50 protein-coding genes (2 of these 50 only partly in view) are annotated in these 57,671 nt (G+C 54.8%); 26 read left to right on the forward strand and 24 right to left on the reverse strand.

Annotated features, from left to right (window positions below):
- From ACLW56_RS13140 to rhaB, 5 genes are all read right to left on the reverse strand, one after another.
- Positions 1 to 1,060, reverse strand: the 5' portion of a protein-coding gene (locus ACLW56_RS13140) for a sugar ABC transporter ATP-binding protein (protein WP_330984219.1). Its footprint begins 452 nt before the window's first position; the window shows 1,060 of its 1,512 coding nt (coding positions 1-1,060); the start codon lies at positions 1,058 to 1,060; the stop codon falls past the left edge of the window.
- Between the two features lie 120 nt (positions 1,061 to 1,180).
- On the reverse strand, positions 1,181 to 2,167 hold the full coding sequence (gene rhaS / locus ACLW56_RS13145) for a rhamnose ABC transporter substrate-binding protein (protein ID WP_330984220.1): 987 nt from the start codon (positions 2,165 to 2,167) through the stop codon (positions 1,181 to 1,183).
- 80 nt (positions 2,168 to 2,247) lie between these two features.
- Positions 2,248 to 3,078, reverse strand: a complete 831-nt coding sequence (gene rhaD / locus ACLW56_RS13150) for a rhamnulose-1-phosphate aldolase (RefSeq protein ID WP_330984221.1) — start codon at positions 3,076 to 3,078, stop codon at positions 2,248 to 2,250.
- 100 nt (positions 3,079 to 3,178) lie between these two features.
- Positions 3,179 to 4,438, reverse strand: a complete 1,260-nt coding sequence (gene rhaA / locus ACLW56_RS13155; protein ID WP_330984222.1) for an L-rhamnose isomerase — start codon at positions 4,436 to 4,438, stop codon at positions 3,179 to 3,181.
- Positions 4,435 to 5,901: a rhamnulokinase gene (gene rhaB / locus ACLW56_RS13160; protein ID WP_330984223.1), complete on the reverse strand. Its 1,467-nt coding sequence runs from the start codon at positions 5,899 to 5,901 to the stop codon at positions 4,435 to 4,437. Before rhaB ends, rhaA begins: the two co-directional genes overlap by 4 nt.
- Positions 5,902 to 6,203: 302 nt before the next feature.
- On the opposite strand from rhaB, the gene rhaS (ACLW56_RS13165) reads away from it, so the two are divergent.
- Entirely contained in the window at positions 6,204 to 7,040 is an 837-nt protein-coding gene (gene rhaS, locus ACLW56_RS13165) for an HTH-type transcriptional activator RhaS (protein WP_330984224.1), read from the forward strand.
- 75 nt (positions 7,041 to 7,115) lie between these two features.
- Entirely contained in the window at positions 7,116 to 7,964 is an 849-nt protein-coding gene (rhaR, locus tag ACLW56_RS13170) for an HTH-type transcriptional activator RhaR (protein ID WP_330984225.1), read from the forward strand.
- Here the strand turns inward: rhaR and rhaT are convergent, their stop codons facing one another.
- On the reverse strand, positions 7,965 to 8,999 hold the full coding sequence (gene rhaT, locus ACLW56_RS13175) for an L-rhamnose/proton symporter RhaT (protein ID WP_330984226.1): 1,035 nt from the start codon (positions 8,997 to 8,999) through the stop codon (positions 7,965 to 7,967).
- Positions 9,000 to 9,286: 287 nt separating this feature from the next.
- Between rhaT and sodA the strand changes: the two genes are divergently transcribed.
- The 3 genes from sodA (at position 9,287) to yiiM (ending at position 12,032) form a co-directional block, all read left to right on the forward strand.
- Positions 9,287 to 9,907, forward strand: coding sequence for a superoxide dismutase [Mn] (gene sodA / locus ACLW56_RS13180; RefSeq protein WP_330984227.1), 621 nt, complete (start codon positions 9,287 to 9,289; stop codon positions 9,905 to 9,907).
- A 268-nt stretch (positions 9,908 to 10,175) separates the two neighbouring features.
- Positions 10,176 to 11,159, forward strand: a complete 984-nt coding sequence (kdgT, locus tag ACLW56_RS13185) for a 2-keto-3-deoxygluconate transporter (RefSeq protein WP_330984228.1) — start codon at positions 10,176 to 10,178, stop codon at positions 11,157 to 11,159.
- Between the two features lie 198 nt (positions 11,160 to 11,357).
- Positions 11,358 to 12,032 carry a 6-hydroxyaminopurine reductase gene (gene yiiM / locus ACLW56_RS13190; protein WP_330984229.1) on the forward strand — a complete coding sequence of 225 codons (675 nt, stop codon included), beginning with the start codon at positions 11,358 to 11,360 and terminating at the stop codon, positions 12,030 to 12,032.
- A gap of 148 nt (positions 12,033 to 12,180) precedes the next feature.
- Here the strand turns inward: yiiM and cpxA are convergent, their stop codons facing one another.
- Together cpxA and cpxR are read right to left on the reverse strand one after the other, a co-directional pair.
- Positions 12,181 to 13,554: an envelope stress sensor histidine kinase CpxA gene (gene cpxA / locus ACLW56_RS13195; RefSeq protein ID WP_330984230.1), complete on the reverse strand. Its 1,374-nt coding sequence runs from the start codon at positions 13,552 to 13,554 to the stop codon at positions 12,181 to 12,183.
- Positions 13,551 to 14,249 (reverse strand): envelope stress response regulator transcription factor CpxR, encoded by a 699-nt coding sequence (gene cpxR / locus ACLW56_RS13200; RefSeq protein WP_330984231.1) that lies wholly within the window; start codon positions 14,247 to 14,249, stop codon positions 13,551 to 13,553. The genes cpxA and cpxR overlap by 4 nt, the downstream gene beginning before the upstream one ends.
- Before the next feature lie 150 nt (positions 14,250 to 14,399).
- On the opposite strand from cpxR, the gene cpxP reads away from it, so the two are divergent.
- The 4 genes from cpxP (at position 14,400) to ACLW56_RS13220 (ending at position 17,777) form a co-directional block, all read left to right on the forward strand.
- Positions 14,400 to 14,903 (forward strand): cell-envelope stress modulator CpxP, encoded by a 504-nt coding sequence (gene cpxP / locus ACLW56_RS13205; protein ID WP_330984232.1) that lies wholly within the window; start codon positions 14,400 to 14,402, stop codon positions 14,901 to 14,903.
- A 136-nt stretch (positions 14,904 to 15,039) separates the two neighbouring features.
- On the forward strand, positions 15,040 to 15,954 hold the full coding sequence (fieF, locus tag ACLW56_RS13210; protein WP_330984233.1) for a CDF family cation-efflux transporter FieF: 915 nt from the start codon (positions 15,040 to 15,042) through the stop codon (positions 15,952 to 15,954).
- A gap of 176 nt (positions 15,955 to 16,130) precedes the next feature.
- Positions 16,131 to 17,093 (forward strand): 6-phosphofructokinase, encoded by a 963-nt coding sequence (pfkA, locus tag ACLW56_RS13215; RefSeq protein ID WP_330984234.1) that lies wholly within the window; start codon positions 16,131 to 16,133, stop codon positions 17,091 to 17,093.
- Between the two features lie 180 nt (positions 17,094 to 17,273).
- Positions 17,274 to 17,777 (forward strand): DUF1993 domain-containing protein, encoded by a 504-nt coding sequence (locus ACLW56_RS13220; RefSeq protein WP_330984235.1) that lies wholly within the window; start codon positions 17,274 to 17,276, stop codon positions 17,775 to 17,777.
- A 61-nt stretch (positions 17,778 to 17,838) separates the two neighbouring features.
- Here the strand turns inward: ACLW56_RS13220 and rraA are convergent, their stop codons facing one another.
- The 7 genes from rraA to priA form a co-directional block, all read right to left on the reverse strand.
- Entirely contained in the window at positions 17,839 to 18,324 is a 486-nt protein-coding gene (gene rraA, locus ACLW56_RS13225) for a ribonuclease E activity regulator RraA (RefSeq protein WP_330984236.1), read from the reverse strand.
- A gap of 92 nt (positions 18,325 to 18,416) precedes the next feature.
- Entirely contained in the window at positions 18,417 to 19,337 is a 921-nt protein-coding gene (gene menA / locus ACLW56_RS13230) for a 1,4-dihydroxy-2-naphthoate polyprenyltransferase (RefSeq protein WP_330984237.1), read from the reverse strand.
- 69 nt (positions 19,338 to 19,406) lie between these two features.
- Positions 19,407 to 20,741, reverse strand: a complete 1,335-nt coding sequence (gene hslU / locus ACLW56_RS13235) for an HslU--HslV peptidase ATPase subunit (RefSeq protein WP_330984238.1) — start codon at positions 20,739 to 20,741, stop codon at positions 19,407 to 19,409.
- 9 nt (positions 20,742 to 20,750) lie between these two features.
- Complete coding sequence (hslV, locus tag ACLW56_RS13240; protein ID WP_330984239.1) at positions 20,751 to 21,281, reverse strand: ATP-dependent protease subunit HslV; 531 nt, start codon at positions 21,279 to 21,281, stop codon at positions 20,751 to 20,753.
- Positions 21,282 to 21,371: 90 nt separating this feature from the next.
- Positions 21,372 to 22,388, reverse strand: a complete 1,017-nt coding sequence (gene ftsN, locus ACLW56_RS13245) for a cell division protein FtsN (RefSeq protein WP_330984240.1) — start codon at positions 22,386 to 22,388, stop codon at positions 21,372 to 21,374.
- Between the two features lie 93 nt (positions 22,389 to 22,481).
- Positions 22,482 to 23,510 carry a DNA-binding transcriptional regulator CytR gene (cytR, locus tag ACLW56_RS13250; protein WP_330984241.1) on the reverse strand — a complete coding sequence of 343 codons (1,029 nt, stop codon included), beginning with the start codon at positions 23,508 to 23,510 and terminating at the stop codon, positions 22,482 to 22,484.
- 149 nt (positions 23,511 to 23,659) lie between these two features.
- Positions 23,660 to 25,858, reverse strand: a complete 2,199-nt coding sequence (priA, locus tag ACLW56_RS13255) for a primosomal protein N' (protein ID WP_330984242.1) — start codon at positions 25,856 to 25,858, stop codon at positions 23,660 to 23,662.
- Positions 25,859 to 26,063: 205 nt separating this feature from the next.
- Here priA and rpmE point away from each other — a divergent pair, with 205 nt between their 5' ends.
- Both rpmE and ACLW56_RS13265 read left to right on the forward strand, forming a co-directional pair.
- Positions 26,064 to 26,276, forward strand: a complete 213-nt coding sequence (gene rpmE, locus ACLW56_RS13260) for a 50S ribosomal protein L31 (RefSeq protein ID WP_330984243.1) — start codon at positions 26,064 to 26,066, stop codon at positions 26,274 to 26,276.
- 353 nt (positions 26,277 to 26,629) lie between these two features.
- Positions 26,630 to 27,310 carry an oligogalacturonate-specific porin KdgM family protein gene (locus ACLW56_RS13265; protein WP_330984244.1) on the forward strand — a complete coding sequence of 227 codons (681 nt, stop codon included), beginning with the start codon at positions 26,630 to 26,632 and terminating at the stop codon, positions 27,308 to 27,310.
- A 53-nt stretch (positions 27,311 to 27,363) separates the two neighbouring features.
- Here the strand turns inward: ACLW56_RS13265 and metJ are convergent, their stop codons facing one another.
- Positions 27,364 to 27,681: a met regulon transcriptional regulator MetJ gene (gene metJ, locus ACLW56_RS13270; protein WP_007369220.1), complete on the reverse strand. Its 318-nt coding sequence runs from the start codon at positions 27,679 to 27,681 to the stop codon at positions 27,364 to 27,366.
- Between the two features lie 261 nt (positions 27,682 to 27,942).
- Between metJ and metB the strand changes: the two genes are divergently transcribed.
- The 3 genes from metB (at position 27,943) to metF (ending at position 32,698) form a co-directional block, all read left to right on the forward strand.
- Positions 27,943 to 29,103 carry a cystathionine gamma-synthase gene (gene metB / locus ACLW56_RS13275; protein ID WP_330984245.1) on the forward strand — a complete coding sequence of 387 codons (1,161 nt, stop codon included), beginning with the start codon at positions 27,943 to 27,945 and terminating at the stop codon, positions 29,101 to 29,103.
- A gap of 2 nt (positions 29,104 to 29,105) precedes the next feature.
- Positions 29,106 to 31,538: a bifunctional aspartate kinase/homoserine dehydrogenase II gene (locus ACLW56_RS13280; protein ID WP_330984246.1), complete on the forward strand. Its 2,433-nt coding sequence runs from the start codon at positions 29,106 to 29,108 to the stop codon at positions 31,536 to 31,538.
- Positions 31,539 to 31,810: 272 nt separating this feature from the next.
- The gene (gene metF / locus ACLW56_RS13285) at positions 31,811 to 32,698 is read left to right on the forward strand and encodes a methylenetetrahydrofolate reductase (RefSeq protein WP_330984247.1); all 888 of its coding nucleotides are present in this window, start codon (positions 31,811 to 31,813) and stop codon (positions 32,696 to 32,698) included.
- Between the two features lie 90 nt (positions 32,699 to 32,788).
- On the opposite strand, the gene gldA is transcribed toward metF, so the two are convergent.
- From gldA to ptsP, 3 genes are read right to left on the reverse strand one after another with little or no spacing between them, the layout of a single operon-like run.
- The gene (gldA, locus tag ACLW56_RS13290) at positions 32,789 to 33,892 is read right to left on the reverse strand and encodes a bifunctional L-1,2-propanediol dehydrogenase/glycerol dehydrogenase (RefSeq protein ID WP_330984248.1); all 1,104 of its coding nucleotides are present in this window, start codon (positions 33,890 to 33,892) and stop codon (positions 32,789 to 32,791) included.
- Between the two features lie 10 nt (positions 33,893 to 33,902).
- Positions 33,903 to 34,565, reverse strand: a complete 663-nt coding sequence (gene fsa / locus ACLW56_RS13295; RefSeq protein WP_330984249.1) for a fructose-6-phosphate aldolase — start codon at positions 34,563 to 34,565, stop codon at positions 33,903 to 33,905.
- Between the two features lie 14 nt (positions 34,566 to 34,579).
- The gene (ptsP, locus tag ACLW56_RS13300; protein ID WP_330984250.1) at positions 34,580 to 37,081 is read right to left on the reverse strand and encodes a phosphoenolpyruvate--protein phosphotransferase; all 2,502 of its coding nucleotides are present in this window, start codon (positions 37,079 to 37,081) and stop codon (positions 34,580 to 34,582) included.
- Positions 37,082 to 37,391: 310 nt separating this feature from the next.
- Here ptsP and ACLW56_RS13305 point away from each other — a divergent pair, with 310 nt between their 5' ends.
- The 5 genes from ACLW56_RS13305 to ACLW56_RS13325 are packed head-to-tail and all read left to right on the forward strand — an operon-like array spanning position 37,392 to position 42,354.
- Positions 37,392 to 38,471 carry a PTS fructose transporter subunit EIIC gene (locus ACLW56_RS13305; protein ID WP_330984251.1) on the forward strand — a complete coding sequence of 360 codons (1,080 nt, stop codon included), beginning with the start codon at positions 37,392 to 37,394 and terminating at the stop codon, positions 38,469 to 38,471.
- 12 nt (positions 38,472 to 38,483) lie between these two features.
- Positions 38,484 to 38,804, forward strand: coding sequence for a PTS fructose-like transporter subunit IIB (locus ACLW56_RS13310; RefSeq protein WP_330984252.1), 321 nt, complete (start codon positions 38,484 to 38,486; stop codon positions 38,802 to 38,804).
- Between the two features lie 56 nt (positions 38,805 to 38,860).
- Entirely contained in the window at positions 38,861 to 41,158 is a 2,298-nt protein-coding gene (locus ACLW56_RS13315) for a formate C-acetyltransferase (protein WP_330984253.1), read from the forward strand.
- Positions 41,124 to 41,999, forward strand: a complete 876-nt coding sequence (locus tag ACLW56_RS13320) for a [formate-C-acetyltransferase]-activating enzyme (RefSeq protein ID WP_330984254.1) — start codon at positions 41,124 to 41,126, stop codon at positions 41,997 to 41,999. Before ACLW56_RS13315 ends, ACLW56_RS13320 begins: the two co-directional genes overlap by 35 nt.
- Before the next feature lies 1 nt (position 42,000).
- Positions 42,001 to 42,354, forward strand: coding sequence for a PTS fructose-like transporter subunit IIB (locus ACLW56_RS13325; protein ID WP_330984255.1), 354 nt, complete (start codon positions 42,001 to 42,003; stop codon positions 42,352 to 42,354).
- Here the strand turns inward: ACLW56_RS13325 and ACLW56_RS13330 are convergent.
- Positions 42,344 to 43,141: an AraC family transcriptional regulator gene (locus ACLW56_RS13330; protein ID WP_330984270.1), complete on the reverse strand. Its 798-nt coding sequence runs from the start codon at positions 43,139 to 43,141 to the stop codon at positions 42,344 to 42,346. The two genes, ACLW56_RS13325 and ACLW56_RS13330, sit on opposite strands and share 11 nt — an antisense overlap.
- A gap of 283 nt (positions 43,142 to 43,424) precedes the next feature.
- Between ACLW56_RS13330 and katG the strand changes: the two genes are divergently transcribed.
- Positions 43,425 to 45,605, forward strand: coding sequence for a catalase/peroxidase HPI (katG, locus tag ACLW56_RS13335; protein WP_330984256.1), 2,181 nt, complete (start codon positions 43,425 to 43,427; stop codon positions 45,603 to 45,605).
- Positions 45,606 to 45,914: 309 nt separating this feature from the next.
- Here katG and ppc read toward each other — a convergent pair whose 3' ends face one another.
- Together ppc and argE are read right to left on the reverse strand one after the other, a co-directional pair.
- Positions 45,915 to 48,566, reverse strand: a complete 2,652-nt coding sequence (gene ppc, locus ACLW56_RS13340) for a phosphoenolpyruvate carboxylase (protein WP_330984257.1) — start codon at positions 48,564 to 48,566, stop codon at positions 45,915 to 45,917.
- A gap of 350 nt (positions 48,567 to 48,916) precedes the next feature.
- On the reverse strand, positions 48,917 to 50,068 hold the full coding sequence (gene argE / locus ACLW56_RS13345) for an acetylornithine deacetylase (RefSeq protein ID WP_330984258.1): 1,152 nt from the start codon (positions 50,066 to 50,068) through the stop codon (positions 48,917 to 48,919).
- A gap of 88 nt (positions 50,069 to 50,156) precedes the next feature.
- Between argE and argC the strand changes: the two genes are divergently transcribed.
- The 4 genes from argC to oxyR all read left to right on the forward strand — a co-directional run bounded on the left by argC (position 50,157) and on the right by oxyR (position 54,692).
- On the forward strand, positions 50,157 to 51,161 hold the full coding sequence (gene argC / locus ACLW56_RS13350; RefSeq protein WP_330984259.1) for an N-acetyl-gamma-glutamyl-phosphate reductase: 1,005 nt from the start codon (positions 50,157 to 50,159) through the stop codon (positions 51,159 to 51,161).
- Positions 51,162 to 51,176: 15 nt separating this feature from the next.
- Positions 51,177 to 51,953 (forward strand): acetylglutamate kinase, encoded by a 777-nt coding sequence (gene argB, locus ACLW56_RS13355; RefSeq protein WP_330984260.1) that lies wholly within the window; start codon positions 51,177 to 51,179, stop codon positions 51,951 to 51,953.
- Positions 51,954 to 52,079: 126 nt separating this feature from the next.
- Entirely contained in the window at positions 52,080 to 53,453 is a 1,374-nt protein-coding gene (argH, locus tag ACLW56_RS13360) for an argininosuccinate lyase (RefSeq protein WP_330984261.1), read from the forward strand.
- Between the two features lie 321 nt (positions 53,454 to 53,774).
- Complete coding sequence (gene oxyR, locus ACLW56_RS13365; RefSeq protein WP_330984262.1) at positions 53,775 to 54,692, forward strand: DNA-binding transcriptional regulator OxyR; 918 nt, start codon at positions 53,775 to 53,777, stop codon at positions 54,690 to 54,692.
- Here oxyR and sthA read toward each other — a convergent pair.
- Complete coding sequence (gene sthA, locus ACLW56_RS13370) at positions 54,675 to 56,075, reverse strand: Si-specific NAD(P)(+) transhydrogenase (protein ID WP_330984263.1); 1,401 nt, start codon at positions 56,073 to 56,075, stop codon at positions 54,675 to 54,677. The genes oxyR and sthA overlap by 18 nt on opposite strands.
- 197 nt (positions 56,076 to 56,272) lie before the next feature.
- Here sthA and fabR point away from each other — a divergent pair, with 197 nt between their 5' ends.
- Together fabR and ACLW56_RS13380 are read left to right on the forward strand one after the other, a co-directional pair.
- On the forward strand, positions 56,273 to 56,905 hold the full coding sequence (gene fabR, locus ACLW56_RS13375) for an HTH-type transcriptional repressor FabR (protein ID WP_330984264.1): 633 nt from the start codon (positions 56,273 to 56,275) through the stop codon (positions 56,903 to 56,905).
- 15 nt (positions 56,906 to 56,920) lie between these two features.
- Positions 56,921 to 57,280: a YijD family membrane protein gene (locus ACLW56_RS13380; protein WP_330984265.1), complete on the forward strand. Its 360-nt coding sequence runs from the start codon at positions 56,921 to 56,923 to the stop codon at positions 57,278 to 57,280.
- Positions 57,281 to 57,363: 83 nt separating this feature from the next.
- Here ACLW56_RS13380 and trmA read toward each other — a convergent pair whose 3' ends face one another.
- A protein-coding gene (gene trmA / locus ACLW56_RS13385; RefSeq protein WP_330984266.1) for a tRNA (uridine(54)-C5)-methyltransferase TrmA crosses the window boundary here: on the reverse strand, positions 57,364 to 57,671 show its 3' end. It continues 793 nt past the right edge of the window; the window shows 308 of its 1,101 coding nt (coding positions 794-1,101); its start codon lies off the right edge, out of view; it ends in the stop codon at positions 57,364 to 57,366.

The raw sequence follows: 57,671 nt of genomic DNA on the forward strand, positions 1-57,671 counted from the left end.
GGGCAATCGGGAGCTGAATAATCGCCCCTTGTTTTTGCCGTTCTTCCGGCACGCAGACGATACCCGCATTTATGGCATCGGCTGGTTGGTGGAACTGCATGGCTTTGCCATTCAGCAGAATTTCGCCTGCAGAAGGGCGTGTCACGCCGGAAAGCGCCTGCATCAGTTCAGTGCGCCCGGCACCGACCAGGCCATAAAACCCGAGAATTTCGCCTTTACGCAGGGTGAAATTGATATGGGCAAATTCGGTCGGATGGCACAGGTCTTTCACTTCCAGCACGGTGTCGCCCGGTTCGCAGGCTACTTTTGGGAAGGTTTGGGTGATGGAGCGGCCCACCATCATCGCCACCATCCGTTCTTCGGTGATGTCGTGAATATCTCCCTCACCAACGAACACGCCGTCACGCAGAATGGTGTAATGATCGGCGAGTTCGAAAATTTCATCAAACTTATGCGAAATGAACAGAATGGCTTTGCCGTCCTGTTTCAGGCGCTCAACTATCTGATAGAACTCCAGAATTTCGTGCTGAGACAGCGCGGCCGTCGGTTCGTCCAGAATCACCACCTGCGCATCAAAAGACAGGGCGCGAGCGATAGCCACCATGTGGCGCTGGGCGATGCTAAGCGTTTTTAACGTCGCACGCGGATCAATCTGCACTTCCAGACGCGCCAGTAAAGCCTGCGCCCGACGGTGCATTTCCGGCCAGTCGAGCTTTTTCAGCCAGCCTTTATACACATACTGACCAGCAAAAATGTTCTCGGTGACGGACAGCTCATCGAAAAGCACCGTTTCCTGGTGGATAGCCGTGATCCCCACTTTGTGCGCTGAATCTGGCGTGGGGAGTTGAATAGGGATCGCTTTATAAAGCAGTTCGCCTTCGTCAGGCTGATAAATGCCGGTCATCACTTTGACCAGCGTGGATTTTCCTGCACCGTTTTCGCCAATCAGCGCGGTGACTTTGCCAGGCCATAGGCTGAGCTGCACGTTTTCCAGCGCGCGTACGCCCGGGAAAAACTTGCTGATGCCCGTGAGCTGGAGCAGCGGGGTGGATGTGGTCATTGAGGGTTCTCCGCAAGATTCCCCTCACCCTAACCCTCTCCCCAAAGGGGAGAGGGGACAGTGCAGAACTGGTTTTCCCCCTCTCCCTTTCAGGGAGAGGGCCGGGGTGAGGGTTGGTGATCAGAAAATTTTGGAGAACTTATCAATGTTGCTCGCATCGTAGACAAACGGCTTCGCCATCGCGCCGTTGCCTTCAGCATCCAGCTGCACTTTGCCCAGTTTGCCCATGCTGGCTTCGGTTTTGGTTGCCGTGCCTTTTACCAGGTCATCCGCTAAATAGGTGGCGGCATAACCCAGATCGATAGGGTTCCAGATAGCAAAGCTTTTGGTCGCGCCAGATTTCACCGCGCCCGCCATTTCAGACGGCAGGCCCAGACCGGTGACATACACTTTGCCTATTTTGCCCTGATCTTTCACTGCCTGCGCTGCGGCCACAATCCCGACAGACGACGGCGAGACGATCACTTTCAGGTCAGGCCAGGTTTTCAGCAGACCGACCGCTTCGCGGTAGCTTTTATCAGAAAGATCGTCGCCATAAGCGACCGTCACCAGATTGACGGACGGATACTGCGACTGCACTTTCTTCATTTCTGCAATCCAGGTGTTCTGGTTGGTCGAGGTTGGGGTGGCGCTCAGAATGGCGACATCGCCTTTCTCGACGTTCAGCGCTTTCAGCGCATCGGCGGCAAGCGACATGTTGGTTTCGCCCACCAACTGGCTGTTCGAAGGATTCAGGTGGATCTGCCGACCCGCTTGCGCCACGCCGGAATCCCAGGAAACCACTTTGATGCCACGCTGCATGGCTTTTTTCAGCACAGGCACTAAAGCATCCGGATCGTTAGCGGAGATGGCGATCGCATCGACACCCTGGGCGATCAGACCATTGAGCACTTCGATCTGTGCTTCGGCGGTGGTGGTGGTTGGGCCGGTATAAATGACTTTGACGTCACCTAACTCTTTCGCCGCTTCCTGCGCGCCAACGTTCGCTGCTTCAAAAAAGCCATTTCCTAATGATTTTGCCACGAGGGCAATTTTGACTTCTGCTAATGCGGAACCGGACAACGCCAATGCGGCAACGGTGAGGATCAAGCTTGCTTTTATTTTCATTGCTTTTACTCCACTAAGAGTTAGTTGTAGGGATTGCAGGTGTAATTTCGCCCCGTCTCAGTGAGCGGGGCGCGATGTTGTTATTGGTACAAATCTAACGCTGACTGCATCGGGGTGACGCCAAAGCGCTTGCCGAGGGCAACCAGTTCTTCCCGGGTGATGGTCTGTTTCATGCCACCCATCGAGTAAATCTTCACTAAAACTTCAGCCGATTTTTCCGCGGTGTCGATCAGACCAAACGCTTCATCCAGGGTTGGGCCACTGCCGAATACGCCATGGAATGGCCACAGCACCAGCGAGTGTTGCTGCATTTCAATGGCGGTTGCCTGGCCGATTTCATCGGTACCTGGCACCATCCACGGCAGGATGCCGACGCCGTCCGGGAACACCACCAGACACTCGGTGCTGCCTTCCCACAGTTTGCGGGTGATGAGGTTGGCGTTGTTTTCCAGCACGTAGGTCAGGGCGATCAGGTTGGTCGCATGGCAGTGCATGATCACGCGGTCTTTGCCGTGGGTCGCCTTGATGCGTTCGCAATGGGAAAGGAAGTGCGCTGGCAGTTCAGAGGTTGGCACCGCTTCGTGAGTCAGTCCCCAAAGAATGTGGTAGCCCGCACCGTCGCTGTCGACTTTCACCACACCGAGGTTAGCGGCTGGGTCGAGCTGGACGTTACGGAAGAATTTGCCGGAACCGGTGACGATAAACGGTGTATTGGCGAGCAGCGGCATCGGCTGGCTCAGCGCGATGTAACGTGGCTGCTTGTGAAAATCTGCTTCGTAAGGGGCGATGTCTGCTTCATCAAGACGCAGTGTCAGGTTGCCGCCGTTGCGTTCATCCCAGCCTTTCAGCCAGGCATCGGAGGTGGCTTTGATCATGCCCTGAGCGAACCAGGAATCAGTAATGGTCTGCATAGTCTTTCTTTCCTTCACATTGCCGGGTGGCGCTGCGCTTACCCGGCCTACTCATAAGATTCCCCTCTCCCCGACTTTTTCCCTCAGGGAGAGGGTGGAATTACCCGCGCTTTGCTAACACCTCTTTCTCATAAGCGCGTACGTTGTTCAGCCACTGGCTGCCCGCAGGGGTGTCATTGCGCTGGCAATACATTTCCCAGACGGCTTGCCACGGCAGGCACTTCTGCTCTTCGAGCAGCGCCAGGCGGGCGGTGTAGTCGCCATCCAGCTCAAGCTGGCGCAGTTCTGCAGTTGGCTCCAGCAGAGCGCGCAGCAGGGCTTTTTTCATATTGCGAGTGCCAATGACCCACGCAGCGATACGGTTGATCGACGCGTCAAAGAAATCGAGGCCGATGTGGACGCGATCGAAGAGATCGTGGCGGATAATTTCGCTGGCGATAGCCTGCGTTTCGTCATCCAGCAGCACCACGTGGTCGCTGTCCCAGCGAACCGGGCGGCTCACGTGCAGCAGCAAGCGAGGCACAAACAGCATGGCAGCCGAAATTTTGTCGGAGATAACTTCGGTTGGGTGGAAGTGGCCGGCATCCAGACACAGTGCGGTCTGGCGGCTAGTGGCGTAACCCATATAGAACTCGTTAGAGCCCACGGTGTAGCTTTCTGCGCCGATACCGAACAGTTTGCTTTCTACGGCATCAATGTGATGCGCCGGGTTCAGCTTCTCGCTGATGATTTCATCCAGCGCGTTCATCAGACGCTGGCGTGGCCCGAAACGGTCAACGGTCAGGTCTTTCATGCCATCTGGGATCCAGATGTTCATCACTGACGGCGTGCCTAACTGCTCACCAAAATAGGCGGAGACACGGCGGCTGGCTTTGCAATGGTCAATCCAGAACTGGCGAATCTCATCGTTGGCGTGCGCAAGGGTAAAGCCGTCTGCGCTGTTGGGATGCGAGAAGCAGGACGGGTTGAAATCGAGGCCCAGCTTGTTGGCTTTCGCCCACTCAACCCAGTTTTTGAAGTGTTCTGGTTTGATTTCATCGCGGCCAACAGCCTTGTCAGACTCAAGATAAATGGCGTGCAGGTTCAGGCGTTTTGGCCCAGGGATCAGGCTCAGCGCTTGTTCCAGGTCGGCACGCAGTTCTGTGGCATTACGTGCTTTGCCGGGATAGTTGCCAGTGGCCTGGATGCCGCCGGTCAGCGCACCGCCTGGATTCTCAAACCCGGCTACGTCATCACCCTGCCAGCAGTGCATCGAGACAGGCAGACGATCGAGCTGACGCAGCGCCTCCTCGACGTCGACACCTACGGCGGCATAACGCTGTTTTGCCAGTTCCCAGGCTTGTTCTAGTTGAGTGGTCATGCGCAAAGCTCCTTTGTCTGTTGTGCCTGAGATTGCGCGACATACCGGGCAATCTCACTGTTCGGATTCGGGGTAAAAGTGGTCAGGGCGTGGTTGTCACGCACTAACTGACGGAAATCGTCGACATCTTTCAGTTCATCAAGGGTCATCAGCTGCACGCCGATATTACCGAGCGTCGAGGCTTCAATCGGCCCGGCAACGACGGTGATGCCACAGGCATCCGCGCACAGCTGGTTGAGCAGCTCGTTCTGGCAGCCGCCGCCCACGATGTGTAACTGTGAGAAAGACTGGCCGTGGAGGTCGGCAAGTTCATGCAGCACACGGGCGTACAGCAGCGCGAGGCTGTCGAAAATACAGCGAGCCAGTTCTGCTGCGTTTTTCGGTTCCGGCTGGCGGCTTTCGCGGCAGGCGGCCTGAATTTCGGCGCTCATGTTGTCCGGGTTGATGAAGCGATCTTCGTTCGGGTTAATCACAAACCGACAAGCCGGGATTTCCTCAGTGAGGGCAATCAGCGTCGCAATGTCTGTGATGTTTTGTTCTTTCAACACGCGCTGTAACAGCCACAGCCCCATGATGTTTTTCAGCACCCGATAGCGGCCTTCTGCGCCGCCTTCGTTGGTGATGTTGTTCGCCAGTGCGATATCGCTGGTACAAGGCGTTTTGCTCTCAAAGCCCATCAGTGACCAGGTGCCGGAAGAGAGATAGGCCGCATGTTTGTCGGCCAGCGGTGAGGCAATGACCGCGCTTGCGGTGTCGTGGCTGGCGACGGCAACCACAGGAATGTGATTGCCTTGCGGGCAAATCCAGTGACCAATCACGTTGCCTGGATGCGTTGGCGAGCCAAACCAATCGCGTGAAGCGCCTGCCCAATTGAGCAAGTCTTCATCCCAGTTATCGGTGTTGATATTGACCATCTGGGTGGTGGTGGCGTTGGTGTATTCCCAGTTCATTTTCCCGGTCAGGCGGAAGCTGAAATAGTCGGGGATCATCAGAGCATGTGCGACCTGCGCCACGTCTTCCGGTTGTTGTTCAACCAACGCGCGGAACTGATAGAGCGTGTTGAAAGGTAAAAACTGGATGCCGCTGCGACGGTAAATGTCTGCACGGCCAAGCTGTGATTCAGCGCGTTGCATGACGCCCTGAGTGCGGCTATCGCGATAGGAGACAGGTAAACCGACGCGCTTGCCGTCTTTATTCAGCAGCACGTAGTCCACGCCCCAGGTATCAATCCCGATGCTGTCGATAAGGATGCCGTTATCGCAAACTTTTTTCAGGCCACAGCGAATTTCGGCTTCCAGGCTGTCGAGATCCCAGCAGTCACTGCCGTTCATCTTTTGCAGCGTATTCACAAAACGGTGAATTTCGTTCAGTTCAAGGGTTCGTTTCTGATGATCGTAGCGGGCGAGCATGACACGTCCGCTGGATGCGCCTAGATCGACAGCCACACAATGGCGAAAACTCATGGCAGGGGGTCCTTCTGATAGTGATTACAGACAGTGTGGGACAGCACCGCCATGGCTACCTTCTTACTACTGACAGCCGTAAAAGGCCGCTGGCAAGAAAGCAAAGATGAACGTGAGAGGGTTCACAATTTCCAGTAATCATCCCGGTACATGCGGGTGTGACGCTGGACGCATTTCCTGATTTTTCCCGTCGTTTCTTGAAAAACGGACAAGGTTTGCGCACTTTGCTGTCAAAAATTCAAGGTGAGATCGTCAGGGGCTGATTATTATCCTGATAACTTTTCTCATTTGGTGGGGCTACGATGACCGTATTGCACAGCGTGGATTTTTTTCCGACAGGGCATGCGCCTGTGGCGATTGAGCCTCGGCTCCCACAATCCGCTTTCCCGGAGCATCATCATGATTTTCATGAAATTGTGATTGTGGAACACGGCACAGGCATTCATGTTTTTAATGGCCAGCCGTACACCATTACCGGGGGAACGGTGTGCTTTGTTCGTGACCATGACCGCCATTTGTATGAGCACACAGACAATCTCTGTTTGACCAACGTGCTGTACCGTTCACCCGATGCGTTTCAGTTTCTTTCCGGCCTGCAAAAACTGTTGCCGCAGGAGCAGGACGGCGTTTATCCGTCACACTGGCGTGTGAACCAGTCTGTGCTGCAGCAGGTACGGCTGATTATTCAGCAGTTGGAGAATCTGCATGAAGGTGATGATATGCATGCCATCGCTAACCGGGAAATTCTGTTCATGCAGCTTCTGGTGCAGTTGCGCAGAGGGAGCCTCGCTGAAGAGGCGACCAATAATGACGCCCGGTTAAACCAGCTGATGGCGTGGCTGGAAGATCACTTTGCCGAAGATGTCTGTTGGGAAGGGGTCGCGGACCGCTTTTCGCTCTCGTTAAGAACCTTGCACCGCCAGCTTAAACATCACACCGGCATGACGCCTCAGCGTTATCTGAATCGCATCCGTTTAACCAAAGCCCGCCATCTGCTGCGCCACAGTGACGAAAGCGTCACAGACATCGCTTTTCGCTGCGGTTTTGGCGACAGTAATCACTTTTCGACGCTTTTTCGCCGGGAATTTAATTGGTCGCCGCGCGATATTCGCCAGGGCCGGGATACCCTGCTTCAGTAACGCGAGACCAGTCACCGTTTTTTAGTGAAAAAACAGCTAATAATGAGAACGTTATTCGCTGTTTGAGGTCTTGCCGTGTCCGCTCCGCTTATTCTCCGAAAGGCCGATTTCTTTGCCTCGCCGCAGCAGGCGGTGGCTGTGGCCGATCGCTACCCGCAAAATGTCTTTGCGGAGCACACGCATGAGTTTTGCGAGCTGGTTCTGGTGTGGCGCGGCAACGGGCTGCATATTCTGAATGATCGTCCATATCGTATTACTCGCGGCGATCTCTTTTATATCCGTGCGGAAGACAAACACTCCTATGCGTCCGTTAACGATCTGGTTTTGCAGAATATTATCTACTGTCCGGATCGCTTTAACCTGAACCTCGACTGGGCCGCCCATATTCCCGGCCTGAACGGCACGACCTGGGCTCCCCACTGGCGTATTGGCAGCAATGGCATGACACAGGCCCGTCAGGTGATCACCGCCCTGGAACAGGAAGGCTATAAAAGCTGCCCGCATTCCAATGAGATGGCTGAACTGCTGTTTGCCCAACTGGTGGTGATGCTGCGCCGCCATCGTTATGCCACCGACAATCTTGCCGCCACCGAGAGCGAAGCGTTGCTCGATAAATTGCTTACCGCGCTGGCGGGTAGCCTGAATAAACCTTTCATGCTGGATAAATTCTGTGAGCAGCAGGCCTGCAGCGAGCGCACGCTACGTCAGCAGTTCAGGACGCAAACCGGGATGACCATCAACCACTATTTACGCCAGCTGCGAATCTGCCACGCACAGTACCTGTTGCAGCATTCAGAATTGATGATCGGGGAAATTGCGATGCACTGCGGCTTTGAGGACAGTAACTACTTTTCGGTGGTGTTTAATCGGGAAGTGGGGATGACGCCAGGTCAGTGGCGTCATCGTAACAAAACAGCGGCGTAATCAGTTCGCCATGCCCAGGCCGACAATGTTGGCAGCAATGATAATGACCACACAACCGAGGCTCAGCACACCCACCGGACGACGACCTGCCGACTTCCACTCTTTCAGAATCAGCCCAACCAGACCGCCACACAGCACGTAGAAGCTCATGTGCAGCATCCAGCTCATGTAGTCATACTGCGCCGGAATGCTTGCGTGACCCCAGGCGTAGAAGAAGAATTGCAGATACCACATCAGGCCAGCCAGTGCGGAAAACAGGATGTTGCCGATGATCATGCGTTTTGCCAGCGAGAAGTCGGCTTTTGCGGACAGGTTCGACTTGGTTGCCAGGCGAATAAAGCAGAAGCCGAGATTGATAACCGCACCGCCGCCCATGATCACCACATAGCTTGGCAGGGCGACGTACAGGGGATCAACGCCGAGTGCCGCAGCAGCTTCATGCATGGGTTTCGCCGCGTTCATCGCAAAAGACATGCCGGCAGAGAAAATCCCGCACATCACGGCCAGCAGCAGGCCTTTCTTCAGGTTGAATTCTTCCGCCTTGATGCCCATTTTGCGTTCTTTGAGCTGCCCCGCACGGGTCACAATGCCCACGCCAATGACGGCAACCAGCACGCCGAGCAGCGTCATACGACCGCCTTCGGTGCCGACCAGAACGTGAAACTCGCCATTAAGGATTGGCGTCATTAGGGTGCCGACAATCAGCGTGATGCCAATCGCTATCCCAATGCCCATCGACATGCCGAGATAACGCATGGTCAGGCCATAGTTGATATTGCCGATGCCCCACATTGCGCCGAATAAAAAGACCGGCAGCAGAGTGGAGGCGCTGAAAGATCCGTAGTAGGCCCAGAAATCCGGCAGCAGTATGGCGCTGATGGCCCACGGCAGAATAAGCCAGGAGACAATACCGCCAATGGACCACATGGTTTCCCAGGACCAATTTTTGACTTGCTTGAACGGGGCATAGAAACAGGCTGCACTGGCGGCGCCTATCAAATGCCAAAAGATACCCATCGTAATCGCGTGACTCATTTTTTAACCTCAACGTTTTACATCGATGAATCATTCATCTGAGGTGATGAGTGTAAAAATCAGCCACTTGATTAACCTTCAGACCGTTGCCGTGTAACGCCAAGACCTGGCAAAAAGCGCGTGTTCACCTTGAGCGGGCTCACAAAATCAGCCACATAACCAATTGTTATAACCTTATTAAAATTACGGCATTGATAAACATTTTCAATATCATTTAAATAACTATAATGAACCAACTGATTACGCGGCGTTAACACTCGGCCGCCCGATAATAAATGGAGATGAATATGAGTTATACACTGCCATCCCTGCCGTACGCGTACGATGCTCTGGAGCCGCACTTCGACAAGCAGACGATGGAAATCCATCACAGCAAACACCACCAGGCTTACGTGAACAACGCCAATGCTGCGCTGGAAAGCCTGCCAGAATTCGCTAACCTGCCGGTTGAAGAACTGATCACCAAACTGGATCAGCTGCCAGCAGACAAAAAAGGCCCACTGCGTAACAACGCCGGCGGTCACGCTAACCACAGCCTGTTCTGGAAAGGCCTGAAAACCGGGACCACCCTGCAGGGCGACCTGAAAGCGGCTATCGAAAGCACCTTCGGCTCTGTTGAGAAATTCAAAGAAGAGTTCGAAAAAGCGGCGGCAACTCGCTTTGGCTCTGGCTGGGCGTGGCTGGTTCTGAAAGACGGCAAACTGGCTGTCGTTTCTACCGCTAACCAGGATTCCCCGCTGATGGGTGAAGCGATTTCTGGCACCTCCGGTTTCCCAATCCTGGGCCTGGATGTGTGGGAACACGCTTACTACCTGAAATTCCAGAACCGTCGCCCGGACTACATCAAAGCGTTCTGGAACGTGGTCAACTGGGATGAAGCTGCTGCACGTTTCGCGGCGAAAAAATAAGGCGAACTGACGCCTGTCGTTGCCTGCGGGCAAACAAAACCCTGCTGAACTCAGCGGGGTTTTTTTATGCCTGAAGGCCAGGATGTGACAAATATCAAAATTAGAAACATTGATCCCATAAATATGAAATGACGTTTTAATTTGTACGTAAGATCACTGTTCTCATCATTCATAAGGATTATTGTTTGCGCCGACGCTCCTTGAGCGCGATTCGGCGCATGAAAAGCGAAAAAAATAGCAGAAACAATACGTTTTACGGGTGGTGGAAATGCAAATCAAACGTGCAATTGAAAAAATTCCTGGTGGCATGATGTTGGTTCCTCTTTTTCTGGGAGCGTTGTGCCATACCTTCTCACCGGATGCGGGTAAATATTTTGGCTCGTTTACCAACGGGATGATTACCGGTACCGTTCCTGTTCTTGCCGTCTGGTTCTTCTGCATGGGGGCCTCAATAAAACTCAGCGCCACGGGCACGGTTCTGCGTAAATCAGGCACGCTGGTGGTGACTAAAATCGCGGTGGCGTGGGTTGTTGCCGCCATTGCTTCGCGCATTATTCCCGAGCATGGGGTTGAAGCAGGCTTCTTCGCTGGGTTGTCCACGCTGGCGCTGGTGGCGTGTATGGATATGACTAACGGCGGTTTGTACGCCTCCATCATGCAACAGTACGGCACCAAAGAAGAGGCTGGCGCGTTTGTGCTGATGTCGCTGGAGTCAGGCCCGCTGATGACGATGATTATTCTCGGCACGGCAGGGATTGCCTCTTTTGAACCGCATGTGTTTGTAGGCGCCGTGTTACCGTTCCTGGTGGGTTTCCTGTTGGGTAACCTTGACCCGGAACTGCGAGATTTCTTCGGTAAAGCGGTACAAACGCTGATCCCGTTCTTTGCGTTTGCGCTGGGTAACACTATCGATTTGGGCGTCATTGCGCAGACTGGCGTGTTGGGTATTCTGCTTGGCCTGGCAGTGATTGTGGTGACAGGTATTCCGCTGATTATTGCCGATAAGCTGATTGGCGGCGGCGATGGCACTGCCGGGATTGCGGCTTCCAGTTCGGCAGGTGCCGCAGTGGCAACGCCTGTGCTGATAGCCGAAATGGTGCCAGCCTTCAAACCGATGGCGCCGGCAGCGACTTCACTGGTGGCGACATCCGTTATCGTGACGTCGATTCTGGTGCCGATCATTACCTCAATCTGGTCACGTAAAGTGAAATCGGCGGCGATTGGGATTGATGTTCGCCACGCCGTGAAATAACACGGTTGAGATAATGAAAGGGCCTCGAATGAGGCCTTTTTGCTTTAGTGAATTCCAAACAGCTTATCGACCTGCCTTAACTTTTCGGCAGTGAGTACGCCGCCAGCGTGACGTGATATCGGCGTGCAATGCATGTCGCATTTTGCGCAGTTAACGTGCAAAAATAGGGGCTAAAGCGATGGGGCAGGAGAAGGGAAGATGCATTATCCGGTGGAAGTGTTTACAGGGCGAGTCAGCGATTACGAAGGTAGCCGCCCAAGTGCGATTGCGAAATTGCAGGTTGAGGGCGAGCTTGAGCTGACTGAGTTGGGCCTGGTTGGCGATGAACAAGCAGAAAAGAAAATTCACGGTGGCCCGGATCGCGCGCTGTGCCATTACCCGCGCGAGCATTACGCTGAGTGGGCGAGAGCGTTCCCTGAACAGGCTGAGTTGTTCTGTGCTCCGGCGTTTGGCGAGAATCTGTCAACCGAAGGACTGACCGAGAAAAACGTCTATATCGGCGATATTTTCCGTTGGGGCGAGGCGTTGATTCAGGTCACGCAGCCGCGTTCGCCCTGCTTCAAGCTTAACGACCATTTTGCCATTAGCGATATGTCCTCCCAAATGCAGAACAGCGGCAAAGTCGGCTGGCTGTATCGGGTGATTAGCGCGGGGAAGGTTTCCAGCGAGCAACCGCTGGAACTGGTTTCGCGTCTGAGCGATGTCTCGGTGTATGACGCTGCGGCGATTGCGTGGCATCTGCCGTTCGACGACGAGCAGTACCACCGCTTACTGTCGGCAGCCGGGCTGTCGGTGAGCTGGACGCGCACTATGCAAAAACGGCGGATTAAGGGGCAGATCGAGGATAATTCACGTCGGCTTTGGGGGAAGTAATCCTCTGCGGTCTGATGCCCTCTCCCCGGACCTCTCCCACGTGGAGAGGGAGAAAACCGGGTTCCCACAGCGATAGGAGAGGGAGAAAACCAGCGCAAATTAAGTCCCCTCTCCCTTTGGGAGAGGGTTAGGGGGAGGGGATTCTTCGTCAATTCCGCTTATAAAGCGGCAACCACATCGTTAAACGCAGCCCACCCAGCGGGCTGTCGTCTGCTTTTACCCAGCCTCGATGTTGCTGAATGGCGGTTTCGACAATCGCCAGACCAAGGCCTGTGCCGCCGGACTCGCGATCGCGTGCTTCATCTGTGCGGTAGAACGGACGGAAAATTTGCTCTCTGTCCTCCGGGCTCACGCCTGGGCCATCATCATCCACGTTGATGGTGATGCCGTCTTTATCGACCGAGAAACCCACGGAAATCCTGGTGTGCGAGTAGCGCAGGGCATTGCGGACGATATTCTCGAACGCACTCTCCAGCGCATTCGGGTTACCGTACAGCGGCCATGGGCCTGGCGGATAGTCGACGGTGAACGATTTCCCCATCTGCTCCGCTTCAAACGCCGCGTTATCCAGCACTTCACCCCACAGCTGATTCGCCTTCAGCGTTTCGCTGACCAGCGCGTTTTTCGCCTGATTACGCGACATAACCAGCAGGTCGTTGATCATGCTGTCCAGACGGTGCGCTTCTGTTTCGATTCGCTCCAGTTCCTTGCTTTCCCCGGCGCGGCGGCGAAGCAGGGCGGTGCCAAGCTGCAGGCGCGTCAGTGGCGTGCGCAGTTCGTGGGAGATATCGGACAGCAGGCGCTGGTTGGCGGTCATCATTCTTTCCAGCGCGGTCACCATCTGGTTAAAGCTGGAGCCTGCCGCCAGAAATTCCTGTGGCCCGGATTCCAGTTCAGGATGCTGACGCAGGTTGCCCTGAGCCACTTCATCGGCGGCGTTTTTCAACTTACGCGCGGGTTTTGCCAGACTCCATGCCAGCCACAGCAACAGCGGCGAGCTGACCAGCATGGTGACAATCAGCAGCAGCAGCGGGCGGTCAAACAGCAGGTTGATGAAATCGGATTGTGAAGTATTGGCCGGGCGTAGCAGATAGAGCTGGTAGTTGTCCTCTCCGTCTCTGACGGAGAAAGGACCGACCATTTCCAGCCGGCCATAGCGTTTTTTCTGCGGATGATCGGAGTTATCGGACTGGCCGATAAAGTTACGAATGATCTGCATCTCGTTGCGTTCTGCACCGATCACGCGGCCTTCACTGGTGACCAACAGCAGGCGCTGCCCCGGAGGTGCCCATTTGTCGATGGCCCGAAACAGGCGACGCCACCACATCAAATCATTGGGCGGATCGTTCGCCAGTTCGGCTTCGACATGCTGTTCAATCATCAGACCCTGACGTTGCTCGCTGTCCAGCAGTTCTGTCATCTGGCGCGAATCGAGCTTAGGCAACATCAAAACCAGCATCAGCACCAGTGCCAGGGTTAACCAGAAAATGGCAAAGATGCGAGCGGTCAAACTTCCTATCATGAAGCGGACACCATCAAATAGCCGCGTCCACGTAAGGTTTTAAACCAGGGATGACCGTCTTTACGCTCCGGCAATTTACGACGCAAATTGGAAATATGCATGTCGATAGCGCGGTCGAACGGCGTTAAGCGTTTACCCAGGACTTCCTGGCTCAGATGTTCACGCGAGACCACCTGGCCGAGATGTTGCGCCAGCAGGTAAAGCAGAGTGAACTCGGTACCGGTCAGTTCGAGCGTAGAACCATCGAAGCTTGCTTCCTGACGACCTGGGTTCAGGCTCAGAGAATCCACTTCTAATGTTGGCGAGCTGTTGTCGGTGTTCTGCTGCTGCTCGCTCCAGTGGGAACGGCGCAGGATTGCACGGATACGGGCGACCAGCTCGCGGTCGTTAAACGGTTTTGGCAGATAGTCGTCCGCGCCCAGCTCAAGGCCGAGAACGCGATCTAACTCGCTGCCGCGTGCGGTCAACATAATGACCGGTGTCTGGTGTGTCTGACGAAGCTCTTTAAGGGTATCGATGCCGTTTTTCTTCGGCATCATTACGTCGAGCAAAAGCAGGTCGATGCTGTCATCCAAAAGCGCCAGCGCCTGTTCCCCATCATGGGCAACCAGCACGTTGAAGCCTTCCATGTCGAGCAGCTCCTTTAACAGGGAGGTGAGCTCCCGGTCATCATCAACTAACAGGATTTTATTCATTGATTAAATACCTCCGAGGCAGAAATTACGTCATCAAGGCTCGCTAATCCATGACTTTACGTTGTTTTACACCCCCTGACGCATGTTTGCAGCCTGAATCGTAGACTGTCTCTCGTTGAATCGCGAAACAAAAGTACTTGGGAGCAATTGATGCGCAATGTTATCGCTGCCGTCATGGCCTCAACACTGGCGCTAACTGCGAATTGCCAGGCTGCTGAAGTCGTCACCAGCGTTAACTGGACCCCGAATGACGGGGCAATGCAGGGCAGTCATCAGAGCCATATGTTTGACGGCATAAGTTTAACCGAACATCAGCGCCAACAGATGCGGGATCTTATGCAACAGGCTCGACGCCAGCAGCCTCCTGTTAATGTTAGCGAAATGGAGACAATGCATAAGCTTGTCACCGCAGAAAATTTTGATGAAACCGCTGTCCGCGCTCAGGCAGAAAAAATGGCGCAAGAGCAGGTTGTTCGCCAGGTCGAAATGGCCAGGGTTCGCAGCCAGATGTATCGCCTGTTAACACCAGAGCAGCAAGCGGTTTTGCACGAGAAGCACCAGCAGCGAATGGATCAGCTGCGGGAGGTTGCAAGGATGCAGCAAGGCCCAGCGTTATTGTTGTTTAGTAGCAGCAGTACCCGTAGTAACCAGTAACAAACCCTGTTTTCCTTGCCATAGACACCATCCCTGTCTTCCCCCACATGATGTGGGGTTTTTTTTGCCTGTTATTCACGCCACTGACTCACATCACATTCCGCTATACTACCCGCAAGAGATTGCAGGAGTGTTTATGAATCAAACCTATGGCCGATTAGTCAGCCGTGCGGCACTGGCCGCCACTGTCATGGCATCGGTGTTACTTTTGATCAAAATTTTTGCGTGGTGGTACACCGGTTCCGTCAGTATTCTGGCGGCGTTGGTTGATTCCCTGGTGGATATTGCCGCGTCGTTAACGAACCTGCTGGTGGTGCGCTATTCGCTGCAACCGGCAGATGAAGAACATACGTTTGGGCATGGCAAAGCGGAATCGCTGGCGGCGCTGGCACAGAGCATGTTTATTTCCGGCTCGGCGCTGTTCCTGTTTTTAACAGGCATCCAGCACCTGGTGACGCCAGAACCGATGCGCGATCCGGGTGTGGGGATGGTGGTGACAGTTATCGCGCTTATCAGCACCATGATCCTCGTCACCTTCCAGCGTTGGGTTGTGCGCAAGACGCAAAGCCAGGCGGTGCGCGCTGATATGCTTCATTATCAGTCTGATGTTATGATGAACGGGGCCATTCTGATGGCGCTGGCGCTGGCATGGTACGGCTGGCATCGCGCGGATGCATTGTTTGCATTGGGGATTGGCATCTATATTTTATACAGTGCATTGCGCATGGGGTATGAGGCGGTTCAGTCACTGCTGGACAGAGCACTGCCCGATGAAGAACGACAAGAAATCATTAACATCGTGAGCGCCTGGCCGGGTGTGAGCGGTGCGCATGACCTTCGAACGCGGCAGTCAGGGCCGACCCGCTTTATTCAGATTCATTTGGAAATGGAAGATAACCTGCCGTTGGTTCAGGCGCACCTGGTGGCTGAACAGGTTGAGCAGGCTCTATTATTACGCTTTCCGGGTTCGGATGTGATTATTCATCAGGACCCGTGCTCGGTTGTTCCGGCAGGACGACAGGGCTTTTTGGACTTTCGCAATTCGTTGTAAAAATGTGGGTCGGATCGGCATTTTTTGTCTAAATTACCGCCATTTGGCCTGACCTGAATCAATTCAGCACGAAGTGCCTGATATACTATCTCTCATAGAGTCGATCTTCTCCCTGTATGAGGGAGGCGCTTCGGGCAACAGAATTATTTTTAGCATTCCTAAGTTCAGAGGTAGTCATGATTAAGAAAATCGGTGTGTTGACAAGCGGCGGTGATGCGCCGGGCATGAACGCAGCAATCCGTGGCGTGGTTCGTGCAGCGCTGTCGGAAGGTCTGGAAGTCATGGGGATTTATGATGGCTACCTCGGTCTGTATGAAGACAGAATGGTTCAGCTCGACCGTTACAGCGTGTCCGACATGATCAACCGCGGCGGTACCTTCCTGGGTTCTGCGCGTTTCCCGGAGTTCCGCGAAGAGCACATTCGTGAAGTGGCTATCGAGAACATGAAAAAACGCGGTCTCGACGCGCTGGTGGTTATCGGTGGTGACGGTTCCTACATGGGCGCAAAACGCCTGACCGAAATGGGCTTCCCCTGCGTGGGTCTGCCGGGCACCATTGATAACGATATCAAAGGCACCGATTACACCATTGGTTACTTCACCGCGCTGGGCACGGTGGTTGAAGCGATTGACCGCCTGCGCGACACCTCTTCTTCTCACCAGCGTATCTCCATCGTTGAAGTGATGGGCCGTTACTGCGGCGACCTGACTCTGGCGGCAGCCATCGCTGGCGGCTGTGAGTTTGTGGTTGTGCCGGAAGTAGAATTCAGCCGTGAAGACCTGGTGGCTGAAATCAAAGCCGGTATCGCCAAAGGTAAAAAACACGCCATCGTGGCGATCACTGAGCACATGTGCGACGTCGACGAACTGGCAAAATTCATTGAAACCGAAACCAAGCGCGAAACCCGTGCGACCGTACTGGGCCACATCCAGCGCGGCGGTTCCCCGGTTCCTTATGACCGTATTCTGGCGTCCCGTATGGGCGCTTATGCAATTGAAGTGCTGCTGGCGGGCTTCGGTGGCCGTTGCGTCGGGATCCAGAACGAGAAACTGGTTCACCACGACATTATCGACGCCATTGAGAACATGAAGCGTCCATTCAAAACCGACCTGCTGGATTGCGCCAAAAAGCTGTACTAAGCGCAGCCGGTTAAAGGTGATGACAATCCGTAATCCTTCGGGGTTACGGATTTTTTTGTTTCTGCATCACAGTTACCGCGCACATTCCGCCCTATGCTTTGACGTTATCTGAGGTTACTCTCAGTGTGTTTTCGACAACAATAATCCGATACTCGTTTGATATCATTTAGGAAACTGACAATGTCACTGTATAGCGAAACCAAAGCGCAGTTTATTCACGGGCTGGTAAGCCTGGATGCCGTTCTGGCGAAAAGTGCCGAGTGGGCAAAAGAGCAGGGCGTTCAGGAAACCGAATTGCTTGAAGCAAAACTGGCTGACGATATGTTCCCGCTGAAACGCCAGGTGCAGGTTACCTGTGATATGGCGAAGCGCGCGATTGCCCGTCTGGCAGACGTTGAAGCGCCGGTGAATGAAGATAATGAAAGCACTTTCGCGCAGCTGCAGGAACGTATTGCCGCCACCGTGGCTTTCCTGAAAAGTGTTGATGATGCAAAACTGGCTGGTGATGATGCGCGCCCGATCATGGTTCAGGCTCGTGAGCATCAACTGCATTTCACCGCCAGCAGCTACGTGTTCCAGTTCGCTGTGCCGAATTTCTATTTCCACAGCACCACCGCTTACGGCATTTTGCGCCAGGCCGGTGTGCCGCTGGGTAAACGCGATTTCCTCGGCAAAATTCAGTAAGACGACAGAAACGAAAAAGCCTTCTCACTGAGAAGGCTTTTTTATTCCGAACACATCGGGATTACTCAATATCGAGTGCGTCTTCGGACAGGATAATGCCCGTGTTGTCGGCATACAGATGATCGCCGGAGAAGAACGTCACGCCGCCGAAATTGACGCGTACGTCGCTTTCGCCAATGCCTTCTCCCGCCGCGCCAACCGGAATCGCCGCCATCGCCTGAATGCCGATATCCAGCTCTTCTAAGTCATCCACCTGACGGACGGCACCATACACCACAATGCCTTCCCACTCGTTTTGCACCGCGAGTTTTGCCAGGTCGGCATCAATCAGTGCGCGGCGTACGGAGCCACCCCCATCCACCAGCAGGATGCGGCCACGTCCGTTCTGTTCGAGCATATCGTACAGCAACCCGTTATCCTCGAAACATTTCACCGTGATAATTTGTCCACCAAACGACGACCGTCCGCCAAAGTTGGAGAACAGCGGTTCAACGACATTGACATCTTCTTGATAGATGTCGCAAAGCTCGGATGTATCGTATTTCATAGGCTTAACGTTCTGAAGCTGTGGGTGCTTTCAGTATATCGTGCGAATCGCACTGTTGGCAAAATCATCAATTGTTAATTGATATTTGTCAGTTAAGCGAAAGCGCGGCTCAGGACAATGCCAACCACAAACAAAAGGTTAGTCAGCAGCGCGCCTTTTACAGTGCGTTCCAGCATCGGGCGCATATCGACCGGGTCGTGATGCGTCAGGACAAATCGCGCCTGTTTGACCAGCAACGGAGCGGCCAGAATAAACAACCAGCCCCACAAACTGTGCAGAGCCAGCAGGTTAAACAGCGCCAGACACAGCAGCGCGCCCATCAGCAGGCAGGTGTGATAGCGACGGGCAGTGACTGGCCCAAGGCGTACAGCGAGCGTGTTCTTGCCGTTCTCGCGGTCACTGTTGATGTCGCGCAGGTTATTGATGTTCAACACTGCCGTCGCCAGCAATCCGCAGGCGGTGGCAGGCAAGAAGGTTACAGCTTCCAGCGTATGAGCCTGCAGATACCAGCTCCCCATCACGCTCAGCCAGCCGAAGAAAATCAGCACGGAGACATCGCCCAGACCGATGTAACCGTAAGGACGAGTGCCCACGGTGTAGGTAATGGCCGCAGTGATTGAGACCGCGCCCAGCACCATAAAGCCGATAAAATCTTCCATCGTCTGATACGAGGCCATCAGCAGCGCGATACCCGAGACACAAATCAGCAGCACGGTAACCATCAGCGCGCGCTTCATCTGTTCCTGGGTAATCACCCCTTTTTGCATCCCACGCAGCGGCCCAATGCGGTCAGGCTTATCGCTGCCTTTCACGGCATCGCCGTAATCATTCGCCAGATTGGAGAGAATTTGCAATAGACCCGCCGTCACCAGCGCCAACAGCGCCACGAGAGGGTTGAAGTGTCCTTGCCACCAGGAAAGTGCGGTGCCGACGACAATGGCGGCAAAGGCCAGAGGTAACGTTTTCGGGCGCAGGCTTTCCAGCCAGGCCTGGGTACGGCTGAGTTCAGTCATAGTTTTTAGCCAATAAAAAATGGGGGCTATTGGCCCCCATCAACAGTGATGAAAATGCAATTACCGGGATTATAGGATAAAACGGCTCAGATCTTCATCTGCCACCAACGCATCGAGATGTTTACTCACATACTCCGCATCAATGGTAAAGGACTCCCCCTGACGTTCACTGGCGTCATAGGAGATGTCTTCCATCAGGCGCTCAAGCACCGTGTGCAGGCGGCGCGCACCGATATTTTCGGTGGATTCGTTAACCTGCCAGGCGGCCTGGGCGATACGCTTAATACCACTTTCGGTGAACTCGATGGTTACCCCTTCAGTGGCCATCAGCGCTTTGTACTGCACGGTCACAGAGGCGTTCGGTTCGGTCAGAATACGTTCAAAGTCTTCGGTGGTGAGCGCTTTCAGCTCAACGCGAATCGGCAAACGACCCTGCAGTTCCGGGATCAGGTCTGACGGGCTGGCGACCTGGAAGGCACCAGAAGCGATAAACAGAATGTGGTCGGTTTTGACCATCCCGTGCTTGGTGGAAACGGTGCAACCTTCCACTAACGGCAGCAGGTCGCGCTGCACGCCTTCACGTGACACGTCCGGGCCGGAGGAGTTACCGCCGCGCTTACAGATTTTGTCGATTTCGTCGATGAACACAATGCCGTGCTGCTCAACAGCGTCGATGGCATCCTGCTTCAGCTCTTCCGGATTCACCAGTTTCGCCGCTTCTTCTTCAATCAGCAGCTTCATCGCGTCTTTGATTTTCAGCTTACGCGGTTTCTGCTTCTGGCCGCCGAGGTTCTGGAACATGGACTGCAGCTGGCTGGTCATCTCTTCCATACCCGGAGGCGCCATGATTTCAACGCCCATCGGTGCCGCCGCGAGGTCGATTTCGATCTCTTTGTCGTCCAGTTGGCCTTCACGCAGTTTTTTGCGGAATGCCTGACGAGCAGCAGACGGCTCCTGCGGCTGTTCAGCCTGGCCCCAGTTGTTTTTCGCTGGAGGGAGCAGTACGTCGAGAATGCGCTCTTCCGCCATCTCTTCTGCACGATAGCGGTTCTTGTCGATGGACTGCATGCGCACCATCTTCACGGCGGCGTCGGTCAGATCGCGGATAATGGAATCCACTTCTTTACCGACGTAGCCCACTTCGGTGAACTTGGTCGCTTCCACTTTGATGAACGGCGCGTTGGCGAGTTTGGCCAGACGACGGGCGATTTCAGTTTTACCGACACCGGTTGGGCCAATCATCAGAATGTTTTTCGGGGTCACTTCGTGACGCAGCTCTTCGTCGAGCTGCATGCGGCGCCAACGGTTACGCAGGGCGATAGCCACAGAACGCTTGGCGGCGTCCTGGCCGATAATGTGTTTGTCGAGTTCGCTGACAATCTCGCGTGGGGTCATTTCAGACATGGGAGATCCTTACGCTTTAGAAGGTAATTCTTCGATGGTGTGGAAGTGGTTGGTGTAGATGCAGATGTCGCCTGCAATATCCAACGCTTTCTCCGCGATCTCGCGGGCACCGAGGTCACTGTTTTCCAGCAGCGCACGGGCAGCAGCCTGCGCATAAGGTCCGCCGGAACCAATGGCAATCAAATCATTTTCGGGCTGCACCACGTCACCGTTACCGGTGATGATGAGGGAGGCATTTTCATCGGCGACGGCCAGCAGCGCTTCGAGTTTGCGCAGCATGCGGTCGGTACGCCAGTCTTTGGCGAGCTCCACCGCGGCTTTCACCAGATGGCCCTGGTGCATTTCAAGCTTACGCTCGAACAGTTCGAACAGCGTGAAGGCATCAGCGGTACCGCCCGCAAACCCGGCGATCACTTTGTCGTTATATAAACGGCGGACTTTTTTCACGTTGCCTTTCATCACGGTGTTGCCAAGCGTGGCCTGGCCATCACCGGCAATCACGACATGACCGTTACGGCGAACACTAACTATTGTTGTCACGAGCGACCCCCATGGGTGTAAAGCAGAATACAGGCCCCGCATGGTTTGCGGGGCAGATTGCAATAATAGATGGGGGGGATTTTGGGGGTTTCAACCCCCAGAGGCGAGACGAATGCAGTTTGAATGGCCAGCAACCTTCAGGCGAGAAATAGTGCCATCGGCATTCTCTTTGCCTTTCACCGGGCCAATGACCACGCGATTCCAGCCATTATTGGTGGTGATGTGGGAATCGAAACCTTCAAACGCGAGCTGGGCACGCACGGTTTCGGCCTGATCGGCGCCTTTAAAGGAACCGCACTGAATCATCCAACGACGATCGTCTTTTTTCTCGGCTGTCTGTTTGGCCGGTTCAGGTTCACGCGTGACTGGGGCAGCCTGCTGTGTTTTTGGCTGGCTGGCGGCCGTGTGCGCTGGCGTCTGCAACAGATCCTGATACGGCTGCTGAGCGCTTTGCTTCGGCGGTGTCTGATGCTGCTGAGCAGGTTGGCTCTGTGTGGTGCGAGCAGCCTGCTGTGGCGCTTGATAAGGCTGTTCGCTCACACGCGGTTGCGTGCGCGGAGCCTGTACCGGCTGAGACTGCGACCACTGTTGTTGCTGAACCTGCTGCTGAGCTTGCTGTTGCGCCAGACGCTGGCGTTGCAGCGTTTGCTGACGCTGGGCTGGCGTCTGCTCGTTCCACGGCACTTCCGTCAGTTGCGTGGGCTGCTGGCGCATATCGGCCTGCATTTGTGCCAGCAGCTGGCGCTGTTCGTCGGTCAACTGATTGGCGTTCTGCACTTCGCCACCCGCAGACGGCTCAGTGGGCGCACGTACGCCTGGCTGGCGACTTTCCAGCTCTTTGATGTAACGCCAGCGTTCTTCAGGTTTCGGCGGCAGGCCATTGCCTGTCACCTGACGACCCGTGAGAGCCTCAGCTTCTTCTTTCTTGTGATGGGTAATAAAGTACAGACCGCCAATAAAGGCGACCAGCACAGCCGCAGCAATAGCGACCATCGCTGGTGAAACAGCAGGAAAGCTACTTTGCTTCTTCCGTGAGTTCCTTGAGGGACTCTTTTTGCGCCGCGAAGGAGCCGGTTGGCTGCGGCGTACATAATCTCGTTGTGCCACTATCGTTTCGCTGTATTTATTCGTTCGTCAGTCCGCCATGTTACTTAAGCGACGGGGCTTTGACCAGAAGCCGGACTCCGAAAGGTATTTAGTTTAAGGCTTATTTTTAGTAGTACTCCCGCGAAGAACCAGTTCACAGTCGAGTAAGCGTGAGCCACTACTCACATTCTGACCGCTCAGTTGATCGAGCAACAGCAGCATGGCTTCACGGCCAATCTCAAAACGGGGTTGTGAAACGGTGGTCAGCGGTGGGTCGCAAAATTCCGCTAATGAGATGTTATCAAAGCCAATTATCGATAAATCATCCGGAACTTTCAGGCCACGGCGTTTAGCTAAGGACAGCGCCCCGAGCGCCATAATATCGCTGTGGCAGAAAATCGCTGTTGGGGGGTGTGGCAGATCCAGGAGTTGTTCCAGCGCATTGGCCCCGGCTTCGTACGTAAAGTTGCCACGCGCAATATAATGCGGATCAACGGTAATTCCACTGCGGCGCAGTGCCTGGACGTAGCCTTGCAGACGATAGTGGCACAGCGGCATCTCTTCCGGCCCGGCAATACAGCCAATGCGCTGATGGCCCAACTCATGCAGGTAATTTACGGCGTTAAACGAGGCGGTAAGGTTGTCGATGTGGACCGTCGGCAGTTCAAGCTCTGGCGCAAATTCATTGGCCATCACCATCGGTGGCAAATTCCGTTGCTCTTCGATGCTGGCGTCAAACGGCAGGCGGGAGCCCAGCAGCAGCATACCGTCGATCTGTTTGGTGATAATGAGGTCAATAAAGGTCTTTTCTTGCTGATTCTGGTGCGCACAATCGCCAATCAGCACCAGATAGCCTTGCCCGGCCGCCGTGATTTCGATGCCACGGATAATCTCACTAAAGAAAGGATCGCAGATGTCCGGCACTATCACCAGAATGGTCCTCGACTCGTTGCGCTTCATGTTGCGCCCCAGAGCCTGAGGAAGATAACCCACTTCCAGCGCCGCTTGTTCCACTTTGTTACGCGTCGCCTGGGAGACTTTATCGGGGTTCATCAATGCCCGGGAAACGGTTGCCGTAGAGACATTCGCTTTCTGAGCCACATCCTTCATGGTTGCCGCAACAACCTCTTTATTGGACTTCACCTGGGTTCTCCTCGCTGACGGGGGCAGAGACTTCCGCTGTCTCTGACAACAACCTCTTTTTTATCAGAGAGTCAGTCCGGGGAGTTACAGAAATTTCATGAAAAGTGTGACCGAAGTTAAATTTTTCGATCTCCCTCGCAGTGCGAGGGTTAACCTTCGATCGGATCGACATCCAGCACCCATTTCACTTTTCGTGAGGCGGGAAGGGTATTGATGAGCGCCATTGCGCCGCTAACAATATGCTGCAAACGCAGGCGTGATGGGTGTTGCAGCACGATTTGCCAGCGCCAGCGTCCGCCGCGTTTTGGCGCCAGTGCAGGCACCGGGCCGAGCAGCCAGAGCTTATCGTCCGTCAACGGGCTGGCCTGAATCAGGTTTCGCAACTGCTGTAAAAACAGCGGCGCATCCTGATTATTGTGATCTTCCGCGCGAATCAGCACATGACTGGTCCACGGTGGCAGTTGCAGCGTCTGGCGTTCCGCCAGAGCCTGTTGGGTAAAGGCGTCATAGCCCTGGTGGAGCAACGTTTGCAGCAGAGGATGCTCAGGATGGTGTGTCTGCAAAATGACTTCACCCTGCTTACCTGCTCGACCCGCACGGCCAGACACCTGAGTGTAGAGTTGGGCGAAGCGCTCGGCGGAGCGGAAATCCGCAGAGAACAGCGCCCCGTCCACATCCAGCAGCGCGACCAGGGTGACATCCGGGAAATGGTGGCCTTTGGCCAGCATCTGGGTGCCAATTAAAATTCTTGCGCCACCCCGATGCACTTCGGCCAGATACTGTTCCAGCGCACCTTTACGGCTGGTGGTATCGCGGTCGATTCGTGAAATGGGTACATCCGGAAACAACGGTGAAAGCGCTTCTTCGAGCTGTTCTGTACCTAGCCCCACCGGCACCAGATGCGTTGAGCCGCAGGATGGGCACTGGCGCGGAATAGGGCGCTGGCTGTCACAGTGGTGGCAGCGCAAATGGCGATGCGTCTGGTGCAGGGTGTAATAGCTGTCGCAGCGTGGGCACTCGGCAATCCAGCCACATTCATGGCACAGCAGGGCAGGCGCATAGCCGCGACGGTTCAGAAACAGAATGACCTGGTTGTCTGCCTGCAAATGCTGACGCATTCTGCCGATAAGCGCAGGCGACAAGCCCGCCTGAAGCTGCTGGCTTTTTAAATCCAGCACATGCTGATTGGCCGGGCGGGCATTACCCGCTCGTTTGGTCAGTTTGAGCTGATGGTATTTACCCTGACGAACGTTATGCAACGTTTCCAGCGCCGGTGTTGCGGAGCCCAAAATGATGGGGATTTGCTCGTTATGCGCACGCCACACTGCCAGGTCGCGGGCATGGTAGCGCCAGCCTTCCTGCTGCTTGTAGGAACTGTCATGTTCCTCGTCGATAACGATCACACCGAGATTGTTAAACGGCGTAAATAAGGAAGAGCGTGTACCAATCACAATCGCCGCTTCGCCGTTTTTGGCCTTCAGCCATACAGCGAGCCGCTCACTGTCGTTCAGGGCGGAGTGCAGCACTTCGACCGGGGCAGTAAAGCGTTCGCGAAAACGGGCGATGGTCTGCGGCGTCAGGCCGATTTCCGGCACCATCACCAGCGCCTGTTTGCCTTGCGCCAGCACGTTTTCCAGAACGCTCAGATAAACTTCCGTTTTACCCGAGCCGGTCACGCCCGCCAGCAGCCAGGCAGAGAAGCTGCCCGAAGCGCTATGTATTGCGCCCACGGCGGTGGCCTGTTCCGTGTTCAGGCGAAGGCGTTCGCCCGTCACTGCATAACCGTCTCGCCAGTCGGTTATGATCGGCGCGGCACTGGCCAGTTCGCAGTAGCCTTTTTTGCGCAGGCCTTGCAGCGCGGCGTCGTTGAATTCAAGTTCAGCAACCTGATGACGCCAGATTTTGCCCTGGCGCAGTGCGGCGAGTGCCTGCTGCTGCTTGGCCGATCTTTTCAAGGTGCTGATATCAACAGCCTGGCCTTGCTCAGTGGCAAACCAGTACCACAGCGGCGTTGCGCTGGCGGGCTTTCCCTGACGAAGCAGGATAGGCAAGGCATGAAATAACACATCGCCAACAGGATGATGGTAATAGTCTGCGGCCCACTGCAGCATGCGCCAGACGGTCGGCGTGTACACCGGTTCAACGTCCAGCACCTCAATGACACCTTTCAACTCATTCAGCGGCAGTTCGCTCACGTCGCTGACGGAGACCACAATGCCGACGCGTTCCTGTTGTTTCCCAAACGGCACGCGTACGCGACACCCGGCTTTGGCACTGATGCCTTCGGGCAGCAGATAATCAAACGTGCGGGGAAGCGGAACGGGCAGGGCAACGTGTGCGACGGGCATCAGCTCTTCCTGACTTGAAAAAGGGTGGGATAGTATACACATTGTTACTCAGGGAGCGTGGATCAGATTGCAACCCCTGGTCAAATTCTGTATGATTCGCGGCCTTTGATGCGCTTTATGCGGTATCAAAAACTATACTATCAACATCGCGTGGTGTCTGGCGTTAGGGCTGGAAGAGCGACGCGGCCTTAACTGAGGTTCTCCCATGAAAAAAGATATTCACCCGAAATACGAAGAAATTACTGCAAACTGCTCTTGCGGTAATGCGATCAAAATCCGCTCTACCGCGGGTCACGATCTGAATCTGGACGTGTGCGGCAAATGCCACCCGTTCTACACTGGCAAGCAGCGTGACGTTGCTACCGGTGGCCGTGTTGACCGCTTCAACAAGCGTTTCAGCATCCCAGGCAGCAAATAAGTTACACTGCTGCCAGAAAAAACCGCCTGCGGGCGGTTTTTTTGTGTCCGAAATAATATTACGCGTTCCTGTTACTTCTTTATTAAAAATCAATATATTCTCAGAGATAAATTCAGGCTCCTCATCTACATTATTATCCCCGTTGCGATAACGATCCTTAACATCTTTCCTATTTTGCCAGTTCTGCTTTTTTAACGGCAGAATAATAAAGGTATGCCTCGGTTTTCCTAAATAAAGTTCGGGGTGAATGACACCGTTTTTACATTCAGTGTCTTTCCATCTCGCGGGTAGTCCTTTTCCGGACATGGATTGCGACGCAATGGTTTTTTGAAGCCGTTCTCTGAGGGAATATAATGAAATTTACGCGTGCTTTATTACTGGTTCCGCTAATATCCTGTGCCGCTCAGGCGGGTTATGTTGATTATCGACATGAATATTACGACGACGGGCGTAACTATGATCGTGTGTACATGTCACACCGCTTTGGCACGGGCTTTGGCGTAGCGGTGGAAGCGGTCTCGCGTTCTGATAATGCGCAATCTAATGATGCGCTTAATAATATGGAAGCGAACAGTAACGAATACACGGCAAGCTATCAATTTACCTGGCAAGGATTTATCTGGCAGCCGGGTATTGCCGTGGAAATGGGCGATGATATGGCAATATATAAACCGTATCTTCGCGTACAATACACTATTAATGACAACTGGTGGACTGCTTTCCGTTACCGGACAGAATATACGCGCCGTAATGCCGATGGAAAAGATGACCGCACGGTGTATCGCCCTGAAGCATGGTTGGGTTATAACATCAATAACTGGATGTTTGAACTTAATGGCATTTATAAGTTTGCCGATAACGAGGACCTGTACAACAACAAAAAAGAAGACTACGAATATAATTTCCGCGTCGCCTATAACATTGATTCGTGGGTGCCGTTTGTTGAAGTCGGTAATGTGTCGTCAGGCTATAACACCACCACCACCGACGATCGTCAGACAAGATATCGTGTCGGGTTGGGGTATAACTTCTAAGAAGGAATCCCGCTGAGTTCGCTCAGCGGGACTGAACAGCCGTGCTCGTCGGCTTAGTATTCCCACGTATCCGGGTCGATACCCAGCTCACGCATGATAACCTTCGCCTCTTCCGGAATTTCGTCACTACGCTCTTTACGCAGATCTTCATCGTTCGGCAGTGGCTGTCCGGTGAAGGCATGCAGGAAGGCTTCGCACAGCAGTTCGCTGTTAGTGGCGTGACGCAGGTTGTTGACCTGGCGACGGGTGCGTTCGTCGGTGAGAATTTTCAACACCTTCAGAGGAATGGACACCGTAATTTTTTTGACCTGCTCACTCTTCTTACCGTGCTCAGCGTAGGGGCTGATATATTCGCCGCTCCATTCAGCCATGAGATACCTTTCCTCTAATCATTAATAAAAGGTCTGAGCGCCCGCCCGACCATAAACCCGCACAGTTTACCTTAGCGATGTGACCATGACACCAGCAAAGCCTCTGCAGATGTGCGCTAATGCATATAATTTTAACGGCTATTGACCGATTGCTCAATCTATACGCAAAGAAGTTTAGATGTCCAGATGTGTTGACGTCTATTATAGCAGTGGTTACTCTGAGGCCTGACTTTTCATCGCCAAAGCCAGGAACGATTCACCATGACGCGTAAACAAGCCACCATCGCAGTGCGTAGCGGGTTAAATGATGACGAGCAATATGGCTGCGTTGTCCCCCCGATTCATCTCTCCAGTACCTATAACTTCACCGGATTCAATGAGCCACGCGCTCATGACTATTCCCGTCGCGGTAACCCGACTCGTGACGTCGTGCAGCGTGCGCTGGCAGAACTGGAAGGCGGTGCGGGTGCAGTACTGACCAACACCGGCATGTCAGCCATTCATCTGGTGACGACGGTTTACCTGAAGCCTGGCGATTTGCTGGTGGCACCACACGACTGCTACGGCGGCAGCTATCGCCTGTTCGATAGCCTTGCAAAGCGGGGCTGCTACCGCGTGCTGTTTGTCGATCAAGGTAACGAGCAGGCGCTGAAAGCGGCGCTGGCAGAAAAACCGAATCTGGTGCTGGTAGAAAGCCCAAGCAACCCATTGTTGCGCGTCGTGGATATTGCGAAAATCTGCGAGCTGGCGCGTGCGGCAGGTGCTATCAGCGTGGTGGATAACACCTTCCTGAGCCCGGCGCTGCAAAACCCGCTGGCGCTCGGGGCCGATTTGGTTCTGCATTCCTGCACCAAGTACCTGAACGGCCATTCCGATGTGGTCGCGGGCGTGGTGATTGCGAAAGATCCTGACACTGTCACTGAGCTGGCATGGTGGGCGAATAATATTGGCGTCACCGGCAGCGCGTTCGACAGCTACCTGCTGCTGCGTGGTCTGCGTACGCTTAGCCCGCGTATGGAAGTGGCGCAGCGTAACGCAACGGCCATTGTTGAGTTCCTGAAGCAGCAACCGCTGGTGAAAAAGCTGTATCATCCTTCTCTGCCGGAAAACCAGGGCCACGAGATTGCCGCTCGTCAGCAAAAAGGCTTTGGCGCGATGCTCAGTTTTGAACTGGACGGTGATGAGAACACCCTGCGCCGCTTCCTGAGCGGGCTGTCGTTGTTCACACTGGCAGAATCTTTAGGCGGCGTGGAAAGCCTGATTTCCCACGCGGCGACCATGACTCATGCGGGCATGGCACCAGAAGCGCGCGCAGCGGCAGGGATCTCCGAAACGCTACTGCGTATTTCGACCGGGATTGAAGATAGCGAAGATTTAATTGCCGACCTGGAAAATGGGTTCCGGGCAGCAAACGAGGGGTAAACATGAGTGTGATAGCGCAGGCAGGGGCGAAAGGTCGTCAACTGCATAAGTTTGGTGGCAGCAGTCTGGCGGATGCGAAATGTTACCTGCGTGTGGCAGGGATTATGGCTGAGCACTCGCAGCCTGAAGACATGATGGTTGTTTCCGCCGCGGGCAGCACCACCAACCAGTTGATTAGCTGGCTGAAGCTCAGCCAGACCGACCGCCTTTCTGCGCATCAGGTTCAGCAGTCGCTGCGTCGTTACCAGATTGAACTGATTACCGGCCTGCTGCCTGCCGACGTCGCTGACAGCATGATTGCCGAGTTTATTCAGGATCTTGAGCGTCTGGCGGCACTTCTCGATGCGGGCATTACCGATGCTGTGTATGCCGAAGTGGTGGGCCACGGTGAAGTGTGGTCGGCCCGTCTGATGGCGGCAGTCTTGCAACAACAAGGGCTGGATGCCGCCTGGCTTGATGCCCGTTTCTTCTTGCGTGCAGAACGCGCTGCTCAACCTCAGGTGGATGAAGGCCTCTCATTCCCGTTGCTCCAGCAATTGATGGCGCAGCATCCGAACAAACGTCTGGTGGTGACTGGATTTATCAGCCGCGATAACGCGGGTGAAACAGTCCTGCTGGGTCGAAATGGTTCTGACTATTCCGCCACGCAGATTGGCGCGCTGGCGGGCGTTTCCCGCGTCACCATCTGGAGCGATGTGGCCGGTGTTTACAGCGCCGACCCGCGTAAAGTGAAAGATGCGTGTCTGCTGCCACTGCTGCGTCTTGATGAAGCTAGTGAACTGGCGCGTCTGGCAGCACCGGTGCTGCACGCACGTACTCTTCAACCCGTTTCCGGCAGCGACATCGACCTGCAACTGCGCTGCAGCTACACGCCGGATCAGGGCTCGACCCGTATTGAACGCGTGCTGGCCTCTGGCACTGGGGCACGTATTGTTACCAGCCATGATGATGTTTGCCTGATTGAGTTTGTTGTGCCTGCCGGGCACGATTTCAAACTGGCGCACAAAGAAATCGATTTAGTGCTTAAGCGTGCGCAGGTTCGCCCGCTGGCGGTTGGCGTCCATACTGACCGTCATCTGCTGCAATTTTGCTATACCGCTGAAGTGGTGGACAGCGCGCTGAAGCTGCTGGATGAAGCTGGCCTTCCAGGTGAACTGCGTCTGCGCCAGGGCCTGGCGCTGGTGGCGATGGTTGGGGCAGGTGTGACCCGTAATCCACTGCACTGTCACCGTTTCTGGCAGCAGTTAAAAGGTCAGCCAGTGGAGTTCACCTGGCAGTCTGAAGAAGGTATCAGCCTGGTTGCCATCTTGCGTACCGGGCCGACAGAAAGCCTGATTCAGGGCCTGCATCAGTCCATTTTCCGTGCCGAAAAACGTATCGGCCTGGTGTTGTTCGGCAAGGGTAACATCGGTTCTCGCTGGCTTGAGTTGTTTGCCCGCGAGCAAAGCACGCTTTCCGCACGTACAGGGTTTGAGTTCGTTCTGGCGGGCGTGGTGGACAGCCGCCGCAGCCTGCTGAATTACGAAGGTCTGGATGCCAGCCGCGCACTGGCATTCTTCAACGATGAAGCCGTCGAGCAGGATGAAGAATCGCTGTTCCTGTGGATGCGAGCTCACCCGTATGACGATTTGGTGGTGCTGGACGTGACGGCAAGCGAACAGCTCGCCGATCAGTATCTTGATTTCGCCAGCCACGGTTTCCATGTGATCAGCGCCAACAAACTCGCCGGGGCCAGCACCAGCGACAAATACCGTCAGATCCACGATGCGTTTGAAAAAACCGGGCGTCGCTGGCTGTATAACGCCACCGTAGGCGCGGGCTTGCCGGTTAACCATACCGTGCGCGATCTGCGTGAAAGTGGTGACTCGATTCTGGCCATCAGCGGGATTTTCTCGGGCACGCTTTCCTGGCTGTTCCTGCAGTTTGACGGCACGGTGCCGTTCACCGAGCTGGTGGATCAGGCCTGGCAGCAAGGGCTGACCGAGCCAGACCCACGTGTCGATCTGTCTGGTAAAGACGTGATGCGTAAGCTGGTTATCCTGGCGCGTGAAGCCGGTTACGATATCGAGCCGGATCAGGTGCGCGTCGAATCTCTGGTACCGTCGCATTGCGAAGAAGGTTCAATCGACCATTTCTTTGAGAATGGCGATGAGCTCAACGAGCAAATGATCCAGCGTCTGGAAGCCGCGCAGGAAATGGGCCTGGTGCTGCGCTATGTCGCCCGTTTCGATGCCAACGGCAAAGCACGCGTTGGCGTGGAAGCGGTTCGTCCAGAGCATCCCCTGGCGGCACTGCTGCCCTGCGATAACGTCTTCGCGATTGAAAGCCGCTGGTATCGCGACAACCCGCTGGTGATCCGCGGGCCGGGTGCGGGGCGTGATGTGACCGCCGGGGCGATTCAGTCTGATATCAATCGTCTGGCTCAGCTTCTGTAGTCTCCTCGGCTTTTCCCCCTCTCTCTAACCCTCTCCCTCAAGGGAGAGGGAACTCTGCTTCTCCCCTCGCCCTGTGGGAGAGGGCATCAGGCCGCACGGTTCCCCATCATGAACTTTTTTCATCTTTGCTGAATATTCCTCACCCCTTCCGGTGTTTTTTCTGTTGACGTCCTGCGGCTTTTCCGTCATTTTTACATCTGGACGTCTAAACGTATAGAAGTTCACATAACAACAAACATCAGCAACTCCAAAGCGACAGACAGAGGTAAGGTATGAGCTTTTTTCACGCCAACCAGCGGGAAGCCCTGAATCAGAGCCTGGCAGAAGTTGGCCAGATTAACGTTTCCTTTGAGTTTTTCCCGCCGCGCACCAGTGAAATGGAGCAGACCCTGTGGGCCTCTATCGACAGGCTGAGCAGCCTGAAGCCGAAATTCGTTTCCGTCACCTACGGCGCGAATTCAGGTGAGCGCGACCGTACGCACAGCATCATCAAAGGGATTAAAGACAGAACGGGTCTCGAAGCCGCTCCGCATCTGACCTGCATTGATGCCTCGCGCGAAGAGCTGCGTACCATTGCCCGGGATTACTGGAATAACGGCATTCGCCATATCGTCGCCCTGCGCGGTGATTTGCCTCCGGGCAGCGGTAAGCCGGATATGTACGCGGCCGATCTGGTGAGCTTGCTGAAGGATGTGGGTGATTTCGATATTTCCGTTGCCGCTTATCCTGAAGTGCACCCGGAAGCGAAAAGCGCACAGGCCGATTTGCTGAACCTGAAGCGCAAAATTGACGCGGGTGCAAACCGCGCGATCACCCAATTCTTCTTCGACGTGGAAAGCTACCTGCGTTTCCGCGATCGCTGTGCAGCGACCGGCATTGATGTGGAAATTATTCCGGGCATTCTGCCGGTCTCCAACTTCAAACAGGCGAAGAAATTCGCTGACATGACCAACGTCCGCATTCCTGCGTGGATGGCGCAAATGTTTAACGGGCTGGATGATGATGCGGAAACCCGCAAACTCGTCGGCGCGAACATCGCGATGGACATGGTGAAAATCCTGAGCCGCGAAGGGGTGAAAGATTTCCACTTCTATACCCTGAACCGCGCAGAAATGAGCTACGCGATTTGCCACACGCTCGGCGTGCGTCCTGCGGTATAACTCAAAAAAATGTCGGGTGGCGCTGCGCTAACCCGACCTACGAACCTGTGTAGGCCGGTGCAAGCGCAGCGCCACCCGGCAATCAAAACGTTATTCCCAGTGCAGTAAACACTGCTGGCCGAATTTATCGGCAACCAGCAACGCCGCATAAACCTGATCAACGGTCACGCCGCCCGGCATGTTGTGGATGGTTTCACCCGGTGCGCACGCCGCTTCCGCCACAATGCGCATTTTTTCCTGCACATCATTCTGAATATCCAACTGTGCCAGCGTGATTGGCAGGCCAATCGCGTAGCAAAGTGCGGCGACGGTTTCGATCTCTTCCTGTGGCGCGTTTTCCAGCACCAGTTGCGTGAGCGTACCGAACGCGACTTTTTCGCCGTGGTAGTAATGGTGCGCATCCGGAATGGCGGTTAAGCCGTTATGCACTGCGTGAGCCGCCGCCAGGCCGCCGCTTTCAAAGCCGACGCCGCTGAGATAGGTATTCGCTTCAATCACGCGTTCAAGCGCTGGCGTCACCACATGTTTCTCTGCCGCCAGCATGGCTTTTTCGCCTTCTTCCAGCAGTGTGTTGTAGCACAGTTCCGCCAGTGCCAGCGCGGCCTGAGTGCAGCGTCCTCCTGCCATGGTGGTTGCGCCACTGCGTGAACAAGCACGTGCTTCAAACCAGGTTGCCAGCGCATCACCAATGCCCGCCGCCAGTAAACGTGCAGGCGCACCGGCCACCACTTTGGTGTCGACAATCACCAGGTTTGGATTGTGTGGCAGCATCAGATATCTGTCGAATTCGCCCTCGTCGGTATAGATGACGGAAAGTGCGCTGCAGGGCGCATCCGTTGAGGCGATGGTTGGCGCGATGGCGACGGGCAAATTCATGAAGTGTGCCAGCGCTTTCGCGGTATCCAGCGTTTTGCCCCCGCCAATGCCCAGCACAGCCTGGCATTTTGCGCTTACCGCGATGTCACGTAAGCGATTGATTTCATTTTGCGAACATTCGCCGTTGAACGGCACGATATCAGCCGCTAAGCCGCTCTCGTCGATACTTTTGCGCAGCGTCTTCTCAGCGAAACCGAGCACAAATTTATCGCCCACGATGAGCCAGCGTTCAGCCATCGGCTTGAGGTAGTCACCGAGGCGGGTGAGAACATCTGCACCCTGGATATATTTGCCTGGCGATTGAATAATCCTGTCCATACATCACTCCTTAAAGGTTGAGATTGCCAAATGCGTTCTTCCAGTCCTGCTCAAACTTCTCAATAGCTGACTCTACTGCGGGCGTGCCGAGCATTTGTTGCGCTACGTCTAAGGGAAGGGTGATTGCTTCGCACCCGGCGAGCAGGCAATCCAGCGCCTGACGCGGCGTTTTAAAACTGGCCGCCAACACCTTGCTCTGCGGAGCGTGCAGCTCCAGCAGAGTTTGCAGTTCCCGCACTGTCTGGATGCCGTCGCCGCCCTGCGCATCCACACGGTTAACATACGGGGCGACATATTCAGCCCCTGCCAATGCGGCGAGTAATCCTTGCGAGGCGCTATAAACCGCGGTGCCGAGTGTCGGAATATCTTCACTTTTTAACCGTTTGATGGCCGCCAGCCCTTCGGCAGTCACCGGAATTTTGACCACGATGTCGGGCAAAAAATTAGCCAGGCGTTTTGCTTCATCCACCATGCCGTCCGCGGTGCGGCTCATCGTTTGGGCAAAGAGTTTGCCCTGTGGGCCAATGGCTTCCTGCAACTGTGGAAGGACTTCCCACAGTGCTGTTTTTCCAGCGGCAATAATGCTCGGGTTAGTGGTGACGCCTGCAATCGGATAAATACGGGCCAGACGGCGGACTTCAGCGACATTTGCGGTATCGAGATACAGTTCCATGAGGTTTCCTTAGGTCAGAGTTCCAGTTCGTGTTGCAGCAGGCTGGCGATCGCTTCTGGTGAAGCGGCGTTCACCAGCGCATCGCGAAATTCCGCGTGCATGATGCGGCGAGCCAGTCGCGAGAAAATACGCATGTGTTGATCGCCTGCGGCGTGTTTATTCAGCGTCAGCATGATGATGAACTGCGCTTCTTCTTCGCCCCATTGCACCGGCTTTGGTAGGCGTGCCATGCTGATAGTGGATTGTTCGATGTGCTCTGATTTGCTGTGCGGGATGGCAAAACTGAAGCCAAGGCCTGTCGAAAACACCGCTTCACGCGCCCAGAGATCGGCTTCCAGTTTGCGAGGGTAACGGCAGCGTCCGGCCAGCAGCAGGTTGTCGGTCATGCCTTTGAGCACTTCTTCTTTGCTTTGCCAGTCATTATCGAGCGAGATGCAGCTGGCGGCGATCAGCGGCGCGTCTTGTTGCGTCATGCGGAATTGCGCCAACAAATGCTCCACTTCCAGCGAAGTACGACAGGCCATGGCCTGATTGAGCAACTGACGGCAGGCGCGGCTGTCGAGCTGCGCCAGACGCGCTTTTGTAGCAGGAATGGCAGGTGCGCTCATGCTGATTTCATCCAGCCCGAGCCCGACCAGCAGTGGGAGCACAGAACCTTTCGCCCCCAGTTCGCCGCACAGGCCAATCCATTTCCCCTGGCGATGAACGGCCTGCACCGCAAAATCCAGTGCGCGTAAAAACGCCGGGTTCAGGCTGTTGTAGTGGCGCGTGACTTTGGCGTTATCGCGATCGACTGCCAGCAGGTATTGCGTCAGGTCGTTGCTGCCGATGCTGAAGAAGTCTATCTCTTCGCAACACTGGTCGATGATGAACATCACTGACGGCACTTCCAGCATGATGCCGAGAGGAATTTTTTCATCAAACGGGATGTGGGCGCTGCGCAATTGCTGTTTGGCTTCGGCGAGTTTTTCTTTCACCCATAAGATCTCTTCCATCGAGGAGATCATCGGGATCATGATCTTCAGTTTGCCGTGAGCAGAGGCGCGCAGGATCGAGCGAAGCTGAGTCGTAAACAGCGCGGCGTACTCTTCATAAATACGCACTGCGCGATAGCCCAGGAACGGATTGTTTTCTGCCGGAATGTTGAGATAGTCCACCGGCTTGTCGCCGCCGATGTCCATGGTACGCACGATGATGCTACGTCCGGTTGCGGACTCCAGCGCCTGACAGAAAATGTTGTACAGCTCGTCTTCGGAAGGCGCACTGGTTCTGTCCATGTACAGCATTTCCGTGCGGAACAAACCGACCGCCTCAGCGCCGTTACCAAAAGCGGCCTGCGCTTCCACGGCGTGGGCGATATTGGCGGCCACTTCCAGGCGTAGTCCATCCGCACTTCTGGCCTCTTTTTCCAGCCACACACTTTGCTGTTCACGCAGCGCAGCCTGAACACGCGCTTCCTGCTGGTAATAGCGGTTAATGGCCTGCGTCGGTTCTACAACGATGGCACCGGTGTTTCCGTCGAGCCAGACAGGCTGATTTTGCCAGCGAGAAAGGGCAGGAATATCCACGCCAACCAGCGTCGGGATATTAAAGGAGCGAGCGAGGATCACTGTGTGAGAAGTCGTGCCGCCACTTTGCAGAATCAACCCTTTCAGCAGGGTTTTATCCAGTTCAAGAAACTGGCCTGGTGTCAGTTCGTCAGCCATGCAAATGGACGGACGGGTTAACTGACCCGGAGCCGGGAAGCGGGCTTCGCCGTAGATCTGTTGCAGCAGTTGGTAACAGACGTCGGTCACATCCAGCACGCGCTCCTGCAAATAGCTGCTGCTGGATTTCTCGAAGGTTTCGCTGAAGTGCCGGGCGCTGCGAATGATCGCTTCGGCGCAGCTCAACCCTTCAGTGATGCCGCCCAGAAGATGCTGACGCAGGCTGGTGTCCGTTGCCAGTGAACGATGGGCGTCGAGAATGGCGCTGGTGGTGCTGTCGCTGTCGAGTTGGCGCAGCGCCAGGGTTTTGACCAGCAAGGTCAGTCCGTTATCCAGCGCGGCTTGCTCTTGCTCCTGAGACAACGTGGCGGGCAGATTGCTGAGCGTACCGAGATTCAGCGCGGTGATGGCCGTCAACACGCCGCCTGCGCTGCCGCTGCACACAGAGCGAGCGCGAATCAGCGTTGGGTTCAGATGAGTCAACGATTCCGGCAGGGCATCCATTTCCTGTTCGCTTGCGTGTTCCAGCGGTGCATCACAGTGTGGAAATTCATCGCGAAACCAGGCGCTGAGCTTTTGTTGGGCGTTGGCCTCGTCTGGCCCTTCAATACGTATCTGACAGCTGTCTCCGGTGAGGGTGTCAGTGCCGATAATCGCCAGCGCGCTCTTGGCATTGCCGCTGCGTTCGCTGCGTAAATTGTGCCACTCAATCGCCGATGAGAAGGTGTTGCACAGCGTTTCCACCAGGCTTGCCGGGCGAGCGTGCACACCGTTGGGCAAGGTACAGATAAATTCCACAACCTGGGCCATGGCCTTTCTCCTCAATTCAAATAGGGTCTGGCGACAGCATAGAGCGGGGAAAAGGGCAGGGGCTATCTGACAAAACGGCTAAAAACTGGATAAATGTATTATCCCTGTTGAAATGCGATATCGCTCACAGGTTGCAGCGAATCCGCACTTTTGGCTGAAATGCTCAACTCTTTGAGAGCGATCCCATTTTTCACTAAGCATTACAAAAATCCAGTAAATGGCCTTTTTGTCCACTGTCTGTTGCGCTTCCGATTGCCTATTGTTGCCCCAACAACGTTATGGATATGGGCCTGTGGCCCGGGAGCAGCAAATGAAAGAGTTGGTGCACATCCTCAAAAACACCCGTCAGCATTTAATGACCGGCGTGTCGCATATGATCCCGTTCGTGGTCGCCGGGGGCATTCTGCTCGCGGTGTCCGTCATGCTGTATGGCAAAGGCGCTGTGCCTGATGCCGCAACAGATCCCAACCTGAAAAAGCTGTTTGATATTGGCGTGGCGGGGCTAACCCTGATGGTGCCTTTCCTGGCCGCTTACATCGGTTATTCCATTGCGGAACGCTCTGCATTGGCACCTTGCGCCATTGGTGCCTGGGTCGGTAACAGTTTTGGCGCAGGCTTCTTCGGCGCGATCATCGGCGGGATTATCGGCGGGATCGTCGTCTTCTATCTCAAGCGCATTCCCGTACCGAAAGTCCTGCGCTCGGTCATGCCCATCTTTGTCATCCCGATTATCGGCACTTTTGTTACCGCCGGGATCATGATGTGGGGCCTTGGCGAACCGGTTGGTGCGTTAACCCACAGTCTCACCAGCTGGCTGCAAGGGATGCAGCAAGGCAGCATCGTTGTGCTGGCGATTGTGATGGGCCTGATGCTGGCGTTCGACATGGGCGGGCCAGTCAACAAAGTGGCTTACGCTTTCATGCTTATCTGTGTGGCGCAGGGCGTTTATACGGTGGTGGCGATTGCTGCTGTCGCGATTTGTGTCCCGCCGCTTGGGCTGGGGCTGGCAACGCTGATTAAGCGCAATAACTTCAGCGCGGAAGAACGAGAAGCCGGAAAAGCGGCACTGGTCATGGGCTGCGTGGGCGTGACCGAAGGCGCAATCCCATTTGCCGCCGCCGACCCATTGCGCGTCATCCCCTCCATCATGCTGGGTTCTGCGTGCGGCGCGGTTACCGCTGCGGTCATCGGCGCGCAATGTTATGCGGGCTGGGGCGGGCTGATTGTGCTGCCAGTGGTCGATGGCAAGTTGGGGTATATCGCGGCGGTTGCGGTGGGCGCTGTGGTGACGGCCGTTAGCGTCAACGTTCTGAAAAGCCTGGCACGTAAACAGCAAAAACCGGTTGTTGAGAAAGAAGACGACCTGGATTTGGATTTCGAGATTAACTAAGAGGGAATGACCATGATTTCAATTATCGCAGTAACGGCTTGTCCATCCGGTGTCGCTCATACCTACATGGCTGCCGAAGCGCTGGAAGCCGCGGCGAAAGCCAAAGGCTGGCAGGTCAAAGTGGAAACGCAAGGCTCGATTGGCCAGGAAAATACCCTGACGGCGGAAGATGTGGCAGCCGCTGACATGGTTATCCTCACCAAAGATATCGGCATCAAATTTGAAGAGCGTTTTCAAGGCAAAACGATTGTCCGCGTCAACATCAGCGATGCGGTAAAACGCGCCGACGCCATCATGAACAAGATTGAATCCCACCTGACGCAAACCGCTTAGCACACCGGCCCGCTTCTGTTTGGGCGGGCCGCCTGACCTCAAAAAAGGAGTGCCCCATGACGAATCGCATTCAACGCCTGAAAGACGCCCTGTTTGCCCATCCCCGTGAAATTTCCCTTGAGCGCGCGCTGCTGTATACCGAAAGCCATCGGCAGACGGAAGGCGAGCCGGTTGTCCTGCGCAGAGCCAAAGCGACGGCGCATATTCTGGATAAGGTGGAGATAGCGATTCGTGATGAGGAGCTGATTGCCGGGAACCGAACCGTGCAGCCGCGCGCTGGCATTATGTCACCGGAAATGGACCCGTACTGGTTGCTGAAAGAACTGGATCAGTTTTCAAGCCGCCCACAGGACAAGTTTGCGATCAGCGAAGACGACAAACGAATCTATCGCGAAGAGCTTTTCCCTTACTGGGAAAAACGGTCGATGAAGGATTTCATCAACGCCAGAATGTCGGATGAGGTCAAAGCGGCGGTCGCGACGCAAATCTTTAGCGTTAACCAGACCGACAAGGGGCAAGGGCACATCATCATCGATTACCCACGCCTGCTGGAAAATGGCTTGGGTGCGCTAGTGGCCGAGCTGAAAACGCTCTGTCAGCGTGAGCAGGATAATGATTTTTATGCTGCCGCGTTGTTACTGCTGGAAGCCTCGCAGCGTCATATTCTGCGCTACGCCGTGCTTGCCGATGCGATGGCGCTTGAGTGTCAGGACGCGAAACGGGCGGAAGAATTGCGCCAAATGGCTGAGATTTCACGCCATAACGCAGAACACAAGCCGAAGACGTTCTGGCAGGCGTGTCAGCTGTTCTGGTACATGAACGTGATTTTGCAGTATGAGTCGAATGCGAGTTCGCTCTCCATCGGGCGTTTCGATCAGTACATGCTGCCTTTTTATCAGGCCTCGCTGAGCCAGGGTGAGGATCCTGCTTTCCTGCGCGAGATGCTTGAATCGCTGTGGGTGAAGTGCAACGACGTGGTGCTGCTGCGTTCAACCAGCAGCGCGCGCTATTTCGCAGGCTTCCCGACGGGCTACACCGCCCTGCTTGGCGGTCTGACGGAAAACGGCCGCAGCGCGGTAAATATTCTCTCCTTCCTGTGCCTTGATGCCTATCAGAATGTCCGTCTGCCACAGCCAAACCTGGGCGTGCGCGTGAATGAGCTGATTGATGGGCCGTTCTTACACAAAACGGCAGAAACGGTTCGTCTGGGCACCGGTATTCCGCAGATTTTTAACGATGAAGTGGTTGTGCCTGCTTTCCTGAATCGAGGCGTTTCGCTGGAAGATGCGCGTGATTATTCCGTCGTGGGCTGCGTGGAGCTTTCTATTCCCGGGAAAACCTACGGGCTGCACGATATCGCGATGTTTAACCTGCTGAAAGTCATGGAAATTGTATTGCAGGAGCACGAAGGTAACGCGGACATCAGTTGGGATACCCTGCTGGACAAAATCCGCGCGAAGACCAGACACTTCATTTCACTGATGGCCGAAGGCAGCAACATCTGCGATATCGGCCATCGCGACTGGGCACCGGTACCGCTGCTGTCGTCGTTCATCAGCGATTGTCTGGAGAACGGGAAAGACGTCACCGAAGGCGGCGCTCGTTACAACTTCTCGGGCGTACAAGGGATCGGCATCGCCAACCTCAGTGATTCTCTGCATGCCCTGAAAGGCATGGTGTTTGATCAGCAAAGGCTGAGTTTTGATGAGCTGCTGGCGGTACTGAAAGCCAACTTTGCGACGCCAGAAGGCGAGAAAATTCGCGCCCGGCTGATCAACCGCTTTGAGAAATACGGCAATGATATCGACGAAGTGGACAACATCAGCGCCGATTTGCTGCGCTACTACTGCAAAGAAGTGGAAAAATACCGTAATCCGCGCGGAGGGCAATTTACGCCAGGGTCGTACACTGTTTCCGCTCATGTGCCGTTGGGCGCGGTGGTCGGCGCAACGCCAGACGGACGCTACGCGGGCGAGCAACTGGCCGACGGCGGCTTGTCACCGATGCTCGGGCAGGACATGCAGGGGCCAACCGCCGTGCTGAAATCGGTGAGTAAGCTGGATAACACGTTGTTGTCTAACGGCACATTATTGAATGTGAAATTCACACCCGCGACGCTGGAAGGTGATGCCGGGCTGAATAAGCTGGCTGACTTTCTGCGGGCTTTCACCAGGCTGAAATTGCAGCACGTCCAGTTTAACGTGGTGAATGCCGATACCCTGCGTGAAGCGCAGGCGCGACCACAAGATTTCGCCGGGCTGGTGGTGCGCGTGGCGGGTTACAGCGCCTTCTTTGTCGAGCTGTCGAAGGAGATCCAGGATGACATTATCCGCCGCACCGCACATCAATTGTGAGGTGCTGGAGACGCGCGCTGACACGGCGCGCATTTTCAACATTCAGCGCTACTCCCTGAACGATGGGCAGGGCATCCGTACGGTGGTTTTTTTCAAAGGCTGCCCGCACCGGTGCCCTTGGTGCGCTAACCCGGAATCCCTTTCGCCTGCTATCCAAACGGTGCGTCGCGAGAGTAAATGCCTGCACTGTGCGCCCTGTTTACGTGATGCAGACGAATGCCCTTCAGGGGCATTTGAACGGATTGGCAGGGATGTGACGCTTGAGCAACTTGAGCGTGAGGTGCTGAAAGACGAGGTTTTTTATCGCACTTCAGGCGGGGGCATCACGCTTTCGGGCGGCGAAGTGTTAATGCAGGCGGGGTTCGCGACTCGCTTTCTGAAAAGATTACGCAAAGCGGGTTTGCATACCGCGATCGAAACGGCGGGCGATGCACCCTTGAATCGCCTGCTGCCTTTGGCTCAGCAGTGCGACGAAGTGCTCTTCGATCTAAAAATAATGGAGCCTGCGCGCGCTCAGGCGGTAGTGAAAATGAATCAGCCACGCGTGCAGGAGAATTTTTTAGCGCTGGTGAGAGAAGGGATCAACGTCATTCCGCGTCTTCCGTTGATTCCGGGGTTCACTCTGGAAGACGAAAATGTGCGACGCGTGCTGGCTTTTTTGGCCCCGACCGGCATACGAGAACTGCATTTGCTTCCCTTTCACCAGTATGGCGAACCAAAATACCGATTGTTGGGCGGCGAATGGGCGATGAAAGCGTGTGTGCCGCCGACGGCGGAAGACATTGCTCGCGTTCGTGGCAAAGCAGAAGCAGAGGGTTTTCATGTAACGGTAGGAGGATAACGTGACGGGTACGGGCGGAAGATTTCTGGTAGCGGTGACGGCTTGCGTGAGCGGCGTGGCCCACACTTACATGGCAGCAGAGCGTCTGGAGAAGCTATGTCAGCAGGAAAAATGGACCGTCAAGATTGAAACTCAGGGCGCACTCGGGATTGAAAATGCGCTGAGCCTCGAAGATATCTCACGAGCCGATGTGGTGTTGCTTATCACCGATATCGATTTGAGCGGCGAAGAGCGTTTTGGCGACGCACGGTACGTTCGTTCAGGCATCAATACTTTTTTACGCGAACCGCAAAAGGTGATGAGCGCGGTGCGCAAACTGCTTTCGGCCCCGCAACACACTCATATCACTCTTTAACCAACAGCTGGCTGTGATATTGCCGGCGATATTCCGACGGCGAACGGTCGGTGTTTTTGCGAAACAGTCGACAGAAATAGTTACTGTCGGTGAAGCCGCAGGCATGCGCCACTTCCTTCACTTTCATGTCGTACCCTTTGAGCAGCGCTTTGGCTTTTTCGAGCCGGGTGTGGTTCAGATATTCGTTAAAGCCTAACGCACCGCTTTTATTGAACAGGTGCGACAGATAATTGGGCGATATATAAAACGCATGGGCGACAGAGTCCCGGCTAAGGGCGTCGGCATAATTCGCATCAATATGATCGCGAATCGCCTCGAACAGCGCCTGGCTGCGCGACGCGGTCTGAATCTGGCTGCTTAGCAGATCGGCGCAGTGGCTCAGCAGGCTCATCACAATCATCCTTGCGGTGTTGTTATCCTGCGGCTGCATGCGGATTTCATTGAGTGCCTGCAATAAAAAAGAGCCAACGCGAGGGCCACGACGCGCCACATGCTGTTTCATCACGTTCTGGATCTGCTGCCCATCCCAGTATTGCACGCTGAAGCCAAGCTGTTGTTTACCAAATAAAATACTGAGCGTGGTGGCGGGTTTCTCCCACTGCGGGCAGTTCCAGCTGCCGGCTGGCACATACAGCAAATCATGAGCTTTGAGGCTGAACGGCCCGTCGCAAATTTCACCCTTCAACACAATTTCAAGCCTCGGGAAATCGACCTGGAAGGCCAGCGGCGGCACCGTGCCGTTTTCGTGCGCAAAGTAGCAGATATTCAAGGCGTCCATTGATGACATCAATGACGTAACGATTCGGGCGATGTTGCTGTCGGTTTGTTCCACTACTTCACCTCTCCTGAATGATTTACGAAAAAACGCTGACAGATCATTGGCCTCTTTCCCCTGCATAATCCAGGCTTATTGTTGAAAGTTTACGGATTCGTCGACATTTCTATGAACATCTTTTGTTATGGTGTTCATGGCCAGAAGGAATCAGCTATCAAATCTGTAGATTTTTTCATCTATAACTTATCTGCAGAGCTGTATATCCTGGTATTAAAACACTGAAGGGAGCAGGAAGATGAGCAATCAAGAAAACGATCACAACACGTTATCCGCAGCAAAGTGCCCATTCCATCAGGGCAGCCATGACGAAAGCGCAGGCGCAGGGACCAGCATCCGAGACTGGTGGCCAAAACAACTTCGCGTCGATCTTCTCAATCAGCACTCCAGTCGCTCTAACCCGCTGGGCGAAGATTTTGATTACCGTAAAGAATTCAGCAAATTAGATTATTCCGCTCTGAAAGGCGATCTCAGAGCGCTGCTGACTGATTCGCAGCCATGGTGGCCTGCCGACTGGGGCAGCTACGCTGGCCTGTTTATTCGTATGGCGTGGCACGGCGCAGGGACCTATCGTTCCGTTGATGGTCGTGGCGGCGCGGGACGTGGTCAGCAGCGCTTTGCCCCACTGAACTCCTGGCCGGACAACGTCAGCCTGGATAAAGCACGCCGTCTGCTGTGGCCAATCAAACAGAAATACGGCCAGAAAATCTCCTGGGCCGACCTGTTCATTCTGGCGGGTAACGTGGCGCTGGAAAACTCCGGCTTCCGTACCTTCGGCTTTGGTGCCGGGCGTGAAGACGTTTGGGAACCGGATATGGACGTCAACTGGGGCGATGAAACGACCTGGCTGAAACACCGTGATCCGGAAGCGTTGGCTAAACGTCCGTTAGCCGCTACCGAAATGGGCCTGATTTACGTGAACCCGGAAGGGCCAAACGCCAGCGGCGAACCGCTGTCTGCGGCGGCTGCCATCCGAGCCACCTTCGGTAACATGGGCATGAACGACGAAGAAACCGTCGCGCTCATCGCCGGTGGTCATACATTAGGGAAAACTCACGGTGCGGGCGAAGCAACCCACGTGGGTGCTGACCCGGAAGCGGCCCCAATTGAAGCACAAGGCCTGGGTTGGGCAAGTACACACGGCAGCGGCGTGGGTGCTGATGCCATCACTTCTGGCCTGGAAGTGGTATGGACTCAAACGCCAACTCAGTGGAGCAACTCCTTCTTCGAGAACCTGTTCAAATATGAGTGGGTACAGACTCGCAGCCCGGCAGGTGCGATTCAGTTTGAAGCGGTGGATGCGCCAGAAATCATTCCTGATCCGTTCGACCCGTCCAAAAAACGTAAGCCAACGATGCTCGTTACCGACCTGACGCTGCGTTTTGATCCGGACTTCGAGAAAATCTCCCGTCGCTTCCTCAACGATCCGCAGGCCTTTAACGAAGCCTTCGCTCGCGCGTGGTACAAACTGACTCACCGCGATATGGGGCCAAAAGCGCGTTACATCGGACCAGAAGTGCCGAACGAAGATCTGATTTGGCAGGATCCGCTGCCGAAAGCGTTCTTTGACCCAACCGCTGAAGATATCGACGTTCTGAAGGCAGAAATTGCACACTCCGGGCTTTCTGTGAGTGAACTGGTGTCTGTTGCGTGGGCGTCGGCTTCCACCTTCCGCGGTGGCGATAAGCGTGGCGGGGCCAACGGTGCTCGTCTGGCGCTGGCACCTCAGCGTGACTGGGATGTGAACGCTCTTGCTGCTAAAGCGCTTCCGGCGCTGGAAGCGATTTATAAATCTTCTCGCCGTGCTTCTCTGGCAGACATCATTGTGCTGGCTGGTGTGGTCGGTGTCGAAAAAGCGGCGGAAGCTGCTGGCGTGAATATTCATGTGCCGTTTACGCCGGGCCGTGTGGATGCCAGCCAGGATCAGACCGACATCGAAATGTTCAGCCTGATGGAGCCGGTAGCCGATGGTTTCCGTAACTATCGCGCTCGTCTGGATGCGGCAACCACCGAATCCCTGCTGATCGACAAAGCGCAGCAACTGACGTTGACCGCGCCGGAACTGACCGTGCTGGTGGGGGGGTTGCGTGTTCTGGGTGCCAACTTTGATGGCAGCAACAACGGCGTGTTTACTGACCGTGTGGGCGTGCTCAGCAATGACTTCTTCGTCAACCTGCTGGACATGCGCAACGAGTGGAAAGCCGCCGACCCGTCTAACGAACTGTTCGAAGGGCGTTGCCGTCAGAGCGGTGAAGTGAAACACACTGCAACCCGTGCGGACCTGGTGTTTGGCTCTAACGCCGTCCTGCGTGCGCTGGCAGAAGTTTATGCCTGCGAAGATGCCAAAGAGAAGTTTGTAAAAGACTTCGTGGCGGCATGGGTGAAAGTGATGAACCTGGATCGCTTCGACCTGCAGTAAGCCTGTCTCAGAGGTAAAAAAATCCCCGCTTTCGAGCGGGGATTCAGACTGCTGACAAAGAAGGAAAAAGCGTGGTTTTTCCTTCTTTGTGGTTATCAGCCGAAAATCAATAAATTGATTTTCCTTGTTTTTTTATTCGGTACCCTATGACGAATTTCATTCGTTAGAGGTTTGTCATCACTCTCAATCCCCGCTTTCGAGCGGGGATTTTTGTTTGGGCATTTGCGAAATTGCCGGGCGGCACGTTGTTTGCCCGGCCTACAGGATTTTGTAGGTCGGGTAAGCGTAGCGCCACCCGACAGCACGCGATTAACCGGTATTACGCATACCTGCCGCAACACCTGCGATAGTGACCATCAGCGCCTGTTCAACGCGTGGGTCCGGCTCTTTGCCTTCTTCCTCGGCCAGACGTGAACGGTGCAGCAGTTCAGCCTGCAATACGTTCAACGGGTCGGTGTAGACGTTACGCAACTGAATGGACTCTGCAATCCACGGCAAATCGGCCATCAGGTGCGAGTCGTTGGCGATATCCAGCACAACTTTAATGTCCGCTTCCAGCAGCTCACGCAGTTCTGCGCCCAGTGGCCACAGCTCTTTCTTCACCAGACGCTGATCGTAGTACTCTGCCAGCCACAGGTCAGCTTTGGCGAAGACCATCTCCAGCATGCCTAAACGGGTAGAGAAGAACGGCCAGTTGTGGCACATGGTTTCCAGTTCGCTCTGTTTGCCGTCTTCCACCACTTTTTGCAGTGCAGCACCTGCACCCAGCCAGGCTGGCAGCATCAGACGGTTCTGCGTCCAGGCGAAAATCCATGGAATGGCGCGCAGGGATTCCACGCCGCCGGTTGGACGACGCTTCGCAGGGCGAGAACCCAGCGGCAGTTTGCCCAGTTCCTGTTCTGGCGTGGCAGAACGGAAGTACGGGACGAAGTCTTTGTTTTCACGCACATAGCCGCGATACATGTCGCAGGAAATGTCGGACAGCTCCGCCATAATGTGGCGCCATTCGGCTTTCGGTTCTGGCGGTGGCAACAGGTTCGCTTCCAGAATCGCGCTGGTGTAGAGCGACAGGCTGCTGATGGTGACTTCTGGCAGGCCGTATTTGAAGCGGATCATCTCGCCTTGTTCAGTCACTCGCAGGCCGCCTTTCAGGCTTCCTGGAGGCTGAGAGAGCAGCGCCGCATGCGCAGGCGCGCCGCCACGACCGATAGAACCGCCGCGACCGTGGAACAGCGTCAGCTCGATGCCCGCTTTTTCGCAGGTTTTGATTAGCGCGTCTTGAGCCTGATATTGCGCCCAGGATGCCGCCATTACGCCTGCATCTTTTGCGGAGTCGGAATAGCCAATCATCACCATCTGTTTGCCCTGGATAAAGCCACGATACCAGTCGATGTTCAGCAGTTGCGTCATCACATCGTTGGCGTTGTTGAGGTCATCCAGCGTTTCGAACAGTGGCGCCACCGGCAGCGCAAAGCCGATACCCGCTTCTTTCAGCAGCAGGTGTACAGCCAACACGTCAGAAGGTGTTTTTGCCATAGAGATAACGTACGCCGCCACGGAACCCTTCGGCGCTTCGGCAATCACTTTGCAGGTGTCGAGCACTTCGCGGGTTTCTTCGCTTGGCTCCCACTGACGTGGTAGCAGCGGACGTTTGGAATTCAGTTCACGGATCAGGAAGGCCTGTTTGTCGGCTTCAGACCAGCTTTCGTAATCACCAATGCCGAGATAGCGGGTCAGCTCGCCCAGCGCTTCTGTATGACGAGTACTTTCCTGACGTACGTCGATGCGCACCAGCGGCACGCCGAAACACTTCACGCGGCGCAGGGTATCGAGCAGTTCACCGTTGGCGATGATGCCCATCCCGCAGGATTGCAGAGACTTGTAGCAGGCGTACAGCGGTTCCCAGAGTTGTTCGTTCTGCGTGATCAGGCCAGCCGGCTTAGGCAGTTTTTCGCCCTTCAGACGTGCTTCCAGCCATGCCTGTGTTGCCATCAGCTGGCTGCGCAGGGTTTTCAGCAAGTAGCGGTACGGTTCGGTGGCACCCGCTTCGCCGACGTATTCGCGCAGCTCATCGGTGCATTCGACCATCGACAGTTCGGAGATCAGCAGCTGAACATCTTTCAGGAACAGATCGGTCGCTTTCCAGCGGCCCAGCAACAGCACGGTGCGGGTGATGTCGGCGGTCACATTCGGGTTGCCATCACGGTCGCCGCCCATCCATGAGGTGAAACGTACAGGAACGAAATCGACCGGGAGGCGATATCCCAGATTGTCTTCGAGCTGTTCGTTCAGTTCGCGCAGGTAGTTTGGTACACCTTCCCACAGGCTGTTTTCAACGACCGCAAAACCCCATTTGGCTTCATCAACCGGGCTTGGGCGGTGTTTACGAATTTCATCGGTATGCCAGGACTGGGCAATCAGCTGGCGCAGACGGCGCATCAACTGGTGCTGTTCGTAGTCGGCGATATCTTTGTTATCGAGCTGTTTCAGGCAGGTGTTCACTTCCACCATTTTGTGGATCAGTGTACGACGCGTGATTTCCGTGGGGTGAGCGGTCAGAACCAGTTCGAGCGACAGCGCTTCGACCGCTTTCTTGATGGTCGCTTCGTTGAGATCAGGCTGATCTTTGAGTTTACGAAGCGTACGAGCAATCACTTCCGGGTTGCTGGCGGCTTCACCTTTCGGTGAAATGCTGTGGTATTGCTCGGCGGTATTCGCCAGATTCAGAAACTGACTAAAGGCGCGGGCTACCGGGAGCAGCTCATCGTTAGACAGATTCTGTAATGTGGTCAGCAATTCCTGGCGATTGGCTTCATTGCCCGCACGGGAAGATTTTGACAACTTACGAATGGTTTCAACGCGATCAAGAATGTTTTCACCAAGTGCATCCTTGATGGTTTCGCCTAACACCTTACCGAGCATACTGACATTACTGCGCAAAGCGGAATATTGTTCGTTCATAAACCCCAGACACCCCATCTCATTTATGTATGTCCCGGGATTTTGCACAACCGCAACGTGACCGTTTACGGTGAGTCAAAATCGTTCGGACATGCTTTTCGGTATTTTCTCGTCTTCACTTTATAAAGCCACGTAAAAACCCCTACGTCAATTGCTGCGAAATCGGTTCAGCAAACGAATAAATGCCCGTAATTTGCCAAATTTAACTCAGCGCGAGTGAGATAAGCGTTGCTTATGAAAATGTGAATGAGATCACTTATGCCGGGCGGCACTTCGTTTGCCCGGCCTACAAGGGGAAAAGGGGGAGTAGGCCCGGTAAGCTATGCGCCACCGGGCATTATTTAGTCAAATCAGTGCCAGCAAAAATGCTGCACAACTTGAGTGATCAGCTCGCGGGTCGGTTTGATAAAGCGCGTTTCGAGATATTCATCCGGCTGATGCGCCTGATTGATAGAGCCAGGCCCCAACACCAGCGTTGGGCACAGCGTCTGAATATACGGCGCTTCGGTGCAGTAGTTCACCACTTCGGTTTTTGTGCCGAGCAGTTTTTCCACCACCTGAACCAGCTGATGATCCGGCGGGCAGGCATAACCCGGAATCGGCGGATGCAGTTCAGAAACGGTCAGGCGACCCGGCCATTTTTCACTGACCGGAGCCAGCGTTTCTGTCAGCAGGCCGTTGAGATCGTCGAGCGTCATCCCCGGCAACGGACGAATGTCCATGTGCAGTTCGCAGCAGGCGCAAATTCGGTTGGACGCATCGCCGCCGTGAATGGCTCCCAGGTTCAGCGTTGGATATGGCACAGCAAACGCATCGTAGTGATAGCGCTCTTTCAGCGAGTCGCGCAATTGCATAATTCGCCCAATTGCATCGTGCATCAGCTCAATGGCGTTCACGCCGCGATCCGGATCGCTGGAGTGACCAGATTGGCCTAACACGCGGATCGCACTGGAGATATGGCCTTTGTGCGCACGCACGGGCTGTAGTGATGTCGGCTCGCCGATGATGGCGCAGTCCGGGCGCAGGGTCGTGGATTCTGAGAAATAGCGGGCGCCTGCCATGCTGGTCTCTTCATCGGCGGTCGCCAGAATGTAGAGCGGTTTTTTCAGCTGTGTCACGTCAACATCACGCAGGGCATCAAGAATGAAGGCGAAGAAGCCTTTCATGTCGGCGCTACCCAGGCCGTAAAGCTTGTTGTCGTGTTCGGTCAGGGTAAACGGGTCGAGCGTCCAGCGTCCGTCATCAAACGGGACGGTGTCGGTATGGCCTGTCAGCAATAATCCGCCTGCGCCGGTTCCCGTGCTGGCTAGCATATTGAATTTGTGGCGAGTGCCGGGCACCGGCTGGATCTCGACTTTGAAGCCGAGCGTGGCGAACCAATCCGCCAGCAGATTGATTAAACCTTCATTACTTTGGTCGAGGGATTCCTCGGTGGCGCTGATGGACGGTGTGGCGATCAATGCGCGGTAAATCTCGATAAAGGGCGGTAAATTGTTTTTCATTGTTGACACACCTCAGGTCATGATAGTATCAATATTCATTCACTATTAGTGAATAAAAATACATTATCGTTGAGCATAAAGGAACCCGATGTTGAATACGCTGATTGTAGGCGCAAGCGGTTATGCAGGCGCTGAGCTGGTGAGTTACGTAAATCGTCATCCGCACATGAACATAACCGCTTTGACGGTCTCAGCGCAAAGCAATGACGCCGGAAAGTTAATCTCCGACCTGCATCCGCAGCTGAAAGGCATTGTCGATTTGCCGCTTCAGCCGATGTCTGATATTCGTGAATTCAGCGCGGGCGTCGATGTGGTGTTCCTCGCAACAGCCCATGAAGTGAGCCACGATTTGGCACCGCAGTTTCTTGATGCTGGCTGCGTGGTGTTCGACCTCTCCGGCGCGTTCCGCGTCAACGATGCTGAGTTTTATCAAAAATATTACGGTTTCACTCACCAGCACCCACAGCTGCTGGAGCAGGCAGTTTACGGCCTGGCGGAGTGGAGCGGCGATAACATCAAAGAAGCGAATCTGATTGCGGTGCCAGGGTGTTACCCAACGGCGGCGCAGCTCTCATTGAAACCGTTGATCGACGCCGGGTTGTTAGATCTTTCCCAATGGCCGGTGATCAACGCCACCAGTGGTGTCAGCGGTGCCGGGCGTAAAGCGGCCATTTCCAATAGCTTCTGTGAAGTGAGTTTGCAGCCGTATGGCGTGTTCAATCATCGCCACCACCCAGAAATTACCACTCACCTTGGCGCAGAGGTGATTTTCACTCCGCACCTGGGTAACTTTAAACGCGGTATTCTGGAAACGATCACCTGCCGTCTGAAAGCGGGAGTGACTCGTGAGCAGGTTGCAGACGTTTTCCAACAAGCCTATGCCAGCAAGCCTCTGGTCCGTCTTTACGACAACGGCGTTCCGGCCCTGAAAAATGTGGTCGGTCTGCCGTTCTGCGATATCGGCTTTGCCGTTCAGGGCGAACACCTGATTGTTGTTGCCGCAGAAGACAATCTGCTGAAAGGCGCAGCGGCACAGGCGATACAGTGTGCGAACATTCGTTTTGGCTTTGCCGAAACCCAGTCTCTTCTTTAACGAATAACAGGCGCGATGATGAATCCATTAATTATCAAACTCGGTGGTGTACTGCTGGACAGCGAAGAAGCGCTGGAGCGTCTGTTTACTGCGCTGGTGAACTACCGCGCTGAGCACAAGCGCCCGCTGGTGATTGTTCACGGGGGCGGCTGCGTGGTGGATGAGCTGATGAAAGGGCTCAATCTGCCGGTGAAAAAGAAAAATGGCCTGCGTGTTACGCCTGCCGATCAAATTGACATCATCACTGGTGCGCTGGCGGGAACAGCTAATAAAACGCTGTTGGCGTGGGCGAAGAAGCACCATATTGCGTCTGTCGGTTTGTATCTCGGCGACGGTGACAGCGTGAAAGTTTCCCAGCTCGACGAAGAACTGGGTCACGTTGGGTTGGCACAGCCGGGTTCACCAACCCTGATTAACACTCTGCTGGAAGGCGGTTTCCTGCCAGTGGTGAGTTCCATCGGCGTGACCGAAGAAGGCCAGCTGATGAACGTGAACGCCGATCAGGCGGCTACTGCGCTGGCGGCAACGCTGGGTGCCGATTTGATTCTGCTTTCCGATGTTAGCGGCATTCTGGATGGCAAAGGCCAGCGCATTGCGGAGATGACTGCGGCGAAAGCAGAGCAGCTTATCGACCAGGGCATCATCACCGATGGCATGATTGTGAAAGTGAATGCGGCGCTAGATGCGGCGCGTACGCTGGGCCGCCCGGTTGATATCGCCTCGTGGCGTCATGCCGAGCAGTTGCCGTCGCTGTTTAACGGCACGCCGATTGGCACGCGTATTCTGGCTTAATATTTCATGCCCGGCGGCGCATCGCTTGCCGGGCCTTCAAAGACGATGATGTTATTACGGTAAACACCGTAGGCCGGATAAGCGTAGCGCCATCCGGCAAAAAACAAATTAATAAGGAAGCATGTTATGGCACTTTGGGGCGGGCGTTTTACTCAGGCAGCAGATCAGCGGTTCAAACAGTTCAACGACTCTTTGCGCTTTGACTATCGCCTGGCGGAGCAGGATATCGTTGGCTCTGTTGCCTGGTCCAAAGCGCTGGTGACTGTCGGCGTGCTGACCAGCAGTGAACAGCAGCAGCTTGAAGGAGCGTTGAATGTGCTGCTGGAAGAGGTGCGGGCGAACCCGCAGCAAATCCTTGAAAGCGATGCCGAAGACATTCACAGCTGGGTGGAAGGCAAGCTTATCGACAAAGTTGGCCAGTTAGGCAAGAAACTCCACACCGGCCGTAGCCGTAACGATCAGGTCGCGACCGATCTCAAACTGTGGTGTAAAGACACCATCACCGAACTGCTCAGCGCCACTCGTCAATTGCAGGGCGCTTTGGTTGAGACGGCGCAGAACAATCAGGATGCCGTGATGCCGGGTTATACCCATCTTCAGCGTGCACAGCCTGTGACGTTTGCGCACTGGAGCCTGGCGTATGTTGAGATGCTGGCGCGTGATGAAAGCCGTTTGCAGGACACGTTAAGACGCCTTGATGTCAGCCCGTTGGGCAGCGGCGCGCTGGCGGGAACGGCCTATGAAATCGATCGCGATGAGCTGGCTGGCTGGTTAGGGTTTGCTTCTGCGACTCGCAACAGCCTCGATAGCGTGTCCGACCGTGACCACGTGCTGGAACTGTTGTCGAATGCATCCATCGGAATGGTTCACCTTTCACGCTTCGCCGAAGATTTGATTTTCTTTAATTCCGGTGAAGCGGGCTTTGTTGAGCTTTCTGATCGCGTAACTTCTGGCTCTTCCCTGATGCCGCAGAAGAAAAACCCGGATGCGCTGGAGCTGATTCGTGGCAAATGCGGCCGCGTGCAAGGCGCGCTGACGGGCATGATGATGACCCTCAAAGGCCTGCCACTGGCCTATAACAAAGACATGCAGGAAGACAAAGAAGGGCTGTTCGACGCGCTGGACACCTGGCTCGACTGCCTGCATATGGCGGCGTTGGTGCTCGATGGCATTCAGGTGAAACGCCCACGCTGCCAGGAAGCGGCGCAGCAGGGTTATGCGAACTCTACAGAGTTGGCTGATTACCTGGTCGCGAAAGGCGTGCCGTTCCGCGAAGCGCACCATATCGTCGGTGAAGCGGTAGTGGAAGCTATTCGTCAGGGTAAACCATTGGAAGATCTCCCCCTTTCCGACCTGCAGAAGTTTAGCGCAGTGATTGGCGATGATGTTTATCCGATTCTGGCGCTGCAATCGTGCCTGGATAAGCGTGCTGCGAAAGGTGGCGTATCGCCGAAGCAGGTGGCTCAGGCGATTTCGGATGCCCGCAGCCGCTTAGGGTAAATTCTGTAGCCCCGGCAAGCAGAGCGCCGCCGGGGAAACTGCCGGATGGCGCTTTGCTTATCCGGCCTACAAAAACAGAGCCTGGCTTATCGCCTGGCTTTTTTTTATGCAAAAAAAAGCGGACCACGGGGTCCGCAAAGTTCACGTTGGCTTTCGTTATTCATATCAGAGAGAGCTCTGAACGGGGTCGGTGGCTTCAAGGGTTAATGAGGTACCGCCTCGTTTATGTGCGCTATTATTGACCAGAAAGCTTGATAGGGATAATCGTTCGTTGCTATGCTATCTATCGCCATGAACTATCGTGGCGACGGAGGATGAATAATGAATATTCGTGATCTTGAATACCTGGTAGCGTTAGCTGAGCATCGTCATTTTCGCCGTGCGGCGGACTCCTGCCACGTCAGCCAGCCGACGTTAAGTGGGCAGATCCGCAAGCTGGAAGATGAGCTTGGGGTGATGCTGCTGGAGCGCACCAGCCGTAAAGTGCTGTTCACCCAGGCCGGTTTGCTGCTGGTGGATCAGGCGAGGACGGTGCTGCGTGAGGTCAAAGTGCTCAAGGAGATGGCAAGTCAGCAGGGCGAAACCATGTCCGGGCCGCTGCATATTGGCCTGATCCCGACCGTTGGCCCTTATCTGCTGCCGCACATCATTCCGATGTTGCATCAGGCCTTCCCGAAACTCGAAATGTATCTGCATGAAGCGCAGACGCACCAGCTGCTGGCGCAACTCGACAGCGGCAAACTCGACTGTGCCATTCTTGCGCTGGTCAAAGAGAGCGAAGCCTTTATTGAGGTGCCGCTGTTTGATGAGCCGATGGTGCTGGCGATTTACGCCGACCATCCCTGGGCTAACCGCGACGTGGTACCGATGGCCGATTTGGCCGGTGAAAAATTGCTGATGCTGGAAGATGGGCACTGCTTACGCGATCAGGCGATGGGTTTTTGCTTTGAAGCGGGTGCAGATGAAGATACCCACTTCCGCGCAACCAGCCTGGAAACGCTGCGTAATATGGTGGCCGCAGGCAGTGGTATCACGCTGTTGCCTGCATTGGCTGTTCCACCAGAACGTAAACGCGATGGCGTGGTTTACCTGCCGTGCATTAAACCTGAGCCTCGTCGTACTGTCGGCCTGGTCTACCGTCCGGGTTCACCGCTGCGCAGCCGCTATGAGCAGCTGGCAGAGGCCATCCGTACGCAGATGGATGGCCATTTCGACAAGCCGTTAAAACAGGCGGTTTAAGCCATTCAGCGCCGCTACCCGATAGGCTTCCGCCATGGTCGGGTAGTTAAAGGTGGTGTTAACGAAGTACTCGATGGTGTTACCGCCACCTTTCTGCTCCATTATCGCCTGGCCGATGTGAATGATTTCGGCCGCGCGCTCCCCGAAGCAGTGGATCCCCAAAATTTCCTTGGTTTCCCGATGGAACAGGATCTTCAGGGTTCCCACGTTCATCCCCACGATTTGTGCTCGCGCCAGGTGCTTAAACTGCGCCCGACCCACTTCATACGGCACTTTCATCGCCGTCAGCTGCTGCTCGGTTTTACCAACAGAACTGATTTCCGGAATGGTGTAGATCCCGGTTGGAATATCTTCAATCAGGTGCGCTGTTGCTTCCCCTTTCACCATCGCTTGTGCGGCGATACGACCTTGGTCATAGGCCGCTGAAGCCAGGCTCGGGTAACCGATAACGTCGCCCACCGCATAGATATGCGGGATCGCCGTCTGGTACATACTGTTAACCTTCAACTGACCGCGGCTGTCGGTTTGCAGACCGATATTTTCCAGCGCCAGGGAGTCGGTGTTACCGGTACGACCGTTGGCATACAGCAGGCAGTCGGCCTTGAGCTTCTTCCCGGATTTCAGGTGCATGATGACGCCGTCATCGCAGCCTTCAATTTTCTCATACTCTTCGTTATGGCGAATCACGACGCCGCTGTTCCAGAAGTGGTACGAGAGGGAGTCTGACATTTCCTGATCGAGGAATGCCAGCAGGCGATCGCGGGTGTTGATCAGGTCGACCTTGACCTCCATTCCGCGGAAGATCGACGCATATTCACAGCCGATCACCCCCGCACCATAGATGATCACATGGCGTGGTTCGTGGTGCAGGCTGAGAATAGAATCGCTGTCATAAACGCGCGGGTGCGAGAAATCCACGTCGTCCGGGCGATAAGGACGAGAGCCGCAGGCGATAACGAACTTCTCTGCTGTCAGCGTTTCGACAGACCCGTCGTGGCATTCCAGCGCGATAGTGTGTTCATCAATAAAGTGAGCGTTACCCTGAAGAATTTCGCAGTGGTTGCGCTCGTAGAATCCTTGTCGCATCCGCGTCTGCTGGTTAATCACGCTGTCGGCATGATTGAGAATATCGGCAAAAGAGGAACGAAGAAGTCGGGAGTGGTCGCTGTAGAGAGGGTTCTGGTTGAATTCAATAATGCGGCTGACGGCATGACGGAGCGCTTTCGACGGGATAGTCCCCCAGTGGGTACAACCGCCGCCGACGTTATGATAGCGCTCAATAACGGCGATACGGGCTCCAAGCTTGACCAGCCCCATTGCGGCACCTTCGCCGCCCGGGCCAGAACCAATTACTATTGCATCATAATCGTAGGTGTGTGGCATGGTAAGGCTTACCTGTTCTTATACATAAAAGCAACAGAATACTAACATCATTGCCGGGATAACCCAATTATCGTTGTGCTTTTTTCCGGCATCAAAGCACAAACCGCGCGTAAACAATCATTCACAAAGCACCTCAAACAGATTAGTTTTAATCTCTGGTATAGTGCCAGCAACGCAGAGGGAAGGATTCAGACATCGTGATGGGCGTAAGAGCGCAACAAAAAGAAAAAACCCGGCGTTCGCTGGTGGAAGCCGCATTTAGCCAGTTGAGCGGGGAAAGAAGTTTTGCCAGCCTCAGCCTGCGTGAAGTGGCACGTGAGGCGGGTATTGCGCCAACCTCGTTTTATCGCCATTTCCGCGATGTGGATGAACTCGGGCTGACCATGGTAGACGAAAGCGGGTTGATGCTGCGCCAGCTGATGCGTCAGGCACGCCAGCGCATCGCCAAAGGCGGCAGCGTTATCCGTACCTCTGTTTCTACCTTTATGGAGTTTATCGGTAATAATCCGAACGCCTTTCGCTTATTGCTGCGTGAACGTTCCGGCACCTCTGCGGCGTTTCGTGCCGCGGTGGCGCGTGAAATTCAGCACTTTATTGCGGAACTTGCTGACTATCTGGAAATCGAAAACCATATGCCGCGCGCCTTTACTGAGGCACAAGCCGAAGCGATGGTGACCATTGTTTTCAGTGCGGGCGCGGAGGCACTGGATGTCGGCCCTGAGCAACGCCGACAATTAGAAGAGCGACTGGTATTGCAACTGAGGATGATCTCCAAAGGCGCGTATTACTGGTATCGCCGCGAACAAGAAAAGACACATCATTCTGAATAACGTGAAGGACAAGCAATGAAACAGACAGGTCAAGACAGAGGTACGTTGTTGCTGGCGCTGATCGCTGGTTTATCCATTAACGGAACATTCGCTGCACTCTTCAGTTCTATCGTGCCGTTTTCCGTCTTCCCGCTTATCGCGCTGGTGCTGACGGTGTATTGTCTGCATCAACGTTATCAAAATCGCACCATGCCTGTTGGCCTGCCAGGGCTTGCCGCCGCCTGTTTCATTCTGGGGGTGTTGGTGTACAGCACTGTCGTGCGTGCAGAATATCCGGATATTGGCTCTAACTTCTTCCCGGCAGTACTGTCGGTGGTGATGGTGTTCTGGATTGCTTTCAGGATGCGTAACCGCAAAGCGGAAGTGACTGAGTAATTTCGTTGTTTTTAAGGCAGGTAAGCATCACGCTACCTGCCATTTTGCCGGATGGCGCTTCGCTTATCCGGCCTACAAAGGATTTATCTCCTGGTTAACCAGACCCCACACTCCATATGATGGGTGTAAGGGAACTGATCAAATAACGCCAGACGTTCTACCTTGTGGGTTTGACCTAACGTTTCCAGATTCTTGCAGAGTGTTTCCGGATTGCAGGAGATATAAAGGATGCGTGGGTAGGCCTGCACCATCTTCTCGGTTTCGCTGTCCAGCCCGCTGCGCGGGGGATCAACGAAAATCGTCTCACATTGATAGCTCTTCAAATCAATGCCCTGCAAGCGGTTGAAATCGCGCACGCCGTTCATTGCCTGAGTAAACTCTTCCGCTGACA

It is taken from the genome of Pantoea sp. sgz302252, assembly GCF_047713085.1.
Lineage (GTDB): Bacteria > Pseudomonadota > Gammaproteobacteria > Enterobacterales > Enterobacteriaceae > Scandinavium.

Excerpts from the sequence above, each read along its gene's own strand:
- rhaT (WP_330984226.1), bottom strand. The coding sequence starts at position 8,999 with ATGAGTCACGCGATTACGATGGGTATCTTTTGGCATTTGATAGGCGCC.
- katG (WP_330984256.1), top strand. The coding sequence starts at position 43,425 with ATGAGCAATCAAGAAAACGATCACAACACGTTATCCGCAGCAAAGTGC.
- rhaD (WP_330984221.1), bottom strand. The coding sequence starts at position 3,078 with ATGCAGACCATTACTGATTCCTGGTTCGCTCAGGGCATGATCAAAGCC.
- ACLW56_RS13380 (WP_330984265.1), top strand. The coding sequence starts at position 56,921 with ATGAAACAGACAGGTCAAGACAGAGGTACGTTGTTGCTGGCGCTGATC.
- fieF (WP_330984233.1), top strand. The coding sequence starts at position 15,040 with ATGAATCAAACCTATGGCCGATTAGTCAGCCGTGCGGCACTGGCCGCC.
- rhaS (WP_330984224.1), top strand. The coding sequence starts at position 6,204 with ATGACCGTATTGCACAGCGTGGATTTTTTTCCGACAGGGCATGCGCCT.
- oxyR (WP_330984262.1), top strand. The coding sequence starts at position 53,775 with ATGAATATTCGTGATCTTGAATACCTGGTAGCGTTAGCTGAGCATCGT.
- ACLW56_RS13305 (WP_330984251.1), top strand. The coding sequence starts at position 37,392 with ATGAAAGAGTTGGTGCACATCCTCAAAAACACCCGTCAGCATTTAATG.
- ACLW56_RS13320 (WP_330984254.1), top strand. The coding sequence starts at position 41,124 with ATGACATTATCCGCCGCACCGCACATCAATTGTGAGGTGCTGGAGACG.
- argC (WP_330984259.1), top strand. The coding sequence starts at position 50,157 with ATGTTGAATACGCTGATTGTAGGCGCAAGCGGTTATGCAGGCGCTGAG.
- ACLW56_RS13330 (WP_330984270.1), bottom strand. The coding sequence starts at position 43,141 with ATGTCATCAATGGACGCCTTGAATATCTGCTACTTTGCGCACGAAAAC.
- priA (WP_330984242.1), bottom strand. The coding sequence starts at position 25,858 with ATGCCCGTCGCACACGTTGCCCTGCCCGTTCCGCTTCCCCGCACGTTT.
- cpxR (WP_330984231.1), bottom strand. The coding sequence starts at position 14,249 with ATGAATAAAATCCTGTTAGTTGATGATGACCGGGAGCTCACCTCCCTG.
- sodA (WP_330984227.1), top strand. The coding sequence starts at position 9,287 with ATGAGTTATACACTGCCATCCCTGCCGTACGCGTACGATGCTCTGGAG.
- rpmE (WP_330984243.1), top strand. The coding sequence starts at position 26,064 with ATGAAAAAAGATATTCACCCGAAATACGAAGAAATTACTGCAAACTGC.
- ACLW56_RS13280 (WP_330984246.1), top strand. The coding sequence starts at position 29,106 with ATGAGTGTGATAGCGCAGGCAGGGGCGAAAGGTCGTCAACTGCATAAG.
- menA (WP_330984237.1), bottom strand. The coding sequence starts at position 19,337 with ATGACTGAACTCAGCCGTACCCAGGCCTGGCTGGAAAGCCTGCGCCCG.
- rraA (WP_330984236.1), bottom strand. The coding sequence starts at position 18,324 with ATGAAATACGATACATCCGAGCTTTGCGACATCTATCAAGAAGATGTC.
- sthA (WP_330984263.1), bottom strand. The coding sequence starts at position 56,075 with ATGCCACACACCTACGATTATGATGCAATAGTAATTGGTTCTGGCCCG.
- cpxP (WP_330984232.1), top strand. The coding sequence starts at position 14,400 with ATGCGCAATGTTATCGCTGCCGTCATGGCCTCAACACTGGCGCTAACT.
- argB (WP_330984260.1), top strand. The coding sequence starts at position 51,177 with ATGATGAATCCATTAATTATCAAACTCGGTGGTGTACTGCTGGACAGC.
- ACLW56_RS13315 (WP_330984253.1), top strand. The coding sequence starts at position 38,861 with ATGACGAATCGCATTCAACGCCTGAAAGACGCCCTGTTTGCCCATCCC.
- metJ (WP_007369220.1), bottom strand. The coding sequence starts at position 27,681 with ATGGCTGAATGGAGCGGCGAATATATCAGCCCCTACGCTGAGCACGGT.
- rhaB (WP_330984223.1), bottom strand. The coding sequence starts at position 5,901 with ATGAGTTTTCGCCATTGTGTGGCTGTCGATCTAGGCGCATCCAGCGGA.
- fsa (WP_330984249.1), bottom strand. The coding sequence starts at position 34,565 with ATGGAACTGTATCTCGATACCGCAAATGTCGCTGAAGTCCGCCGTCTG.
- ptsP (WP_330984250.1), bottom strand. The coding sequence starts at position 37,081 with ATGGCCCAGGTTGTGGAATTTATCTGTACCTTGCCCAACGGTGTGCAC.
- argH (WP_330984261.1), top strand. The coding sequence starts at position 52,080 with ATGGCACTTTGGGGCGGGCGTTTTACTCAGGCAGCAGATCAGCGGTTC.
- cpxA (WP_330984230.1), bottom strand. The coding sequence starts at position 13,554 with ATGATAGGAAGTTTGACCGCTCGCATCTTTGCCATTTTCTGGTTAACC.
- kdgT (WP_330984228.1), top strand. The coding sequence starts at position 10,176 with ATGCAAATCAAACGTGCAATTGAAAAAATTCCTGGTGGCATGATGTTG.
- metF (WP_330984247.1), top strand. The coding sequence starts at position 31,811 with ATGAGCTTTTTTCACGCCAACCAGCGGGAAGCCCTGAATCAGAGCCTG.
- gldA (WP_330984248.1), bottom strand. The coding sequence starts at position 33,892 with ATGGACAGGATTATTCAATCGCCAGGCAAATATATCCAGGGTGCAGAT.
- rhaA (WP_330984222.1), bottom strand. The coding sequence starts at position 4,438 with ATGACCACTCAACTAGAACAAGCCTGGGAACTGGCAAAACAGCGTTAT.
- ACLW56_RS13220 (WP_330984235.1), top strand. The coding sequence starts at position 17,274 with ATGTCACTGTATAGCGAAACCAAAGCGCAGTTTATTCACGGGCTGGTA.
- hslU (WP_330984238.1), bottom strand. The coding sequence starts at position 20,741 with ATGTCTGAAATGACCCCACGCGAGATTGTCAGCGAACTCGACAAACAC.
- yiiM (WP_330984229.1), top strand. The coding sequence starts at position 11,358 with ATGCATTATCCGGTGGAAGTGTTTACAGGGCGAGTCAGCGATTACGAA.
- ACLW56_RS13265 (WP_330984244.1), top strand. The coding sequence starts at position 26,630 with ATGAAATTTACGCGTGCTTTATTACTGGTTCCGCTAATATCCTGTGCC.
- rhaS (WP_330984220.1), bottom strand. The coding sequence starts at position 2,167 with ATGAAAATAAAAGCAAGCTTGATCCTCACCGTTGCCGCATTGGCGTTG.
- metB (WP_330984245.1), top strand. The coding sequence starts at position 27,943 with ATGACGCGTAAACAAGCCACCATCGCAGTGCGTAGCGGGTTAAATGAT.
- ppc (WP_330984257.1), bottom strand. The coding sequence starts at position 48,566 with ATGAACGAACAATATTCCGCTTTGCGCAGTAATGTCAGTATGCTCGGT.
- ACLW56_RS13310 (WP_330984252.1), top strand. The coding sequence starts at position 38,484 with ATGATTTCAATTATCGCAGTAACGGCTTGTCCATCCGGTGTCGCTCAT.
- pfkA (WP_330984234.1), top strand. The coding sequence starts at position 16,131 with ATGATTAAGAAAATCGGTGTGTTGACAAGCGGCGGTGATGCGCCGGGC.
- argE (WP_330984258.1), bottom strand. The coding sequence starts at position 50,068 with ATGAAAAACAATTTACCGCCCTTTATCGAGATTTACCGCGCATTGATC.